Source organism: Lysinibacillus sp. NPDC086135 (assembly GCF_044746345.1).
Lineage (GTDB): Bacteria > Bacillota > Bacilli > Bacillales_A > Planococcaceae > Lysinibacillus.
This window is the reverse complement of the sequence record NZ_JBIVCA010000002.1, coordinates 57672-115342: the sequence shown is the minus strand read 5'-3', so window position 1 is coordinate 115342 and position 57671 is coordinate 57672. Positions and strand designations below refer to the sequence as shown.

General features: G+C 34.6%; 62 protein-coding genes, 2 pseudogenes and 1 riboswitch (2 of these 65 cut by a window edge). Of the genes and pseudogenes, 51 read left to right on the top strand and 13 right to left on the bottom strand.

What is annotated here, in order from left to right; genetic code table 11:
* Together tet and ACIPKN_RS03440 are read left to right on the top strand one after the other, a co-directional pair.
* Positions 1–607, top strand: partial view of a Tet(L)/Tet(K)/Tet(45) family tetracycline efflux MFS transporter gene (gene tet / locus ACIPKN_RS03445; RefSeq protein WP_400933417.1) — the 3' portion only. Its footprint begins 746 nt before the window's first position; 607 of the gene's 1353 nt are visible here — the last part of the coding sequence; the start codon falls outside the window, past its left edge; its stop codon occupies positions 605–607.
* 331 nt (positions 608–938) lie between these two features.
* A complete protein-coding gene (locus ACIPKN_RS03440; protein ID WP_400933415.1) occupies positions 939–1826 on the top strand; it encodes a DMT family transporter in 888 nt (295 codons plus the stop codon).
* A gap of 409 nt (positions 1827–2235) precedes the next feature.
* On the opposite strand, the gene ACIPKN_RS03435 is transcribed toward ACIPKN_RS03440, so the two are convergent.
* From ACIPKN_RS03435 to ACIPKN_RS03425, 3 genes and pseudogenes are all read right to left on the bottom strand, one after another.
* Positions 2236–2946, bottom strand: coding sequence for an alpha/beta hydrolase (locus ACIPKN_RS03435; RefSeq protein WP_400933413.1), 711 nt, complete (start codon positions 2944–2946; stop codon positions 2236–2238).
* 160 nt (positions 2947–3106) lie between these two features.
* Positions 3107–3218: pseudogene (locus ACIPKN_RS03430) on the bottom strand (IS1595 family transposase); the annotation flags it as partial.
* 43 nt (positions 3219–3261) lie between these two features.
* Positions 3262–3453: a hypothetical protein gene (locus tag ACIPKN_RS03425; protein WP_400933411.1), complete on the bottom strand. Its 192-nt coding sequence runs from the start codon at positions 3451–3453 to the stop codon at positions 3262–3264.
* Between the two features lie 475 nt (positions 3454–3928).
* Here ACIPKN_RS03425 and ACIPKN_RS03420 point away from each other — a divergent pair, with 475 nt between their 5' ends.
* Positions 3929–4150: a hypothetical protein gene (locus ACIPKN_RS03420; protein ID WP_400933409.1), complete on the top strand. Its 222-nt coding sequence runs from the start codon at positions 3929–3931 to the stop codon at positions 4148–4150.
* Positions 4151–4546: 396 nt separating this feature from the next.
* On the opposite strand, the gene ACIPKN_RS03415 is transcribed toward ACIPKN_RS03420, so the two are convergent.
* The gene (locus tag ACIPKN_RS03415) at positions 4547–4693 is read right to left on the bottom strand and encodes a YjcZ family sporulation protein (RefSeq protein WP_323657558.1); all 147 of its coding nucleotides are present in this window, start codon (positions 4691–4693) and stop codon (positions 4547–4549) included.
* Between the two features lie 487 nt (positions 4694–5180).
* Here ACIPKN_RS03415 and ACIPKN_RS03410 point away from each other — a divergent pair, with 487 nt between their 5' ends.
* The 6 genes and pseudogenes from ACIPKN_RS03410 (at position 5181) to ACIPKN_RS03385 (ending at position 10732) form a co-directional block, all read left to right on the top strand.
* A complete protein-coding gene (locus ACIPKN_RS03410; RefSeq protein ID WP_400933407.1) occupies positions 5181–6038 on the top strand; it encodes a RhaT/GlcU family sugar-proton symporter in 858 nt (285 codons plus the stop codon).
* 15 nt (positions 6039–6053) lie between these two features.
* The gene (gene gdh / locus ACIPKN_RS03405; RefSeq protein ID WP_400933405.1) at positions 6054–6839 is read left to right on the top strand and encodes a glucose 1-dehydrogenase; all 786 of its coding nucleotides are present in this window, start codon (positions 6054–6056) and stop codon (positions 6837–6839) included.
* Between the two features lie 94 nt (positions 6840–6933).
* Positions 6934–7457, top strand: a pseudogene (locus ACIPKN_RS03400) (3-oxoacyl-[acyl-carrier-protein] synthase III C-terminal domain-containing protein); the annotation flags it as partial.
* 132 nt (positions 7458–7589) lie between these two features.
* Entirely contained in the window at positions 7590–8201 is a 612-nt protein-coding gene (locus ACIPKN_RS03395; RefSeq protein WP_400933403.1) for a class I SAM-dependent methyltransferase, read from the top strand.
* Between the two features lie 340 nt (positions 8202–8541).
* The gene (locus ACIPKN_RS03390; protein ID WP_255505042.1) at positions 8542–9018 is read left to right on the top strand and encodes a GNAT family N-acetyltransferase; all 477 of its coding nucleotides are present in this window, start codon (positions 8542–8544) and stop codon (positions 9016–9018) included.
* A gap of 1150 nt (positions 9019–10168) precedes the next feature.
* On the top strand, positions 10169–10732 hold the full coding sequence (locus ACIPKN_RS03385; protein WP_400933401.1) for a GNAT family N-acetyltransferase: 564 nt from the start codon (positions 10169–10171) through the stop codon (positions 10730–10732).
* 359 nt (positions 10733–11091) lie between these two features.
* Here the strand turns inward: ACIPKN_RS03385 and ACIPKN_RS03380 are convergent, their stop codons facing one another.
* Complete coding sequence (locus tag ACIPKN_RS03380; protein ID WP_142508007.1) at positions 11092–11196, bottom strand: YjcZ family sporulation protein; 105 nt, start codon at positions 11194–11196, stop codon at positions 11092–11094.
* Between the two features lie 166 nt (positions 11197–11362).
* Here ACIPKN_RS03380 and ACIPKN_RS03375 point away from each other — a divergent pair, with 166 nt between their 5' ends.
* From ACIPKN_RS03375 to ACIPKN_RS03365, 3 genes are all read left to right on the top strand, one after another.
* Positions 11363–11773, top strand: a complete 411-nt coding sequence (locus ACIPKN_RS03375) for an NUDIX domain-containing protein (RefSeq protein WP_400933398.1) — start codon at positions 11363–11365, stop codon at positions 11771–11773.
* Positions 11774–12089: 316 nt separating this feature from the next.
* Positions 12090–15215: a hybrid sensor histidine kinase/response regulator gene (locus tag ACIPKN_RS03370; RefSeq protein WP_400933396.1), complete on the top strand. Its 3126-nt coding sequence runs from the start codon at positions 12090–12092 to the stop codon at positions 15213–15215.
* Between the two features lie 191 nt (positions 15216–15406).
* Entirely contained in the window at positions 15407–15880 is a 474-nt protein-coding gene (locus tag ACIPKN_RS03365; RefSeq protein WP_400933394.1) for an NUDIX hydrolase, read from the top strand.
* Positions 15881–16004: 124 nt separating this feature from the next.
* Here the strand turns inward: ACIPKN_RS03365 and ACIPKN_RS03360 are convergent, their stop codons facing one another.
* On the bottom strand, positions 16005–16184 hold the full coding sequence (locus tag ACIPKN_RS03360) for a hypothetical protein (RefSeq protein ID WP_142508010.1): 180 nt from the start codon (positions 16182–16184) through the stop codon (positions 16005–16007).
* Between the two features lie 603 nt (positions 16185–16787).
* Here ACIPKN_RS03360 and ACIPKN_RS03355 point away from each other — a divergent pair.
* The 3 genes from ACIPKN_RS03355 (at position 16788) to ACIPKN_RS03345 (ending at position 18489) form a co-directional block, all read left to right on the top strand.
* A complete protein-coding gene (locus ACIPKN_RS03355; RefSeq protein WP_400933392.1) occupies positions 16788–17225 on the top strand; it encodes a hypothetical protein in 438 nt (145 codons plus the stop codon).
* A gap of 89 nt (positions 17226–17314) precedes the next feature.
* Positions 17315–17509, top strand: coding sequence for a hypothetical protein (locus tag ACIPKN_RS03350; protein ID WP_400933390.1), 195 nt, complete (start codon positions 17315–17317; stop codon positions 17507–17509).
* A 632-nt stretch (positions 17510–18141) separates the two neighbouring features.
* Positions 18142–18489, top strand: coding sequence for a YkgJ family cysteine cluster protein (locus ACIPKN_RS03345; RefSeq protein ID WP_400933388.1), 348 nt, complete (start codon positions 18142–18144; stop codon positions 18487–18489).
* 283 nt (positions 18490–18772) lie between these two features.
* On the opposite strand, the gene ACIPKN_RS03340 is transcribed toward ACIPKN_RS03345, so the two are convergent.
* A complete protein-coding gene (locus tag ACIPKN_RS03340; RefSeq protein ID WP_400933386.1) occupies positions 18773–19234 on the bottom strand; it encodes a GNAT family N-acetyltransferase in 462 nt (153 codons plus the stop codon).
* A gap of 175 nt (positions 19235–19409) precedes the next feature.
* On the opposite strand from ACIPKN_RS03340, the gene ACIPKN_RS03335 reads away from it, so the two are divergent.
* From ACIPKN_RS03335 to ACIPKN_RS03325, 3 genes are all read left to right on the top strand, one after another.
* Positions 19410–19583 carry a hypothetical protein gene (locus ACIPKN_RS03335; RefSeq protein ID WP_400933384.1) on the top strand — a complete coding sequence of 58 codons (174 nt, stop codon included), beginning with the start codon at positions 19410–19412 and terminating at the stop codon, positions 19581–19583.
* Positions 19584–19939: 356 nt separating this feature from the next.
* On the top strand, positions 19940–20179 hold the full coding sequence (locus ACIPKN_RS03330; protein ID WP_400933382.1) for a GrpB family protein: 240 nt from the start codon (positions 19940–19942) through the stop codon (positions 20177–20179).
* A 411-nt stretch (positions 20180–20590) separates the two neighbouring features.
* On the top strand, positions 20591–21133 hold the full coding sequence (locus tag ACIPKN_RS03325) for a GNAT family N-acetyltransferase (RefSeq protein WP_400933380.1): 543 nt from the start codon (positions 20591–20593) through the stop codon (positions 21131–21133).
* A gap of 44 nt (positions 21134–21177) precedes the next feature.
* Here ACIPKN_RS03325 and ACIPKN_RS03320 read toward each other — a convergent pair whose 3' ends face one another.
* Entirely contained in the window at positions 21178–21798 is a 621-nt protein-coding gene (locus tag ACIPKN_RS03320; RefSeq protein ID WP_400933378.1) for a LysE family translocator, read from the bottom strand.
* 420 nt (positions 21799–22218) lie between these two features.
* Here ACIPKN_RS03320 and fabZ point away from each other — a divergent pair, with 420 nt between their 5' ends.
* From fabZ to ACIPKN_RS03250, 14 genes are all read left to right on the top strand, one after another.
* Entirely contained in the window at positions 22219–22644 is a 426-nt protein-coding gene (gene fabZ / locus ACIPKN_RS03315; protein ID WP_132357947.1) for a 3-hydroxyacyl-ACP dehydratase FabZ, read from the top strand.
* A 121-nt stretch (positions 22645–22765) separates the two neighbouring features.
* On the top strand, positions 22766–22948 hold the full coding sequence (locus ACIPKN_RS03310) for a hypothetical protein (protein WP_142508019.1): 183 nt from the start codon (positions 22766–22768) through the stop codon (positions 22946–22948).
* 220 nt (positions 22949–23168) lie between these two features.
* Positions 23169–23924 (top strand): glycosyltransferase, encoded by a 756-nt coding sequence (locus ACIPKN_RS03305; RefSeq protein ID WP_400933375.1) that lies wholly within the window; start codon positions 23169–23171, stop codon positions 23922–23924.
* A gap of 334 nt (positions 23925–24258) precedes the next feature.
* A complete protein-coding gene (locus ACIPKN_RS03300) occupies positions 24259–25182 on the top strand; it encodes a D-alanyl-D-alanine carboxypeptidase family protein (protein WP_400933373.1) in 924 nt (307 codons plus the stop codon).
* A 190-nt stretch (positions 25183–25372) separates the two neighbouring features.
* Positions 25373–25846, top strand: a complete 474-nt coding sequence (locus ACIPKN_RS03295; RefSeq protein ID WP_255505047.1) for a hydroxymyristoyl-ACP dehydratase — start codon at positions 25373–25375, stop codon at positions 25844–25846.
* A gap of 33 nt (positions 25847–25879) precedes the next feature.
* Positions 25880–26347, top strand: a complete 468-nt coding sequence (locus ACIPKN_RS03290) for a DinB family protein (protein ID WP_400933370.1) — start codon at positions 25880–25882, stop codon at positions 26345–26347.
* A gap of 172 nt (positions 26348–26519) precedes the next feature.
* Positions 26520–27260 carry a polysaccharide deacetylase family protein gene (locus tag ACIPKN_RS03285; protein ID WP_400933368.1) on the top strand — a complete coding sequence of 247 codons (741 nt, stop codon included), beginning with the start codon at positions 26520–26522 and terminating at the stop codon, positions 27258–27260.
* Positions 27261–27453: 193 nt separating this feature from the next.
* Positions 27454–27660, top strand: a complete 207-nt coding sequence (locus ACIPKN_RS03280; protein WP_400933366.1) for a hypothetical protein — start codon at positions 27454–27456, stop codon at positions 27658–27660.
* 27 nt (positions 27661–27687) lie between these two features.
* On the top strand, positions 27688–28452 hold the full coding sequence (locus ACIPKN_RS03275) for a GNAT family N-acetyltransferase (RefSeq protein WP_400933364.1): 765 nt from the start codon (positions 27688–27690) through the stop codon (positions 28450–28452).
* A 210-nt stretch (positions 28453–28662) separates the two neighbouring features.
* Positions 28663–29397, top strand: a complete 735-nt coding sequence (locus ACIPKN_RS03270) for a peptidoglycan recognition protein family protein (protein WP_400933362.1) — start codon at positions 28663–28665, stop codon at positions 29395–29397.
* Positions 29398–29751: 354 nt separating this feature from the next.
* The gene (locus ACIPKN_RS03265; protein WP_400933360.1) at positions 29752–31257 is read left to right on the top strand and encodes a lmo1851 family serine protease; all 1506 of its coding nucleotides are present in this window, start codon (positions 29752–29754) and stop codon (positions 31255–31257) included.
* A 90-nt stretch (positions 31258–31347) separates the two neighbouring features.
* The gene (locus tag ACIPKN_RS03260) at positions 31348–32250 is read left to right on the top strand and encodes a CobW family GTP-binding protein (protein WP_400933358.1); all 903 of its coding nucleotides are present in this window, start codon (positions 31348–31350) and stop codon (positions 32248–32250) included.
* Between the two features lie 372 nt (positions 32251–32622).
* Complete coding sequence (locus tag ACIPKN_RS03255; RefSeq protein ID WP_400933356.1) at positions 32623–33324, top strand: CAP domain-containing protein; 702 nt, start codon at positions 32623–32625, stop codon at positions 33322–33324.
* Between the two features lie 848 nt (positions 33325–34172).
* Positions 34173–34745 (top strand): NPCBM/NEW2 domain-containing protein, encoded by a 573-nt coding sequence (locus tag ACIPKN_RS03250; RefSeq protein ID WP_400933354.1) that lies wholly within the window; start codon positions 34173–34175, stop codon positions 34743–34745.
* Between the two features lie 251 nt (positions 34746–34996).
* Here the strand turns inward: ACIPKN_RS03250 and ACIPKN_RS03245 are convergent, their stop codons facing one another.
* Positions 34997–35632, bottom strand: a complete 636-nt coding sequence (locus ACIPKN_RS03245) for a cyclase family protein (RefSeq protein WP_400933351.1) — start codon at positions 35630–35632, stop codon at positions 34997–34999.
* 522 nt (positions 35633–36154) lie between these two features.
* Between ACIPKN_RS03245 and ACIPKN_RS03240 the strand changes: the two genes are divergently transcribed.
* Positions 36155–37231 (top strand): undecaprenyldiphospho-muramoylpentapeptide beta-N-acetylglucosaminyltransferase, encoded by a 1077-nt coding sequence (locus ACIPKN_RS03240; RefSeq protein WP_400933349.1) that lies wholly within the window; start codon positions 36155–36157, stop codon positions 37229–37231.
* 136 nt (positions 37232–37367) lie between these two features.
* Here the strand turns inward: ACIPKN_RS03240 and ACIPKN_RS03235 are convergent, their stop codons facing one another.
* On the bottom strand, positions 37368–37916 hold the full coding sequence (locus ACIPKN_RS03235) for a GNAT family N-acetyltransferase (protein WP_142508034.1): 549 nt from the start codon (positions 37914–37916) through the stop codon (positions 37368–37370).
* Between the two features lie 552 nt (positions 37917–38468).
* Between ACIPKN_RS03235 and ACIPKN_RS03230 the strand changes: the two genes are divergently transcribed.
* From ACIPKN_RS03230 to ACIPKN_RS03190, 9 genes are all read left to right on the top strand, one after another.
* Positions 38469–40496, top strand: a complete 2028-nt coding sequence (locus ACIPKN_RS03230) for a diguanylate cyclase domain-containing protein (RefSeq protein ID WP_400933346.1) — start codon at positions 38469–38471, stop codon at positions 40494–40496.
* A 161-nt stretch (positions 40497–40657) separates the two neighbouring features.
* Positions 40658–41332: a response regulator transcription factor gene (locus ACIPKN_RS03225; RefSeq protein ID WP_400933344.1), complete on the top strand. Its 675-nt coding sequence runs from the start codon at positions 40658–40660 to the stop codon at positions 41330–41332.
* Positions 41329–42714, top strand: coding sequence for a sensor histidine kinase (locus tag ACIPKN_RS03220; RefSeq protein WP_400933342.1), 1386 nt, complete (start codon positions 41329–41331; stop codon positions 42712–42714). Before ACIPKN_RS03225 ends, ACIPKN_RS03220 begins: the two co-directional genes overlap by 4 nt.
* A gap of 230 nt (positions 42715–42944) precedes the next feature.
* Positions 42945–45773 carry a 2-oxoglutarate dehydrogenase E1 component gene (locus ACIPKN_RS03215; RefSeq protein WP_400933340.1) on the top strand — a complete coding sequence of 943 codons (2829 nt, stop codon included), beginning with the start codon at positions 42945–42947 and terminating at the stop codon, positions 45771–45773.
* 93 nt (positions 45774–45866) lie between these two features.
* On the top strand, positions 45867–47102 hold the full coding sequence (odhB, locus tag ACIPKN_RS03210; protein WP_400933338.1) for a 2-oxoglutarate dehydrogenase complex dihydrolipoyllysine-residue succinyltransferase: 1236 nt from the start codon (positions 45867–45869) through the stop codon (positions 47100–47102).
* Between the two features lie 316 nt (positions 47103–47418).
* Positions 47419–47605, top strand: a riboswitch (Lysine riboswitch).
* Positions 47606–47721: 116 nt separating this feature from the next.
* Entirely contained in the window at positions 47722–48588 is an 867-nt protein-coding gene (locus tag ACIPKN_RS03205) for a transporter substrate-binding domain-containing protein (protein ID WP_400933336.1), read from the top strand.
* Between the two features lie 179 nt (positions 48589–48767).
* Positions 48768–49493, top strand: coding sequence for an amino acid ABC transporter permease (locus tag ACIPKN_RS03200; protein WP_400933334.1), 726 nt, complete (start codon positions 48768–48770; stop codon positions 49491–49493).
* Positions 49494–49505: 12 nt separating this feature from the next.
* Positions 49506–50237: an amino acid ABC transporter ATP-binding protein gene (locus ACIPKN_RS03195; protein WP_400933332.1), complete on the top strand. Its 732-nt coding sequence runs from the start codon at positions 49506–49508 to the stop codon at positions 50235–50237.
* Positions 50238–50543: 306 nt separating this feature from the next.
* Positions 50544–50741 (top strand): DUF6501 family protein, encoded by a 198-nt coding sequence (locus ACIPKN_RS03190; protein ID WP_100541949.1) that lies wholly within the window; start codon positions 50544–50546, stop codon positions 50739–50741.
* A 57-nt stretch (positions 50742–50798) separates the two neighbouring features.
* On the opposite strand, the gene ACIPKN_RS03185 is transcribed toward ACIPKN_RS03190, so the two are convergent.
* Positions 50799–51866, bottom strand: coding sequence for a toxic anion resistance protein (locus ACIPKN_RS03185; protein ID WP_400933329.1), 1068 nt, complete (start codon positions 51864–51866; stop codon positions 50799–50801).
* Entirely contained in the window at positions 51863–52513 is a 651-nt protein-coding gene (locus tag ACIPKN_RS03180) for a 5-bromo-4-chloroindolyl phosphate hydrolysis family protein (protein WP_400933327.1), read from the bottom strand. Before ACIPKN_RS03180 ends, ACIPKN_RS03185 begins: the two co-directional genes overlap by 4 nt.
* A gap of 863 nt (positions 52514–53376) precedes the next feature.
* On the opposite strand from ACIPKN_RS03180, the gene ACIPKN_RS03175 reads away from it, so the two are divergent.
* Together ACIPKN_RS03175 and ACIPKN_RS03170 are read left to right on the top strand one after the other, a co-directional pair.
* Positions 53377–53643 carry a hypothetical protein gene (locus ACIPKN_RS03175; protein WP_400933325.1) on the top strand — a complete coding sequence of 89 codons (267 nt, stop codon included), beginning with the start codon at positions 53377–53379 and terminating at the stop codon, positions 53641–53643.
* A gap of 115 nt (positions 53644–53758) precedes the next feature.
* Positions 53759–53971, top strand: a complete 213-nt coding sequence (locus tag ACIPKN_RS03170; protein WP_400933323.1) for a hypothetical protein — start codon at positions 53759–53761, stop codon at positions 53969–53971.
* 725 nt (positions 53972–54696) lie between these two features.
* Here ACIPKN_RS03170 and ACIPKN_RS03165 read toward each other — a convergent pair.
* Positions 54697–55143: a site-specific integrase gene (locus tag ACIPKN_RS03165; RefSeq protein WP_400933321.1), complete on the bottom strand. Its 447-nt coding sequence runs from the start codon at positions 55141–55143 to the stop codon at positions 54697–54699.
* On the opposite strand from ACIPKN_RS03165, the gene ACIPKN_RS03160 reads away from it, so the two are divergent.
* The 7 genes from ACIPKN_RS03160 to ACIPKN_RS03130 all read left to right on the top strand — a co-directional run.
* A complete protein-coding gene (locus ACIPKN_RS03160; RefSeq protein WP_400934062.1) occupies positions 55100–55807 on the top strand; it encodes a hypothetical protein in 708 nt (235 codons plus the stop codon). The two genes, ACIPKN_RS03165 and ACIPKN_RS03160, sit on opposite strands and share 44 nt — an antisense overlap.
* Positions 55808–55982: 175 nt before the next feature.
* Entirely contained in the window at positions 55983–56540 is a 558-nt protein-coding gene (locus tag ACIPKN_RS03155; RefSeq protein WP_400933320.1) for a GNAT family N-acetyltransferase, read from the top strand.
* A gap of 112 nt (positions 56541–56652) precedes the next feature.
* Positions 56653–56823 (top strand): hypothetical protein, encoded by a 171-nt coding sequence (locus ACIPKN_RS03150; protein WP_400933319.1) that lies wholly within the window; start codon positions 56653–56655, stop codon positions 56821–56823.
* Between the two features lie 4 nt (positions 56824–56827).
* On the top strand, positions 56828–57025 hold the full coding sequence (locus ACIPKN_RS03145) for a hypothetical protein (protein WP_400933317.1): 198 nt from the start codon (positions 56828–56830) through the stop codon (positions 57023–57025).
* A 19-nt stretch (positions 57026–57044) separates the two neighbouring features.
* Entirely contained in the window at positions 57045–57242 is a 198-nt protein-coding gene (locus ACIPKN_RS03140; protein WP_400933315.1) for a hypothetical protein, read from the top strand.
* The gene (locus ACIPKN_RS03135) at positions 57217–57489 is read left to right on the top strand and encodes a hypothetical protein (protein WP_400933313.1); all 273 of its coding nucleotides are present in this window, start codon (positions 57217–57219) and stop codon (positions 57487–57489) included. Before ACIPKN_RS03140 ends, ACIPKN_RS03135 begins: the two co-directional genes overlap by 26 nt.
* A 21-nt stretch (positions 57490–57510) precedes the next feature.
* On the top strand, positions 57511–57671 hold the start of the coding sequence (locus ACIPKN_RS03130; protein WP_400933311.1) for a phage holin family protein. Its footprint extends 301 nt past the window's final position; only the first 161 of its 462 coding nucleotides appear in the window; its start codon is at positions 57511–57513; its stop codon lies off the right edge, out of view.

Below are 57671 nucleotides of genomic sequence, written 5' to 3'. Positions count from 1 at the left end.
TTCGTTTATGATTGGAATTCTCTGTGGTGGGCTTATATTAGGTACTGTAGCTGGATTTATATCTATGGTTCCTTATATGATGAAAGATGTTTACCATTTAAGTACTGCGATGATAGGCAGTGTAATAATTTTTCCTGGGACGATAAGTGTTGTTCTTTTCGGCTATATTGGAGGATTACTTCTGGATAAGAAGAATCATACATTTGTATTAACCATTGGTGTTGGGTTTATTTCTATCAGTTTTTTAATAGCTGCATTATTTCTAGAAAAGACCCCTTGGTTAATGTCAATCATTTTGATATTTGTTTTTGGTGGCCTTTCTTTTACAAAAACAGTGATATCCACGATTGTTTCCGCTAGTTTGAAACAAGAGGAAGCTGGTGCAGGGATGAGCTTCCTTAATTTTACAAGCTTTTTATCTGAGGGAATAGGTATTGCAGTCGTAGGAGGCTTATTATCGATACGTTTATTTGACCAAAGAATTTTACCGATAATTTATCACCCCTCAAGCTATTTATATAGTAATATGTTACTCTTATTTGTGGTTATAGTCACATTTAGTTGGATGCTAACTATTTACGTATTTAATAAACGCACTGCAATATAATGTCCAAAAAAATATAAAAAACTAAGAATTTAAAAAGATGATAATTGGTTTTTAGAAAATCTCCTAAACGCTATATATATGGCCAGGTGCTCATTAAAAGGTGAGTGCCTGGTCTTTTGTGTGTATTCATCATAGTAGGTGATTCAACACACTTTTGCTTTGAGAAATCAAACAAAATAGATGCAGTTTATGGAAAAACCTTTTTACAAACTTGATATGCGATGATACTATATATTAGGCGATAATTACAAGAGTAGAGAATTCTTTCCTAGGATATATTCTCTTTACAAATATCGTTAATTAAAGAACGATTGAAGGTATATTGAATATAGTGACTAATCTAATGTATGTATTTTGTTTAATCGTATGGGGGCTTAATTTTATTGCAGTGAAAATTCAAGGGACGCCAGTAAGTTTAGAATTATCATTGACTTATCGGCTAGTTATTACTGCATTTTTATTTATCGCCCTTGTATTATTTCTTAAGCCAAAAGGGGTACCTACAAAGAAAGATATACCCTTTATCATTGTGTTTGGTGTATGTAACTTTGCTTTAAGTTATTTATGCCTATATTACGCAACAATATTAAGCTCAGCAGCAATTGTAACATTAATCTTTTCATTAAAAGTGATTTTGACGCCGCTAGCTCTTCGTATTTTCTTAAAAGAGCAACTACATCCTCGTGTGTTATTTGGAGGCGTTCTGGGGGTATTTGGTGTTTGTGTTCTCATTTATCCTTCTTTAAGTAGTTTTTCTAGCTTTGCTGATCTAAAAGGCATTTTGATTGCTCTTTTAGGTACAGTACTTACAGCTATTGGTGATGCAAGTTCTGCAAGAAACGCCAGAATAAAGATTGACCCTATTTATTCGAATGCTATTGGTTTTACTGTAGGAAGTATTTTAATGTCAATAATTGTATTGTTACAGGGGCAAAAGATCATAATTCCTACATCAATAACATACATATCAGCTTTATTGTACTTAACATTGATAGCATCTTTCCTGGCATGGCTATTTTATTTAAAGCTTGTTGAAAGAATAGGTGCTGCCAAAAGCGGTTACATGGTAGCTTTATTTCCGGTAATTGGAGGTATAGCCTCTGTTGTAATTGGTGAATCACCGCTTTCTATATATTTGATAATCGGATGTCTATCAAGCTGTATTGGTGCAGCTATAGCTTTAGGATTTAGAATTCCCCGTAAAATTAAAGAAACGTGAATCAAGACATTGGAAACACAATAAATTGATTAAATGAAATATGGTTACAGTAGACCGCTCGGAAATGGGTAGTTTTTTGTATTTGTTATTTAAAATGCTAATTGCACGTCCAGTTCTTTTCCAGTGGCTTATATGCCTATAATGCGACATTAGAAAATAAACACACGCAGACATTTTTTTATTTAAAATCGGAAATATGCGGAATTTTAATAATTAATGAACTATTTTCCTTATGTTAAATTCGAGTTCATTTTGTTATATGCTCTCACTATCATAAACTGAATTACAGACAGTCGTTTTAATAGTAGGCAATTTTTAAAACAATGTTGACATTAAAGAGAATTAAGGGAAGCCATTTTGACTGCCCTTAATTCTCTTTTACAGAAATTTATACATCAATCATTTTTTATCATTTAACGTAAATATGTTTTTTCAGCCATTGTCTGAAATACTGCAACTGTTCCCCGGAATGGAAATAGTGTTCTCCATTCTCCATTACTTGCAAATTACAGTTAAAACGTTTATTAAATTCAGATACAACGTCAAACTCACATAAGTTATCTTCTGATCCATAGAGAATTGAAGTTGGAATATTCCAAGCAACAATAGGATGTTCTTTCACATAACAATAGTAATCCCAATAGAGAGTTTGTCCAATAGGTGTAGAAATTTCTTTCTCTATTTTTAGTCTAGTCTCACTTACATTAAACCATGTCATCATATTATTTATGATACGTTCCATATTTACCACAGGAGAGAGAAACAAACACTGCTTCAACGGCTCATGGCTATATTCTAATAAGCTAAAATATGCTCCCATGCTACAAGCAAAAATGCTTATATTATTTGATAACGATTTTGCATAGGTCATAATTGTATTAAGGTCTTGAACACAGTTTTGAACTTTGCAAAGATAAGTATCATTCTTACGGTCACCATGTTGAGGTAAATCAAAACTAAGCACTTGATAACCTACTGCTGTTGCTTCTTCTGCAAATACAATAATCGAGTCATCTGCCTTATTTGACATGTTACCATGCACCACCACAAATAACTTATCTGATTTGTCACCCCACAAAATTGCTGGAATGTTTTCTATTTTAAAATTATTTTTTATCATATACAATTTATCCCCCAAGGAATATAAATAAATGGTCATTCCGAATATTACAAATGTATATACCTTAACTTAACCACTTAAACCAATACAAATAATTGCTGATTTATTTAATTGCAATACTATTAAGTTAATCAGCCACTTTTTTAATTTGGTGTACAGTCTTTTTAATCTGTTTGCCTCTTTTACGAGATTTTCTTGGCTTTTTAGAAGATTTTGTACCTTTGAAACTTTCTGCAAGGAAATACTTCATCAGCCTCAATAACTTCCTTAACAGAGGCTACACATACAATCAAGTATTTTGCGTCCTCAGTAACGTTAATTTCCAACTATTTTTTTAAAAATAGTTGTATTTTCTATACGAATTGAATCAACTTCACCACAATCTAAGCAAAATGTATAAATCTTGTTTGCACCTCTAAATGAACCTTTACTTGGCTTAATAGGCATATAGTCTGTAGCTTCTGTAAATTGAGTACTCCCGCATTTTTTACATTTTTTTTCTACCATGTATAATCGCTCCTTATTAATGGATAATATTAATTTTTACTGCTATGTACATTGAAATTATAACATAGATTAGGGGGGTAATTTAGAAAGTGTGGTAAATATATCTATAAATGGATTCTGTTGTTGCCGAAATGATTTAGAGGGTTGGAACTAAAACATTAATTTATGCTAGAGGAGTTCACTATGAAAATGGGTATGAATTGCTTGGGGTTTCGGATTGTTATTATTGTTTGACCCTAAAAATTAGAGTTCTATTCATGTGTTGACTAAAGTGAGCTTTAACTTTTTTATTTTATTAACTCCAGATGACCATTTTCAGACAGCTCGATTTATACGTAGTTGAATGATTAGTTGGAATGGTAATTGACTTTTGTTTGAGGTGTGAAGGGGAGCAATTTGGCTAGCATAGGCATTTGCGTAGACTGTTAATGCTTTTATAGCATAACCTATATCGAAATCGAAAGGAGGAAAAATTATGCGATACGATTACGGACATGATGGCTATGGAGGACAACAAGGTGGGAGACATCCATATTATCCGGTTACTTCTCCAGCCCATTTTTATCCGACTCACCACTATCCAACCCACCATTACTACCCAATGCATTACTACCCAACACATACAACATATCCAACACATCATCGACATCCGCACCACCACCACCATCACCAGCATACGAACCCACGCTATTACTAATTTTAAAAAAGAAATGGCACTCTCTGTATAAAGTGTAGGTATTATTTTAGCTAAGAACAAATAACGTGCTCTACCTTTTAAAAAGTGACTTACAATATAAAAAGGGTCATCGGAGGAAAGTGATCCTTATCTTGAAGTTAGGATTTAATTTTGATTCTTTATAAATAAGTATCAAAGCGAAGTGTTGGTATTATTTATGAATAGTATGAAGCTAGTGCCATAAGATGTAAAGAATGATTAATTGTTGGTACTAGCTATTGATAAGATTTCATTTGATGTTTTCATTACTAAAAAAGGTCACTCTGTGGAAGTGACCTTGAATGAACTGGTATAAGGAAAAAAGTTTCACCCAGTTTATTATTTTTAAATAGCTCCAAAGAATTTTTCTTATAAAGGTTAATATATGAAAGTAGCGCCGACAATAATTAACAGAATGAACAGAACAACAATTAGAACAAATGTTGAACCGTTATTGCCACCTCCATAGCTATAACCTCCGTAGCAACAATTGTTGTAATTGCCATAGTTTCCGAAGCATCCCATGATGCATTCCTCCTTTCTACTCCTATAATATGTATCGTTTTAGAAAGTGGGAAAGGTATTTATCCTACAAAAATGCACCTTAGAATTAGATATTTTGGAAAAATATTTAATAAACTTTGTAAAATAAAAAAGGGCCACCGTATGGAAGTGACCCTTAGTAACAATTCAAGGCGGTGAAGCTAAAAAATTAGCTTACTATATTATTATGATGAGATAACTACTTTTGCAGAGTTGAATGCCTTAGTATAAGAAATAAAAAAATGTAAAAAGATCACCTGCAATCATGATTTAACTATTGAACCAAGATAGCTTAAGTGCTGTCTTGGTTATTTTGCGTTACGAAAGTGAAAGTTTTGCCTAACAAACTTAAAAAGTGATTCTTAACTAAAAGTATAAAAAATTTCCTTTAGTGCATCATAAAAAAGTATATCGAGTGACAGCAATCAGAATTAAATAAAGTATTTAAAGAGGTGAAAAGTTTAAAGAAATGGACATTATTTTAGCATTATTACCAGCTCTCTTTTGGGGAAGTATAGTATTATTTAACGTCAAGCTTGGTGGTGGACCTTATAGTCAAGTACTTGGTACAACGTTTGGTGCACTTATTTTCTCTATAGGTGTTTACTTTTTTGTAAAGCCTGAGTTATCTCCTATAGTGTTTGGAGTCGGGATTGTATCTGGTCTCTTTTGGGCATTAGGGCAAGTAAACCAATTGAAAAGTATCGATTTAATGGGTGTTTCCAAAACAATGCCTATTTCAACAGGGCTACAATTAGTATCAACAACTTTATTTGGTGTCATTGTGTTCCATGAATGGTCGACAACAATGTCGGTTATATTAGGAATTCTTGCCCTTATCAGTATTCTTGTTGGTATCGTTCTTACATCTCTTCCAAATCCAGAAGAGAAAAGAGAAGAACATGGAAGCAATTTGAAAAAAGGAATTTTAATTTTACTTGTTTCCACTTTTGGATATTTAGTTTACGTGGTGATTATACGCTTATTTAATGTAAGTGGATGGTCTGCATTATTGCCGCAAGCAATCGGGATGGTAATAGGTGGAGTTTTATTAACATTTAAGCATAAACCATTTAACAAATATGCGTTTCGTAATATTATTCCGGGTTTAATATGGGCTGCCGGAAATATGTTTTTATTTATATCTCAGCCACGTGTAGGAGTCGCAACAAGTTTTTCTCTTTCCCAAATGGGGATAGTTATTGCTACTCTAGGCGGAATTTTTATATTAGGTGAGAAAAAAACAAAGCGGCAACTTATCGCAATTTTCATCGGTATCGCTTTTATAGTCGCTGCTGGAATTATGTTAGGCATTGCAAAAAGATAAAAGGGAGGGCCTTGTATGTATCCAGATTTAGAAGGAAAAGTTGTTGTCATTACAGGTGCTGCAACGGGACTAGGTAAAGCAATGGGCATTCGCTTCGCTGCAGAAAAAGCGAAAGTAGTTATTAATTATCGATCAAATGAAGCGGATATAAATGCTGTCGTTGAAGAGGTTAAAAAAGCCGGTGGGGAGGCCATTGCTGTACAAGGTGATGTTACAGTTGAAGCGGATGTCATCAATCTCGTTCAAACAGCTATAAAAGAGTTTGGGACCATCGATGTAATGATTAATAATGCGGGTATAGAAAATCCAGTAGCTTCTCATGAAATGCCGTTAAGTGATTGGAATAAAGTCATCAATACAAATTTAACGGGTGCCTTTTTAGGAAGTCGAGAAGCGATTAAATACTTCGTAGAGAACGATATTAAAGGTACTGTTATCAATATGTCCAGTGTTCATGAGAAAATTCCTTGGCCTTTATTTGTGCATTATGCCGCTAGTAAAGGAGGCATAAAATTAATGACTGAAACTTTAGCGTTAGAATATGCTTCAAAAGGAATTCGTGTCAATAACATCGGACCTGGAGCGATCAATACGCCTATAAATGCAGAAAAATTTGCAGATCCAGCAAAACGTGCAGATGTGGAAAGTATGATTCCGATGGGATATATCGGAAAGCCAGAAGAAATTGCCGCTGTCGCAGTATGGCTTGCTTCATCTCAAGCTAGTTATGTAACCGGCATTACCCTTTTTGCGGATGGTGGAATGACTTTATATCCGGAATTCCAAGCTGGTCGTGGATAAGAAATCGTACTAAAAAAGGTTTCAAGGGCTTCTGCCTCTTGCTGCCTTTTTTATTTGCCAAAAAGCGTCTAAAAAGTTACGGATTATACAGATCGAGGGCGCTGCAGCAGTTTTAATAGAAAAAGATGAAGAAATGCCAAGCTTTATCGCCAATCATATAGGTACAAATGGTGCTGGAGGTAAGCATTTGTACTTAACAAATTTATCTACTACTATGAATGGTTCTCCTTTGAGTACTTCTCGAAAGATCATTCAAAATGGGAGAGAGGTATATAAATGGGCTTCACGTACACTTCCTATGGGAATAGTGGAATTACTACAGCAAGCAAAAAAATAGATTGGTTTGTTCCTCATAGTGCTAATTTAAGAATGATAGAATCCATCTGTGAAAGATCAGGTATTAGTTTAGAGAAAACATTAACTAGTGTTGAGTATATAGGAAATACTTCAGCTGTTTCTATCCCATTAGCTTTACAGGTAAGTATAAACGAAGGAAAATTACATAATGGGGATACTTTATTAATCGATGGGTTTGGTGCTGGCCTTATCATTAAGTGGTGTCCAGAAAATTTAGGAGTTTACAAATTTTTTGAGATTAACAATACTCATTATTTATGATAATGAATAAACGGTTTTTTTTAAAACTCATCGTCAAAGGTTTATTAAATAGGTGATTTTTTACAAAAGGAAAATGATAGGATGTATTATAGGATTAAGTGGGGATAATTTATGTAGTGGGAGTGAAGACGTTTGAATAATTCTTGGAATAAATTTATATATAAGATTGGTTCTCCAATTTACGATAAGTTTTTTAATTCAGGGGGATTTTTAAATGCTCGAAAACAAATATTTCAATCCATACCATTCAATAATCAACAAAAGATCCTGTTTGTCGGTGTAGGAACAGGAGCAGATTTAGAGCTGATAAATCACGCTAACCTAAATATAACGGCTATTGATTATTCACCTGATATGCTCGGAAAAGCAAAAAAGAAGTTCGAAAATTCTACAATAACATTCTTAGAAATGGATGCTCAAAATATTGAATTTGAAAATGAATCGTTTGACTATGTCATAGCTAGTTTAATCCTTTCGGTAGTACCTGATGCAACTAAATGTTTTCAAGAGATGACAAGGGTATTAAAGCAAGAAGGGGAAATAATAGTTTTCGATAAATTTGTCCCTAAAAACAAAAAACTGTCCATACCCAAAATGTTGCTAAGACCCATTATAAGCATATTAGGAACTGATATTGGCCGGAGCTTTGAAGAAATATCACCTGAAAATATAGTAGTAAAAGAAGATACATCTATAATGCTAAATGGGATGTATAGGAAAATAATAATTGGAAAGATAAACTAAGTGTACGAAACAGCCTTATACCATGCAACAAGTTTAACAGACTGGGCGACTCCTTGGGGATCAGCGATAGAGGAACGAAGGCTAAAAGCATCACATCCTGTGATAACGCCTTCGTGACCAACAGCGTGTTGGCCCGAGACCCTGCAGCGCAGCGGATGTTTTCTGTAGCGAAAGCGAAGCGTCAGCTACAAATGTTTTTTTCTGTGCGAAAGCGAAGCGTCAGCTACAAAGTGCCCAGTCGGAACGGAAATCAACCACACGTTTTGGTGATGATCCTTAAAAATTCCATATTGTTTAATACCATAATCTCTTAATAGTATATTAAAATGAGGGGGCTTAAATGATGACAATCAAGGTTTTTATTGCAACAGATGAAGATTATTTACCTGTGAATGAGATAGTAAAAGAAGGGCATGAAGAGCATGTGATGGAGGAACCAACGATTTTTAAAAGTGTGGAGTCAGTAATGCCTGAAACTTATTATAAAGAACTAATTGGCAACGAAGTAAGTGATATTCTAATTGCAAAGGAAGATGAAATTGTAGTAGGTTTCGCAGTCATAAGTGTTGAAACTTCTCCATCTTTCGAGTCGCTTGTTCCACGGAAATATGCGTACATACACGATTTTGGTGTAAAAGCTGAACTACAGCGAAAAGGAATTGGAAAAATATTATTTACTGCTTGTATAACCTGGGCTAAAGAAAGAGAGGTTAATTCAATTGAGTTAAATGTTTGGGAATTCAATACGAAAGCTATTGATTTTTATAAACATTTTGAAATGAATAGCGTGAGTAGAAAAATGAAATTAAACATTTGACGAAAAAATACCTTGTATAAGCTGGTGACTAAAATTGTTCGAAATTAAATATGAGAAGACAAGGATAGTTGTACATCCGTGTTTTTGAAAACATGAAAAAAGGACTTCCGTGTACACGTAAGCCCTAGAATGGAACCAAACGTAGTTTCTATAGTTCGGTTGCCCATTCTTTGATTTGATTTTATGAAGATTTTGTAAAAATCCAACACACTTTATTTTTTGAGTATTTGTGATAATAGGCAAGACTACGCACTGGTCCATACTAAAGTTCTTAATAAATAAAATAAGCCAAGACCGGCAATAATCAATAGCACGAATAAAACAATAGCAAAGGCAAAATTTGTACCGGGTGTATTTACTCCATAAGATGGACAACTCAAAACAATCCCCTCCTTATAAAAATTTATAGCAGGATTATTTGAAGAAAAGAAAAGTAATATATTTTATAAAATGCTGTATCAATACGGAACAGCCTTTATAATACATTTACTTTTTTAATGTTAATAAACAGCTATGGGCACTGGGAAGAAGGGATTAATGACGACTTTCTACTGTTATTTCAAAATGTGGTTCACATATACCGGCATCCATTTCTCCAGTTTGTCTTTTCGATCATTTTGAAAGTAATACCTATACGCTGGAATGTGGGATTACTCACTTCGTCTAGGCCCATATAAGCAAGCGCCACAATTAAGGGCTGATAAGCTACAGCGGCGCATTTGTATCATTGGTGAAATAGAGAATACGGTGCTATCAAAGGACAATGCTGTGCGATTAATAGTACAGCAACAAATAAATGATACTTCCTTTTTTTCTTTATACTATGTTGTACAGAGGAATAAACGCAGGGCCAATCACCTTATGTATGGTGGGATTAATCCTGAAGAAGGATAAATTAGTTCAGCGCTACGAGTTGAGGATAACATTTTAAGAAGTTCATTAGATGGAGAGACCATTTCATTATCAATCAATTAAGTGTTATTTTGCATTTTCATTGCCATTAGTGTAGGAATCCCCCACGGCAAAGTTATTATTTTTACAAAATTTATTGAATAAACATAGTAATATAAATTATTTAAAAATAGTTTTGCAACTCTCGTTTTATTAGATAGAATTAAATAATACCTTATTTGGAAGTGGAGTGAAGAAGGTGTTTCCTATTTTAGATACGGAACGATTAGTGTTAAGAGAACTTACTGAACATGACGCCCAAGATGTTTTAAATTGCTTTTCTAATGCCGATGTATTACGCCATTATGGGCAAAATCCATTAACAAGTATAGAGCAGGTTAAACAAATCATTAACAATTTTTCAAAGAATTATGATGAAAAACGTGGTATAAAATGGGGAATTGCATTAAAAGACCAAGAGGGAATTATTGGTACTATTGGTTTTCAAGAATGGTCTACTGAGCATAAAAGAGCTGATATCAGTTATGCGCTTTTTCCTGAAAGCTGGGGAAAAGGGTATGCAAAGGAAGCTGTAAATAGAGTACTATCATTCGGCTTTCAAGAAATGGATTTAATGCGTATTGGAGCTATTGTATTTACTGAAAATGAAGCTTCCAATAAACTATTAACCAAATTAGGCTTTGAAAAAGAAGGGATATTAAAAAATTATATGCACCAAAACGGTGTTCCGTATGATACTAATATCTTTTCACTAATAAAGGTTAAAAATCATAAAATGGCCAGGACCAAGATAGATTCATGACTGTCTTGGTTTTTGTCATTAAAACGATGAAATAAACGAGATTCTTGCGAAAATTTAACTCCCTTAATATTCCTAAAGTTGATATAATAGGAATGTTTAAAAAATAAAGGAGAAAAAGGTTTTTTTAAAATGAATAAACGGTGTTGAAAATGGTGTAGATTCAGCAGGTGAATACTTAAAAGCAATAGGTGGTAATAATATCTATTAATTATGTTATTGCTTTTGTCGTTAGATGTTTTATTTAGAAAGAAAAAGAGTCACCGGAGGACAGTGACCCTGAGTATTCTTAGAAGGTTAGGGATAAATTATTATTTCTCTAGGAAAAGTATGAGCAATTGAGATTTTGGTAGTGTCGTTTTTTAGTAACTAATGAAAGTTGCGCCAACGATAATTAAAAGAATAAATAATACTACAATTAGGGCAAAAGCGGACCCTGTGCCGTAACCATTACCTGAATAGCCCATAATAACTTACCTCCTTTCTACAATCTATAATACGTAAAGCAGTAAAAAGGAGAGAAGGTAATCATCTAACTTAAAGAAATAAATTTGCAATTAAGATAAAAAGACCTTTGTAAAAAAAGTGACAAACTTTCGATAGAGGTTAGTTTTCATAGGGGGGAAAAGATTAATGGAAAATGGAAAATTACCAAAGGTTGGCGTGGGAGCAGTTATCCAAAATGACGAAAATAAAATTTTACTTGTTTTACGAAAAAAAGCACCTGAAGCCGGCTGTTGGAGTTTACCTGGTGGCAAGGTTGACTATATGGAAACAATAGAAAATGCGATTATACGAGAAATTAAGGAAGAGCTTGGAGTGGACATCGAAATAACAGGATTAGTATGTGTGACCAATCATATTATTCAAACGGAAGATATGCATTATGTAGCACCTACTTTCGCTGCTCGTATTACGAATGGGGAAGTACGAAATAGAGAACCGCATGCTTTAGAAAAAGTACATTGGTTCGCAATAGACGAAATACCTGAAAACATTACAATAACAACTGATTATGCACTTAAACAGTTAAAGCTATCGTAATTTTAGAAGGAAATATTTTTGATTTGGATGGCACTCCGCATGACAGTGAGAGCTGTTACATTTTAGCATGCTGTGCCAGCCTAAAATCATTTAACTACCTTCGGTGGGCGCCTAAACACCCGATATCAAAAAGCCTTCTTTCTGTTGTATAAAAGGTCAAAACTAATACCTTATAAAATTTAGATTTTAGTTTAAGAAATAGATTTAAAAGTAATGGTAACTCAGATACGATAATATATCGTAGGAGGTGTGGTTTTGCCTAAGGAGCTTGTGTTATAACAGAAAAACATAAACTACCTTTTGACAATTATTCCTAATGAAAAAGAGAAAAATTGTTCTCATCATTTGCTTGTTTATTATCTTTCTAACAGGCTCACGAATTTTATGGCTGAACTTATTTAATAATACAGATCAACCACATGCTGTAAAAGGGCAAATGGATTTAAGAAATTGGAATTTTAATGATAGTCATGCTCTTACACTTGATGGGGAGTGGGAATTTTATCCTTATAATTGGTTGGTAAGTGAAGAAAAGCATATCGAATCTACGAAGAATCATGCTAAATACATACAGGTTCCTAAGGGGTGGAGCTCTTCTTTACAAGAGGGAGAGAGGAGCCCTTCTTTACAAGAGGGAGAGAGGAGCCCTTATGGTTACGGTACTTATCGCTTAAAATTACTCGTCAATCCAGAAGACACTATTACTTATAGTATTCGCGTTCCGAGTGTGCGAAGTTCTTCAGTTTTATATGTAAATGGTCGGCGGTTGGCAAAATCAGGTGAAATAGGGGAGGTTGCAGAAAAGACGGTTGCCAGAAATGTTCCATATACTACATCCTTTGAAGCAAACGGTCACAAAGAAATCGAAATTATTGTTCAAGCTTCAAACTTTAAGGACCCTCGTGACGGTGGGATTGTTCGCTCCATTAAATTAGGGAAAGAAGATATATTAGCTCGGGAAACTCAATTGTCGATCAATATGCAACAACTAGTAGCAGTAGTTTTTTTACTACATGCTATCTATTCCATTATTTTATTTTTTGTAGGAATCATGGAAGAAAGAAGATTGCTTTACTTTTCTCTGTTATCGATTAATAGTATGGTTTATTTCCTATTAGGAAGCGAGGACAAATTATTATCTTATTGGTTTCCGATTAGTTACGATTGGGCCTTTAAATTAGTTCATCTTTCTATGATTGGCATAGGCTTTTCACTGCTTCAATGCATAAAACATTGGTTACCTCGGCATGTGAGAAAATATATTCACTTGTTTAGTATTTTCTGTGCTATAGCATCATTATTGACCATCTTACTACCTACTCGTTATGTAGTAATCAATCAAGGCATTTTCATTATGATTTTAGGAATCCCGATCGTTATAACGATTCTAACAGTAATGCGAGAATCAATTAAAGAGATTAAAAGTAATATTTTTTTACTTTTTGCCATTTTAGCATTTGGTAATAATCTTATATGGGATGGCCTACTTCTTATTTTTGGAATAAAAATAATTATGTATCCATTTGATATTGTTATAACAGTGGCTTGTTTGGCAATTTTATGGTTTAAAGGATATGCTAAAGTCCATTCGGAAACGAAAGAACTTGCTATTAAGCTCCAAAAGACAGATAAATTAAAGGATGAATTCCTTGCCAATACGTCTCATGAATTACGCAATCCACTTCATGGGATCCTTAACATGTCAAAAGCTGTTTTGGAAAGAGAAGATCGTGTGCTCAGTGACAAAAGTGTCAAGGATTTAGAAACAGTGCTATCTGTCGGAAGGCGTATGTCACTAATGTTAAATGATTTACTAGATGTTATGAGTTTAAAAGAAAATAATCCTAAACTTAACCTTAAAACATTTTCGATTCAGCCAATTGTATCGGGTGTATTAGATATGCTCTATGTTATGAGGGAAGGAAAGCAGATTCAGTTAATTCATCATTTTCCTGAAAATTTTCCAAAAGTAGTTGCTGATGAAAATAGAGTTATTCAAATTGTTTTCAATCTTCTTCATAATGCGGTGAAATACACGAACGAAGGTGAAGTGACAATATTAGGTCAAGTGAAAAATGGTATGGCAGAAATTGTTATTTCGGATACTGGTATTGGTATTGATGAGGACACCATTCAACGTATATTTAAACCATATGAACAGGGTACCCTTAGTAAGGCAATGATTGAAGGCGGATTTGGGCTAGGGCTTAGTATTAGTAAACGATTAGTTGAACTACATGGGGGAACATTACAGGTACATTCAGTTGTAGGGAAAGGGTCTGAATTTACTTTCACTTTACCAATATCAGACTTACCTGATGAGGAAAATGCTACAGAACATGAGGCTCTACTATCTAATGCGATGGAAGAATCAACAGTAGCGACTTCTACAAATCCATTCGATGATCGAACTGAAAACCATTCAATTATTGAAGCAAATCGACCTAGCGTTTTGGTCGTCGATGATGATCCAGTGAACTTAAGAGTTATCGAAACAATACTTTCAATAGAAAAATACGACTTAGTAACGGTTACAAGTGGTAGTAAGGCTCTTGAAATATTAATGTCTCAAGAGTGGGATTTGGTCATTTCAGACGTGATGATGCCAAATATGTCCGGGTACGAATTAGTACGTGCAATTCGTCAGCAATTTTCAATAACAGAACTTCCAGTGTTACTTCTTACGGCAAGAAGTCAGTCTCAAGACATTAAAAATGGATTTTTATCTGGTGCTAATGATTATGTCATGAAGCCTGTGGACGCTTTAGAGCTAAGATCAAGAGTAAAAGCACTAACCGATGTTAAACAATCTGTACAAGAACGGCTTCGAATGGAGGCAGCTTGGCTTCAGGCACAAATACAGCCGCATTTTCTTTTCAATACACTAAATGCCATTGTTACATTAAGTGAAATTGATATTGAACGTACTAGTAAGCTACTTGAAGCACTGTGTGATTTCTTAAGGGAATCATTTAAGTTCCAGAATATTGATGAGCTTGTTCCAATTGAGGATGAATTAAATCTTGTTCGATCCTATTTATATATTCATAAAGAACGTTTTGGGGAGCGTATCAATGCAACGTGGGATTTGGAAGTTTCTACAGACGTCATGATCCCATCATTAACCATCCAACCATTAATTGAAAATGCTTTAAAACATGGTATTTTGCCTCGTGAAAATGGCGGGAATATTCATATTCGCATTGTAGATTACGACAGGTACATTGAGATTACTGTGTCAGATAATGGTATTGGAATGGATGAGGCTACAATGGAACGATTACTAGAGAGAAAATCGGAGACTTCAACTGGCATTGGATTGCTTAATACAGATCTTCGTTTAAAACAACATTATGGTAAGGGACTTCAAATTAAAAGTAAACCAAATCAAGGGACAGCGATATCGTTTGTTGTTCTTAAAAAGAAAGAAAAATTAAAGTAAATTAATACGGAGCAGCACCTCCATTTAATAATGGGAAAGCAGTTTAATTTAAAGGGTTTGTTGTAGTTTTATCATAAGATTGATCATTTAAAATAAAGTAAAAGTTGTTTGAAATCCTGTTTTTGCAGGATTTTTTTCTTTAACTATCTTGATAAAACAAATAGCGAATCAGAAACAGAGGAGGATTAATTATGGGTATTATCACATTCGGTGAGAAAATAGAAGGCAAAGGCTACATATGGAGACCCGCTGTTTATTGTTTAATATTCAATAGTCAGAAAGAAAAAATAGCGATTATTCAAACAAATGATGGCGAATTTTTCCTCCCGGGTGGTGGAATGGAAAAAAATGAGTCTCACGAGGAATGTTTAAAAAGAGAAGCCCTTGAAGAGATGGGAATGGATATTGAAATAGGTCATTTTATAGGGTGTGCCCAGAGATATTTTTATTCTACAAATGAAAATAAATATTACCTTAGCGAAGGTTATTTTTATTTATGCGATAAGGGTAGGCAAATAAGTAAACCATCTGAAGTTGACCACTTCCTAAAATGGATTGAACCAATGCAAGCGATTGATTACTTATTCCACGAACACCAAAGCTGGGCAGTTAATGAAGTATTAAAGTTAACAACAGCCATAAAACATGAGCATAAGAACGCATAACGCATATGATTGATCAAATTCCACATGATAAGACTGATTTAACTCCAAACTAAACGAAGAGATTTCAGTGATGGAAGTACACATAAAGAACAGATAACCTTAATTAGTTATCTGTCCTCTTCAATCACTTTGTAAACGGATCTTCCGAATCATATAAAAAACTTTTCTCAAGATTTTCTTTTGTCTCAGCATTGACGGTTTTTTCTTTTGCTTCCGCTTGTTCACTAGCTGGAGCTTCATCATGAGAAGAACAAGCGGTTAATAGGAATGCTGCCATTGCTCCGATATATAGGAATTTTTTCATTGCTATAACCTCCGTTATTGTTTAGTTACAGTTTAGATTGTGCAATTACACTTAGAATATAACGGAAATGACAAGGATAAATTTTGTAACAAAAAATGATAAATAATCGTTACACAATTAAAAGGGGAAATTAGTGAAAAGAATTATAGGTTTCGTTACAATTTGTGGATTGGTATTAGTGGTTGCTCCCATAAAGAATCCAACGACATAATGCAACATGAAAATAGTTTGAACTTGTTGGAGAAGTTCTAACAAAAGAAAATGAGTGGCAAGAAAGCGAGTATTTCACATCTGAAAATTTAAGCTTCATCGGTGAACGGCAATTATTAGGATTTACGCGTAGTAAAGAAGAAAAAATAGGGCTGGCCAAACAGGAAAATATGGCTGGCATTTTTCGGGAGAGAGCGTTAAATCAGGAGACTTCCTTCCCCATCAAGGGAACTCACCAAATGACAGGTAAAGAAGTGTACTAGTTTCAAATGCTACTTTTCCATGTAGAACACTTATTTTAACCACGAAAAATTACCTGTATGGAAATATAAGTTGATAAGGATTTTTTTTGAGACTCTTTTAAATTTTCTGACACTTGATAGGAGGGTTTAAATGAAAGGTGTAAAGATAAGTATAATTACTTTTTTTATTGTCGTATTTCTGTTGATTATCATGTTACTTAATGCTGGTCCACCTAAGCCAATTGTATTGTCAGAAGGCAAAAAGATAACAGTATTACAAGGTACTTATTGTTGGAGTAAATTTACAGGTTCAGAATGTGTTGATAAAATTTCTCCATCAACAATTATTGATAATAATAAAATTGTTCCATTTCCTGTATCCCCTCAAAGTGAAATAAAAATCAATTTTAAGAAACAACCTATTGATGAAATAGAAGTAGAAATGGAACATTTGGGTGAAAGTAAAAAAATAAAAGTAGAAGGTAATGTTTTTTCTGCACCAAATGAAAAAGGCAAATATATATATATTGTTTCTAGTAGATGGGACAAAGGAAGTTCTTCTTACATTTTTACCATAGAAGTTAAATAATAAATTGTATACCTTTATTCGTATTTTAATTAAGGTTAAATTAAATTATGTGACTTCCATAAAGTGTAAATCAAAGAAGAGATGGTTAAATGAAGGGGAAAATGAAAGTCGTTTTAATTGTACTATTACTTTGTGTTGTATCTGTACCTATTTCGGCTGATACATATAAGTTATTAGATTTTAAAAAGAAGGATAATTTAGATTTGTATTATTACATTAGCCCAGAACCGATTAATATGGGTGATAAAGATGATGTTTTAAGAGGATTTACTGCTTGGACATAGCACTAATAAAGTTAAATTCACTAAAGAGGTAGATATTAGTAGAAATGTTAATGTTGATTACGTAAATAGTAATGGTGAAGCATATACTACTCATCGTGATGGTTCTTCTTTTAATTCAAACATAACAATTTATAAATCATGGAAGGGATTAAATCAAACTCAAAGGAGAGAAACAACAGTTCGTGAAGTAGGACATGCTTTGGGTCTTGATCACACTAAAGATAGTAATAATTCCATTTCTGTTATGAGAAAGAAGGATTTTAATAATAAGGGTTGGCCGTTAAAAGATGATGTAGGTCACTTTGCCAGTATTTACACCTCTATGAGCATACAAACCATCATACAAACCATCATACAAACCATCATACAAACCATCATATAAATAATGTTATCATTGGTTTTTTAAATAAATACTATTGAATTTGATGCTAGATACTAGAAATTGTGTAGATTAATTAATTGACAAAATAATTCATTTATGCTATAATTTACAATTATTAATTTAAAGTGTAAAATAGGATTCTCCTGGCCAGGGGAATCCTATTTTTTTGACTTCATTGAGTTACTGAACTAGAGAATCCAAATAAAAAAACGAATTAAAACACTTGCTTTTTCTAGGAGATGATTGTTTTATGGAAGAATTACCTTGTAAAGGCTGTAGAGGGATATGTTGTGGGCCTGTTCCAATTACAGAACAGGAGTTAAAGAAAATAAAAAAGAAAATCAAAGCGATGCCTAAAAAAATGAGCCTAGATTTAAAAAACCAACAACGTTTTTATGGAACCTGTATATTTTATGACGAAATAAATGACCGATGTGGAATTCATTCGGTCCGTCCGTCTATTTGCAGAGCTTTTGGTTATTATAATAATCTTGTATGTTTCCGTAAACCAAAATTGGCCATTGAAAAAAACTATATTGCTACCGAACTTCCAATTGGTATTTTAAGTATTGATTTTACTTGGAAAGATTTTATTTAACTTCTTCAGTAGAAGTTTCCCTCCTTTATAGGTGGTGAGATGAATGTTGGTTTAGGTAACTTTTCAGCGAATGCAAACGTATGTAACTGTCGCTTTGCTTTCGCTACAGAAAATAATAGCTGAAAGTAGTTAAAGCCTCCGGCGGATGTCACGGGATATGCCGAGGCATAATTGATTGGAGTTTAGAGGATATAAGTAAACATAAAACAGGCGATAGTTTACATTCGACTTAATATAAAAGAGCCTGCTTTGCTCAACGCAGGCTCTAATATCATAAATAACTTTAAAGCTCTAATCGCATAGTACGGCTCGTTTCAATAAATCCATGTTTGTCATACAAGTTAATAGCGCCAATATTTTCTGGTAAAACGCTTAACTCCAAGTAAGCTAATTTACGCTCATCTGCCCATTTTTTTGCTTCTCGTAGCAATAGGGAACCGATGCCTTTACTTTGGTATTGGCTTCCAACAATTACATCCATAATATATGCATAATTATGCTGTACGATACAAGAGTATGGAGGTGTTGCTAATTCTTGAATTAGTAAAAATCCGGCAATGTTGTTATCCAATCCAGCAACAAAAATATCTGATTGTTCTCCCGAAATTATGTTTTTAAGAAACTCTACATCCTGTTTAGCAGGAGCTATGTATTGAGGTTGTAGCTTTGACATTTCTAAAAACAGTTCTTCATATAATATTTCTATTTGTGGGATTTCTTCTATTGAAGCAATTTTAATATTCATATACTACCTCCGATTGAAATTTATTCTATTTTATTTTACTATATTCTGTTATTTTTACAAATAATCTGTAAATTGAACAAAAAACTCGTTCAGTTAACACAGTATAAACCGCATAGGATTTCCAATACTAAAGCTGTTTTAAAAAATTCAGAATGGAGAAAGGAGGTTTTCGTCAGTGAGATTTTTAGCATGGGGCATTATAGGCGGCGCGGCGATTTTTGGTGTACTGAAACGCTTTGGGCTAATGAATAATGAACAACAAATGACACAGTCTGCTCAACAAGGCACGACACCGGTACAATTGGTAGCAAACAGTAATCCACTAACCGCAAATACACCTAAACAATAAATAGAATAGGCCACATCAAGCTTATAGACTTTTGGTTTGCTAAGGGTCTATAAGCTTGTACATAAAATCGCACAAATGGGGCAAAAAGTAAATATTTTAACTTGTTGCTGCTGCCGCTACGTTAGTACTACGCTTTCGCGCAAATAACATCTCATGCCTAAGCACAAAGCCGATTCCGAACGTAATTATGCCGAGGCATAATTGATTTTTAGGCTGTTTTCGTTCCATGGTTAAAAGTTAAACCAAAAATAGAGATAATGCCTGTTGCGAAAGGTATTAACAATTTTGTATATTGATGCAAGAAATTGGATATAATCCTAATGAAAATGGGATAGTTAAACGTAGATACTTTCGAAATGGTGAGGACAATCGCTCTCATCACGTTCACATCCTATCAGATTGGGAGTTATGAAATAAAAAGGCACCTGGCTTTTCGAGATTATTTAAAATCGCACCCAGATGATATGAAGAATTATGGAGAATTAAAAGAAAAATTAGCACGACAAGAATCGTACATAAAGGGTAAAGATTATTTTGTTAAACACATAGAACTAACAGCACTAAAATGGTATGAAGATATTCAAAATAAATCATAAAAAGATTAATGGCTGTTAATTAAGACAGCTTTTCTATATTGGGCTCTTTTTGAGAGTTCTGTATTAGCTGTGGAATATTTAATTACAGAGTCTAAGTAGGTAGGAAGAGAGAATCTACAACGCTTAATGGATGAAGTTGACGAAATTTTATGCCGTTTTGGTGTACACCTTCTTTAATTAAAGAGTAATAAGAATATTTTATAACAAGTGGATTGTCTACACAAAACTAAACAATTTTTTATGGTGTACAAGTTTATACTGAACAGGACTCATGTATTCAAGTGATCCAAAAATCCGAATGGGGTTATAATGAATGTAATCAGCTATTCAAGTTGTAAATCTTCTAATTGTTTATAGTAATACCAATTTTCAGTAAGATTATCTAATGAACTATGAAAAGGGTGATTAAAGTTGTTTCAAATAAAAAGGATATATAAAGAACACTATCCTAACGGTAAAAAAATTATCTATCAATACGTCTCCAACAACTATTATGATGTTGTCTATAAAGAACGAGAAAATGGCTGGGCAATTGATTTTACGTTAAAACATTTCGAAACCCCGTTTCACAAGTATTTGGAAGGAGAAATTTTTGAAGATCATATAGAAGATATTGAATGCTATATTGCTGAATTAAATGAAGAAGATGTAGGAATTGTTAGCATCAGCCAAGAGAAGTGGCATAATGTGTTAAGAATTAATGATATTCATATTGATCAATCTCATCAACATAAAGGAATTGGAAGTAAATTCATGGCTTTGGTGAAAAAGCGAGCAACAGAAATAGGGGTAAGGGCGATCGTTTTAGAAACGCAAACTTCTAATTATCCTGCAATTCAATTTTACAAAAAGCATGGATTTCAACTAATTGGCTGTGATCTATTAAGTTACTCCAATAATGATATTGAAAAAAAAGAAGTAAGAGTTGAAATGGGACTTGTTCTTGAAATATAAAAGGAGAGCACGTATTTATCGTGTTCTCCCTAAGAAACTATATATTATCTACTTTGAGTTTGAAGTGCTAATTTAACGCCTAGACCTATATAAACGAAACCAACTGCCTTTTCAATCCAACGCGAACCATTGTTTGATGTCTTCGTAAAGATTTTTTCACCAATAAAGCTTGTAATAATAGCTAACAAAATAGTATATAAAGCACTCATCACAACAAAAGTAATGCCTAAAATCAATAATTGTACAGTGATCGATTGACCATTATGCTGAACAAACTGTGGTAAAAACGCTAAGAAAAATAATGCAGTTTTTGGATTTAAAATCTCCGCTAAAAAACCTTGTCGGAACGAAGAACTTGCCGGACTTTGTTCAACAGTTGGTTTTTCTATTTTTTGTGGTTTTGTTAAGAGCATTTGAATACCTAAATAAACTAGGTAAGCAACACCAATATATTTCACTATCTCAAATGCAGTGGCAGAGTTCATTAAAATTGCTGATAACCCTAATACAGCTGCTAACGTATGAACTAAATCACCTAATCCAATGCCTAGTGCAGTGAAAATACCGTTCTTTTTACCACCTTTCAACGTTTGCGTAATGGTAATGATAACAGCCGGACCAGGAATTAAAAATAAAAGAAAAACTATTGCAATAAAAGATAACATATTTATCCATCCTATTCTAATAAACTAAACATTCAATTAAGAGAATAATAAAATTAACTTATTGAATGCAAAAAATATTATATGCTATCTTCTATATGCCTGTCGATAATGAAATGCTGAAAAGAAGTGAAAACAATTATTTAAAAAAATCAGAAAATGATTTGATTATATTTGTATAATGTTGGGAGATAGTATTTATGTTGATACACTAGGAGCAGCCCCAAATTATTATTTGAGAAACTTCTTATATAAAAAAGTAGCTACATCGATTTGGCCACTTCATAAGCAAGATTATTAAGACAAAATATATTAGCCACATCCATGGGATTGTGGCTTTTAATTCGTATTTTAAACTTAAAATAGTACCAACTACTAATAATTAATGATAGAATTAGGTGACAATATTTTTGGAGGTTTTTTATGCTAGATATTCAACAAATACAAGAAGTTATTAGGCATCGTTATCCGTTTCTGTTAGTGGATAGAGTATTGGAATTAGAAGAGGGGAAGAGAGCGGTAGCCATTAAAAATGTAACGATCAATGAAGAATTTTTTAATGGACATTTCCCGAATTATCCAGTGATGCCAGGTGTATTAATTGTCGAAGCATTAGCTCAAGTAAGTGCCATTATTATGCTCACTAAAGAAGGGAATCAAGGCCGACTTGGATTACTGGCAGGTATTGATAATTGTCGCTTTAAAAAACAAGTTAAACCTGGTGATCAATTGCGTCTTGAAGTGGAAATTACACGCTTAAAGGGTGCCATTGGTAAAGGGCGAGGAATTGCAACAGTTGACGGAGAAATAGCTTGTGAGACAGAGCTTATTTTCGCATTTGGAAGTTAAGCCCATCCGATTCAAGAGTACTGCAACGATTTTTGCAGTACTCTTGTTCATTGTTTAAAGGATTTTTTCTGTATGTGTTGAATAATATAATAAATGTAGACTTCGAAATGGAGGCGGTTTCATGAACTATCCCTTAGCACTATATATAGCAACTTGTGTCATGCAATTTATCATCCTCACAAATATTACAATATTCAACGGGCAATGGAATGGGATAACGATGTGGCTATGTACTGGAATGTTTATTTTCTCAACGGCGATTTTCATCTCAAGCAGATCAAATAAAAGAAGTTCTAATGAATGAAAATCTTAAATAAAATGAGACGAAAGAGTTGATAATCACAAAATCAACTCAATTTTTTTGACCAAAAAATTGAATGTGATTTCAAAAATGGAACTTAATACATTTTACTACAGTGTAAATGTTGTTACAGAATAGACATAAAAACCTAAAAATAAAAAATTGAGGGAAGCGTTTACTTAAATTAAAATAACGAGAACTACTTATTAAGGGGAGATTTTATATGTCGGAAAGTACACCATTTATAAAAGATGTTCCTGATGTGAAATTTTCTATTATAATACCTGCTCATAACGAAGAAAATTATATTGGGGGGTGTCTAGAGTCGATTGCAAAGGCTGCACAACCGTATATAGATCAAGTAGAAGTTATTGTTGTGTTAAATCGTTGTACCGATAAAACGAAAGAAATTGCACAATCCTACAATTGCGTGACATTGGAAAATAACGATAAAAATTTATCTAAAATTAGAAATGCTGGAGCTGCGTTAGCAAAAGGCGATATTCTCGTTACAATTGATGCTGATACTCGAATGACAGAGCACATGCTAACTGAGGTTGAAAAGCACTTAGCATCCAACCAATTCATTGGAGGAGGCGTGAACGGAAGTTTTGAAAGAATGTCCTTAGGTATAGTAGTATCTACCATGCTACTAATTGTTCCTTTACTGATTAAGTATGGTTTTATTTCTGTAGGGATTTTTTGGTGCTATAAAAAAGACTTTCAGGCAATAAATGGTTTTAATGAGAGTATGCTAATGGCCGAAGACGCTGATTTTGCTAAGCGTTTAAAACAGTGGGGCAAGAAGCACGGTAAAAAGTACGGAACGATTAAAAGTGGAATGATTACTTCGTGCAGACGATTTGACCATTATGGAGACTGGATGTTACTGAAACGACCAGATGTGATTTTAGCTTATATAAAGGGCACAAATGAAAAGGCTGCTAATGAAGCCTATTATGATGATCAAACAAGATAATGAACCTACCTTAATGGCATATATTTCAACATAATAATTCTTTAAACCACTTCGTTATCAAACGAGTGGTTTTTTATGTGTGATTCTTTAGATTTCCTTAAATAATAAGACTTTGCATGACAGTGTGGGGCTGGTCTTGGTCTTGCAATTGCCAATGAAATAGTCCATGTTCATGGAGGAACAATATCAGCTTCAAGTAATGATGAAAAACAGTGTTCACTGTTATGCTTCCAACACTTTCTTAAGAAACCTTAAGAATTCTTTAATAGATTATTAAAAAAATAGTTCCTTCTTTTATGTTTCAATAGAGGTATAGATAGAAGGAGTTGTTTTTATGTTTCAAAGAAAAGGATTTTATAGCTTAATTTTACTGATAATTATTTTTTTGGTGTCCATGTTTGTAAAAGAATATCCATTTCAACAATCTAAGCTAGAAATAGATAATCCTCAGCTGGAAATGCCAAAGAAAAGTGAAATAAATCTTGATGTAAATTTACAAAGCTCAAATGCTATATTAGTGAACTTAGACACAAATAAGATTTTACTGGACAAAGATAGTGACGAAATCATTTTTCCAGCTTCTTTGACGAAAATCATGACGGTTTTAGTGGCAATTGAAAATATCCCGAATTTACAGGAAAAGATTATACTTCCTAAAAGTATATTTAAGAATTTATATGAAGAAAATGCTTCTATGGCAGGCTTTCTTCCTAATGAGGAGGTAACAGCAGAAGATTTACTTTATGGTTCAATGCTACCTTCAGGTGCGGATGCTTCTATTGGCTTAGCAGATTACATTACTGGATCAGAGAGTAAATTTGTAAAGTTAATGAACGAAAAAGCTAACCAACTAGGGATGAAAAGCACACATTTTATGAATGCAACAGGACTCCATCATCCTGATCATTATACGAGTGTGAAAGATATTTCGATACTTTTACAATATGCTTTAACTAATAACACCTTTCGGGATATTTATACGGCGGAAAGATACTCAATAAAGTCAACGAATCTTCATCCAGAGGGAATGACGGTGACGAGTCGAATGTTTAAAAATTTGAAGGCTATTGAAAATACAAGGGGTGGAATAATTGGCGGCAAAACTGGCTACACAGAGCAAGCAGGATTATGTTTAGCAAGTTTAGCGACAATTAAAGGCGAGGAGTATATTCTAGTAACAGTAGGTGCTCAAGGTGATTCACGAACAGAGCAGTTCAATATTACGGATGCATTAGCTGTCTATCGACAACTTTACTAAGGAACTTTATGTATGTTTCCCGCAGTCACTAAACTTCCAATAAAATTTTTAGCCAAACTAACATACTACCTTTCCATCCCTTCATATAATTTAAATATCTGAAAAATTTGGGTGACTTTGTTTTGGTTATAAAAGAGTTTTCTTAATAAGGTCATTAAATCAAGTAAACCAGTATGAGAGGATGAGGGGTTTGAAGCATCCCGGCACAAATGTTTTTGAAAATAAAGAGGAACTATTCGTACCTGAAAAAGCATTAGATAAAGATTTTTGTGATCGATTAGTGAGAAAAATTCATAAAAATATACTGAATGAAAATATAACAAACGATGTTTATATGTCATATTTCGTGATTTTTGATCAACAATATAAATTGCAAGAAATTCGATTTTTACTAGATGTTTTAAAATTGCAAGCAAATGAAATCATTAGATCAAAGCCAATTTATATTACATTATGTGGTGTCATCTTATCATTGATTACAATAATTGCCTCAGCAATCAATATTAAATTGATGACTGGGATATCACTTGTCCAAATCGTCGCTCTAGCAGTTTTGAGTTTTAATTTAGCTATATTGTTTATTTCCTATAAAATAGAAAAAGAATATAAAAAAATATATGAAGTCATTAAATTAATTGACTATTATTTAAGTTTTTATAAATAGCTAATTTCAAATATCAATAGGGGTGTGAAAAATGTGCATAGAATTATAGATCAATTACTTTTTTGGATCGATAACATTCCTGGCGAATTTCGTCATATGTCTGAACTAGAGATTTCACAACGACCAGCGCCTCAAAAGTGGTCAAAAAAAGAGATATTAGGCCATTTATGCGACTCCGCCATTAATAATCTGGATAGGTTCATTAATATACAATACGAAAAGCAACCCTTTCTATTAACACCGTATGACCAAGTTCATTGGGTGAAAATTCAAGGGTATCAAGAGTTACCTTTTGATGAAGTAATGAACCTATGGGTGAGCTTAAATAAAAAAATTATATATGTTATTAAAAATATCCCTAATGAAAAGCTTGCTTTACAATGTGGCTTTGAAAATAATCAACTAATAACTCTACAGTGGCTTATTCAAGATTATCTTGAACATATGGAACATCATTTGAAACAGATATTTAAAATGAATGAGCAGTTTTTGAATAGTTAGTAACATGAATAGCTATTTAGTCAGTGACGTTTTAATTCCAAAATCACTGTAAGGACAACCTCTAGCTGCTATCACTGAAGTATACACTGCAACAAAAAATCAAAAAAGAGCATTTTTTTTAACATTCCTCAAATAATAAGGTACTAAATATTTTATTTGAGGAGGTGAAGATTTGAAAAAACTCCTGTTTTTATTCCCTATTTGCCTTTTAACTGTCTCCTTTTTTTATGCAAAAGTCGGCGCAGAGAAATATGAAAATAAAGGAAGGAAGTATTATGAAGAAGCAGGACAAATTGTCTGGGAGGTCAATACGGATGAAAAAATTGTTGCCCTTACTTTCGATGATGGTCCACATCGGAAGTACACATCTCAGATTTTAGATTTATTAGCCAAATATCATGCGAAAGCTACTTTTTTTATTGTTGGTCAAAATGCGCAAAAAAATCCAGAGGTAATATCAAGAATGTATAAGGAAGGTCATGAATTAGCCAACCATACATTTACGCATCCTCTAAGGACGAATGTTCCGAATTTACTAAAGGAAATAAATCAAACGAATGACGTTATTCAGAACATCACAGGATTTAAGCCTACTTTATTCCGCCCTGTAGAAGGACAGTATTCAGATGCAATGATTCAAGCGATTGCTAAAGAAGGATATAAAGTTGTTATGTGGTCATGGCATTTAGATACTTTAGATTGGAAAAGTCCAGGTACTAATAGAATTGTTAACACTGTGCTAAACGGTGTCAAAGAAGGAAATATCGTTCTTTTTCATGATGGAGGCGGAAATCGTCATCAAACAGTGCAAGCGATGGATAAAATAATTCCTGAACTGGAAAGGCAAGGATATAAATTTGTCACAGTTTCTGAATTACTCGAAGTGAAGAATAAAAAAGACAAAAACCAATAGGTTTCAAATGTGTACTTTTACATTGTTTTTATGGGCTGTAAAGGATTTCAAATAATAATAAATTTTTTTCCGTGGGGAAATCAGGCTAAAGATATAAATAGCCTGATTTTTCATTTTCTAGGAATGACTTATCCATATACAGATAGCACAAATACGATGAAGATTTGTTGATTGGGGTGGGCTGGACGACTCCTTGGGGATCAACGTCACAGATGAGGCCCTGGACCGAGCGATGCGGGTGAAGCGGCTCATCGATCCCAAGGAAGCTTTGCTTTGTGCGAAAGCGAAACGGCAGCAACAAATGCTTTTCTGTGCGAAAGCGAAGCGTCAGCAACAACAAAGCGCCCAGCCAGAACGGAAACCAACCATACGTTATGTTTATAATTCAAAAAAGGTATAATTACCCTAATGAATAGGGGGATTGGTATTGTTGTGTAACGTTGAATTAGTTGAATGTAATAATGAGTTTTTAGAGGGAACTGGGAGTTTTTGTCTTAGAAGTAAGAAGAAATCAAGCGGATATATAAATAAGAACAAATGGCTGAACAATAGATTTGAGGAAGGCTTGAAATATGTGCAAGTGATGGACAATAAAAAACAAGTTGGGTTTATTGAATATACAGAAGCAGAAAATTCCTCAAGAGTGGTTTATGCGGATAGTTATTTAGTGATTCATTGTTTATGGGTAAGTACAGTTGGAAAAGGTTATGGAACTCGATTAATCAATAAATGTATAGAAGATGCAAAAAAGCTAGCAAAAAAAGGAGTTGTTGTTATTACGAATTCAAAAACGTCATGGGCACCAAGTAAAGAGATTTTTTTGAAAAACAATTTTCAACTTATAGATACGGCGCCATATGATTTTGAATTACTGATCTACCCATTGAGCAATGAAGTCCAACAACCTTATTTTCCGAATGATTGGGAGGACAGATTAAAAAAATTTAACGACTTAACGATTTTACGGTCATTCCAATGTCCATATGTTGAAATTGCAACAGAAAATATTATAGCTGGTGCAAATAAATTGAATATACAAGTTAAGCTTGTTGATCTTAAGGATAGAGAAAAGTTGATGGAATTATCACCAACCCCGTACGGTATTTTTTCTGTCATTTATAAGGGTCAGCTTCTTACTTTTCATAGACTAACAGTACATTCTGTTATAAAAAAATTAAAAGAACTGAGTTAAAAACTGCTCAGCGCACACCCAATATAATCAGTAAATTTCGAGTGCGAATATTGGTTATTAATGCTTATAAAAACATAGTAGAAGTTACAAAAGGTTCATAATATAGAGTGAACTTATTATCTATCTTCGAACTACAAAAGGTAAGATAGTATGATTAAAGTTCAATCATCCCGCTTTTTACATTATGACAAAAAGAAGGGGGGGAAACCTATGGTAACAATACGCCAAAAACTAGTATCAACTTCACAAGCAATGAATATAACAAATGGTAAAAATAATGCAAAAAAGTATATTGTCGTTCATGAAACCGACAATACGAGCGTTGGCGCTGATGCTGACGCCCATGCTCGTCTACAGATAAATGGTAACAGTAGGGAAGCTAGCTGGCATTGGCAAGTAGATGACAAAGAAGCTGTACAATCATTTGAACATTTTTGGGAGTGCTGGGGAACGGGAATGTATGTTGGTAATAGCCAAGGAATTCAAGTGGAAATTTGCGTAAATAGTGATGGAGATTATTTAAAAGCTGTGGACAATGCGGTGAATCTAATCGCAAAAATTATAAAAGATGAAAATATAACAATTCAAAATATTGTTCAACACAATTATTTTAGTGGGAAAAATTGCCCCCGTAATATTCGTGCTGGAAAAATACCTTGGTCACAATTTATCGACATGGTAAAAAAAGCTGGAGATACTCAAATACCTCCAGTAGAAACGCAAAAATATCGAATTTTCACGGGAACGTATAGTACTCTTAAAGCAGCAGAAAGCGCGGCACAGGTGATGAAAAAAACATTCGGCTGGCTTGTTTACATTGAGCAGGACGCTGCAAATTATCGTATTAGAACAGGAACTTTTACAGGAATCAATGCAGTGAAAAATGCAGATATGAAAATAAAAAATGCTAAATTGGCGCAAGTTACGTATATTAAAGATGCATAAGAGGATATGTAATTTCTAATATTCTATGAGGATTTTAGTTGACTGCTTCGAGGAAACGGGTAAAATAGAAAAGCAGTACCATTATATACCTTCAACTTAGCAGATAACAGAGGTGCCTTTAGAAGTGCTTTAAGGGCACCTTTATTTTTACAAAATCTAAAGCAATAACATCTACATAGAATAATGTGCTTAACAATATAGTGATTAAGAAATGCTGGATTTTATGAAGATTGTTGTAGGACAAGATTTGTCGTGAAATTTTGACAGTCTTTTTCTTTTCGTCTTCTCTATAACCTGTTAAGATGGTAATAGTGTGACAACAAGTTAGTGTATATGAGAGTGGTGACAATCAAGATGGATGAACAGAAAAAAGATAGTATAGAACAGCAGTCAGAACAAACACCCCCTACTGAAGTGAAACCAGCAGGACAATTTATACAAATGAAACCGTTTAAATTTATTATGCTGATGTTCTTTACAATCCTTATTACTGCAGGCTTAACGATATTTGCGTTAACATTTGGAGATAAGAAAGCAGTGGAAGTGAAAGTACCGAATGGGCGTACGGAATTTTCAAAATTGTACGAAGCCTATGATTTACTTAAAAACAACTATTACAAAGATATCGACGATGCGAAAGTGGTCGATGGCGCTATTAATGGCATGTTTGACGCTTTAGGTGATCCGTATTCTGATTTTATGGTGAAGGACGAAGCAGATCAATTTAAGTCTGGTTTGTCTTCTAGTTTCCAAGGAATTGGTGCGGAAATTCAAGAGCGTAACGGTTCTATTACAGTTGTGTCACCTATTAAAAATTCACCTGCTGAAAAAGCGGGGCTATTACCGAAAGATATTATCTTAACTGTAGATGGAAAAAGCATTCATGGGCTAAGTGCATCTGAAGCGGTAGCTCGTATTCGTGGTGAAAAAGGAACACCAGTAAAATTAACCGTGAAAAGGGAAGGAAACGCTGAGCCTCTTAATATGACAATTGTCCGTGATGAAATTCCGGTTGAAACGGTTTACGGTGAAATGCTTGAAGGGGATATTGCCCATATTCAAATTACGTCATTTAGTGAAAATACAGCAAAAGAATTTGAGAAGATTCTTGCAGATTACGAAGGTAAAGGCTTGAAAGGTATCGTCTTAGATGTACGCCAAAATCCAGGTGGTTACCTAGATGCTGCAATAGAAATTTCGAATTTATTTGTTCCAGAAGGTAAACCGATTGTCCAAGTACAACAAAAAGATAAAGAGCCGAAAATTACAAATGCTATTGCTGGTAAAAAATATAATATCCCAGTAACAGTCCTTGTGGATAGCGGCAGTGCTTCTGCTTCTGAAATATTAGCTGGGGCATTAAAAGAATCTGTCGGTGCTAAAATTGTTGGAGAAACATCGTTTGGTAAAGGTACAGTGCAAAATGTCACACCATTAAAAGATGGCTCTAACCTAAAATTCACAACAGGTAAATGGCTAACACCAAATGGTAACTGGATTCACGAAAAAGGAATTGCTCCAGATGTTAAAGTGTCATACCCATCTTATGCATCATTACCATACTTAGATCCATCTATGGAAATGAAAAAGGATGTGCAGTCTAACTCTGTAAAAGCAGCACAAGAGATGCTAGAAGTTTTAGGATATGAGCCTGGTAAAGCAAACGGTATTTTTGATCAATACACAGAGCGTGCAGTGAAAAAACTGCAAGCTGCAAGTGGTCTTGAAGAAACTGGCGTTTTAACTGGCGATACAACGTATGCTTTAATGGATGCATTACGTGCTAAAATAAAAGCAGATGATCCTCAATTGTTAAAAGCAAAAGAACTGCTTACTGGTACACCAGCAAAAACTGAGTAAACTACAAACTAACAAACTAACAAAGTAGCTGTCGCAGCAGGCGTCTCAAGTGGCCTTTTGCGACAGTTTTTTTTATAGGAGGTAATAATTGTGAAGGACGTATACTTATTTAGTGGCTTTTTAGGTAGCGGAAAAACATCCATGCTAACAGATGTTATTCGACAACTAAAGGAAAAAAATTTAAAGCCTGCTGTCATTATGAATGAGCTTGGAAAGCTCCCATTTGACTCACAGGCTGTGGAAAAGGATATTCCGCTTAAGGAAATGCTAGAGGGTTGTATTTGCTGCTCTGGCGCTGAAAAAACAGAGGCACAAATTCAATCCCTTCTATTAGATAGTGACTTTGATGTCTTAATTATAGAAACAACAGGTGCTGCACATCCTGTAGAAGCTTTAGACGCTGTTTATTCACCGTTATTTGCGGAACAGTTAAATGTCAAAGGAATTGTTACGGTTGCTGACTCGAAGCTGTGGCTAAATCGAGAAACATTAACCCCGCAAGTGCGCTCCTTATTTATGGAGCAAATCCGTCACGCACATTTATTGCTGGCCAATAAAACGGATTTATTAACAGAGGCCGAGCAGGCACAGGTTGTTTATGAGCTACAAGGCTTTAATCCTCATGCCTTTATTTTGCAAACTACAAATGGTCGAGTGCCGTTACGTTTATTAGAAGATTTAAAGGCAACAGCTCAGGTGGATAAACAAGACATTGTGAAAGCCCCAATAGCATCAATGCATCTCGGTTCACGATTAGTTGAATTTAATGACGTTGACTTTACACAGGGGCAATTTGAAGATTGGGTGCGCACATTGCCTGAAACCGTGTATCGAATGAAAGGCTATGTGCCAATAGAAGGTGTAAAAAATCCTTTACTGTTTCAATATGCGTATGGCATGGTCCAATGGCTTCCAGAATACATAAAAATGCCTGCAAAACTCGTTATTATTGGTGAAGATGTAAGTAGCTTAAATGTTATAGGTATTAATTAAATAGTAGGCTTCACTATATAGACATATAAAATCTGCTGATTACTACTAATAGTTGTCTTATTAAAGTAGTAATCATGGCAGATTTTTTTTTGTGGATTAGTAAAATAAAGGAAGTATGTTTCTATAGTTTAAGACTATAATTCGGATATGTATCTACTTGAATATTGAAAATATTTGATAGTTTTTTAGAAGTGTCAACCCTATTTGAAACGTAAGTATTTCATAGGCTGGTGGAACTTGCTAAAAATTATTGTCAAAAACCCTCTGTTTGATGCGAATTTATGTCTCCGGTGGTGTTGTTAGCAGATGCTGGTAAGAAATTTATTAAATTCGTACTTTACGATTGTTTGCAGAGAAGGAGGAATTGCAAAAATGAAAAAAACACTAACTGCAATTTGTGCAACATTTTTATTAGCAGCTCCAATTCAAATGGCTTCCGCTGCAGAAAATACTACAGAGGGGAACACAACTACAGACTGTAATAAAGTTGTTTATTCTTATAAATGGTCAAATCAGTGGTCAAATCATAAGTGGGTAGTTAAACAACCACAACCACAACCACAAACACAAGCACCAACAAAAGAAGTACAAGTACCAGAAAATAATCAAACAACAAATAACAATACACAAACAGCTCAAAAAGATAATACAGCTACTGCACCAGCTCAATCTAAACCATCAACAACTACTTCAGATGTGAATGCTTTTGAACAAGAAGTAGTAAAATTAACGAATGCTGAACGTACAAAAGCTGGTTTAGCACCATTTAAAACGGATGATCAACTGATGGCAGCTGCTCGTGAAAAATCACAAGATATGCAATCTAAAAACTATTTTTCACATACAAGCCCAACATTCGGTTCACCATTTGATCGTATGAAAGCTTTAGGTATTACGTATAAGAGTGCAGGTGAAAATATTGCACAAGGTCAACGTACACCTCAAGAAGTAGTACAAGCTTGGATGGATTCACCAGGTCACCGCGCGAATATTTTAAATGAGAAATTTACGCATATTGGTGTTGGCTATGTGAAGTCAGGTAACTACTGGACACAACAATTTATCCAAAAATAATAATAGCTTTATTGAATAATAGGGTCCACTAAGTCGTAAAAGACTTAGTGGACATCTTTTTTTATACAACATAATATAAGCGGAAATTTAGGTTTTGTAGGTAGAGAGATTTTTTCACTTTTGTGTTGTAAAAAAATTTCCGTGGTGTAATGAATGTGCATAATCAATAAAGTGGCTCTTCGGCAAATGAGCCTATTGGCATATGCCTCTTATTTACAGTGATTAAAGTGTGGGATTAACCAGACGTTAATCTGGAGCAGAAATTAATATTCCACCTCATACATAGCGATTTACTTGACCATTTTTTATCAACGTTTTTAATAATGTTTGGCTTAAAAATATATAACAAAGATATACTTATGATTAGACATCCGCAACACATCATTATATTCATGCAACTTCGCAAAATCAAAATGCTTGGCAATCAGTTGACCCTGTTTATGAGGTGCTTGTAATGCTGCCACCTGATCCAATTATCTTTAATACATGGGGGATAAATAATACAGGGGTTCCTCAAGAAGGGAATACAGTATTACATCATCAGTTTCAACGAACTCTTCTTTTTTTGAAAATAACTATCCGTGTAATCAAAAGTCAGGGCTCATTAAATGTGAGTACCTGCGTTTTTTTAATTTCTTATTATTTTCTTTTTGCTAAAACGCGAACATTTATTCTGAGATGATTAAAAACAAACGTTCTAGCGACAGTGGATCAATGTAATAAAGTGATTACGTTTTTATTTTTACATTCTAATTTTTAACAATATTTACAATTATAAAAAAGTATTTAAAATTTTGGTTTTTTATGTAAAGATATGATTGTACTTCAAAATCGAAAGGGGATATGATATGAAAAACACAAAGCACGTTATTAATCCAAAAAGTTTTCGATTTAATGTATTAAGTTTTGCTGTGGTTTTAATGCTTACTATTTGTACATTTTTTGTAAGCGGAAATACAACTACGTTAGCTGCACCTGTCTCTGTGTATTTAAGTGATGAGTTAACGCCAGTATCAGTTACAGGAGATATAGAGCAAATGACACCTGATTATTTTTCTTATAATAAAAACCAATCGTTTTATAAAACACAGTTATCTATTAAAGGTGTGAAATATGAAAAAGGGATTGGCTCGCATTCAAATAGTTCAATTAAGTATAATTTGAATGGACAGTATACTAAATTTACAGTTGATGTAGGAATAGATGATCAAGTAGCGCCAGGTCATGGTTCTGTGAATTTTGTGATAATTGTCGATGGTAAAATTTTGTATATAAGTCCGGTAAAAAAATCAAACGAACTAGCTGAACATGTAGAAGTAGATATTGCTGGAAAAAATACACTTGAGTTAGTTGCATTTAATGCAAATGATAATATTGACAATGATCATGCCGACTGGGCAGATGCGAAATTGTTTAAATAAAAAATACAATTTTTGGTTTCAAACTTGAAGAAAAAACGCATTTCGTCAAATTGCTAAACAGGTTGTTACCCATGTAGACCGAGATATTATATGGGTGGAGCTAAGATTGCACTATAAAGAGTAGTATCTCGAAAAAATAAGTACAGGATCATTACGAATTGTCTCTTTTAAAGGATTTAATTTCGAAAAAGTCCCCGAAGCAATAAACTAATAACCAGGTGCTCGATTGAGCACCTGGTTATTGCATGTTCTTATAATATTGCAATTGCTCTGACAGGAGCACCATCAGCATTTTCGTATTTCATTGGTAGGGCATAAAACGTGAACAGTTCATTGCCGATTTCACCGAGCTTAGTTAAATTTTCAACGATGACAAAATTAGAATCAAATAGCACTTTCTTGTGATTTGTTAAACTTGTCATTGAGTCGATGCTTATGACATCGAGTCCTACACCTTTTTTATTACTTTGAATTAGGTATTCAGCAACCTCTTCTGTCATGTGAGGGTAGTCACCAAAATACTTATCTGTTCCCCAGTATTGATCCCATCCTGTATAAAATAAAAGAAAATCAGCTTGATCAGCTCTTTTCTTCACTTTATTTATTCTGTCTAAAGTTATTTTTTGACCTTCTGTAAGATCACTACAATCGATGACCAAACCTTTACCTACAAATTGTTCCACTGAGATTAAATCTAATGTAATACCGTCTTTAAAAATATGATTTGGCGCATCCATATGCGTACCAGTATGTGAAGTCAAAGTTAAAGCTGTTTCTTTAAATCCATCAGATTCATGATTACATATTATTTTTAATGATGGTTGATCAGTGCCTGGGTAGACTGTTATTTTTTCAGTTAATGTGTGAGTTAAATCAATAATCTTCATTATTATACCTCGCTGTAATTAAGATTTATTAATTGTACCATTTAAAAAAGCCACTTTGTTAGGTTTAAATAATCGCTAAGCGGATAACACAGATTCGTTATCTCCAGCTTAGCGGTTTTTATATACCTATATCCAAAGAGGTACAAGGAAGAAATATATCTGTCGCTGCGTTTTCGGCACTAAAGACGTTTACATAAAGAAATTAAAAGCTTCATCTATATCTTTTCGTCCGCATATAGTAAAATAAAAGACTGTATACAAAAAGTAGTATGGCTACAAGCGGATGTCATGGGATCGGAAAGTAGTTAAAAAGGATGTTAGCCTAAAAAACATCGCATCCATGCGATAACGGCTAACTGACCTGCAACTTGTTGTTGCTGTCGCTGCGCTTCGCACAGACAAAATCCGTTGCTGTCGCTGCGTTAGCACGCTTTTGCGCAAACAACATCTGCAGGCCTAAGTACAAAGTCGATTCCGGACGCAATTATGCTAATGCCTAATTGATGGAATAGGAGAATTAATGTGAAACAACAAACAATCATTTTAACCGGTGGAGGGACAGCTGGTCATGTATCGCTCAATCAAGCGATACTCCCGTCTTTACAAGAGCTAGGTTATGATGTCCACTATATTGGCTCAGACGAGGGCATTGAAAAAGAATTAATAGGCGAGGCGTTTCCAAGTGTTCCGTTTTACGGTATTTCAAGTGGGAAATTGCGTCGTTATTTCTCGATGAAAAATTTTACAGATCCTTTTAAAGTGCTTGCTGGAATTATGCAGGCTTTTCGTATTATCAAAAAAGTGAAACCCCAAGTGATTTTTTCAAAGGGTGGCTTTGTTTCTGTACCCGTTGTCATGGCTGCAAAACTTGCTGGTGTTCCTGTAGTCATTCATGAATCAGATGTTACACCTGGCTTGGCCAATAAAATTGCGCTACCATTTGCATCACACATTTTTACGATTTTTGAAGAAACCTTGCAGCACTTACCGAAAGAAAAGGCAACTTGCACAGGCTCCATTATTCGCCAAGAGTTATTTATGGGAGATCGAGCAAAAGGGTTATCATTATGTGGCTTTACAACATTAAAACCTGTTCTTCTTGTGATGGGTGGGAGTCTAGGCTCAGTTGTCTTGAACGACGCGCTCCGTCAAAATATACCGGAGCTTGTAAAACAGTTTCAGATCATTCATTTATGTGGTAAAGGAAATTACGACAAATCATTAGAATCTACGCCTGGTTACAAGCAGTTTGAATATGTGACAACAGAATTACCGGATTTATTACATGCGGCAAACTTTATCGTCTCACGTGCTGGCTCCAATTCGATTTTTGAATTTTTAGCACTTCATAAACCGATGTTATTAGTACCATTATCTGCACAAAAAAGTCGTGGTGACCAAATATTAAATGCCAACTTATTTAAAAGACAGGGTTACGCGGAAGTATTGCAAGAGGAAGAGTTAACAAAGGAATCCTTTAAAAAATCGGTTCATGTGTTAACAGAGCGTAAAGCAGAAATGGTTGCAATAATGGAGAAAACTCAAAGACCGAAGACGCCAGAAGAAATGGCGAAATTGATTTTACACTATAAAAAGTAAATTTGGTAGTCAGTGCCTATTGCAAAATTTGTACTTAAGCACAATACAGCAATTAATATTAGCAAAAACAGAAAAAAGCTATGTGCATGTCATCAAGACTGAACACATAGCTTTTTTTATGAAAATCCATAGTAGATTACATCGCTTGTTCTTCGCCCTCTGCCAATTGATTGGCTGTTGTAAGATAGAACAAGTCTTTTGGAATTTTATATAAATTAAATTGCGCCTCACCGCTATTAACCTGTGTTAATAATGTTGGGTGACTTTCATTCGCACTCATAATATAGGGTAGCTTTAAGGCTGCACGCTGTGATTTTATATTTTCAACACGAATACGGAGAAATACCGTATGGAAGTTATAGTCAAAAAAAAGTTCATTCAAAAAAAGCATTTTCGCCTTTTGGTTATAACCTTGCCCTTGATAAGGGAGTCCAATCCACGTTCCTAAAAAGCCTGCACCATCCTCGACATCATGAATGCTAATGGTGCCGATTGGTTGACCCCAATCATCAGTAATTGTCCTTGAAATAGCGAGTCCCTTCGCTTCTTCTTCAATCAGTTGTTTTGTCATAAACCAATATTCATCAGCTGATGTAGCTTTTTGACGGACAAAAGGGAGAACAGAAGGGTGTGATAACAGCTCATAGAGCTCAGTACATTCATGTAGGTCTCGATGTTTAAGCATACGAAACGCCTCCTTTACTAGGGTAGTTAAAACAATTCCTTTAAAACATAAAGAAGAAAACTAAAATTCGTACTGGAATTAAAACCCAAAGAACTAGACGTTAAAACTATGATATCCATAATCTCCCGCTGTCTTACTGATTTTTCGACCATACCGAAAAAAGGCTAGTTTTTTTAATATAATATAACAATCATACTGCTTTATGCAATCATTTTCCTTGCTAAAACAAAAAATAAGTTTATTAGTCGGTAAATTCTGAAAAATAAAAAATTGCATAAATAGTTAAAAATTGTTTTATATAATTTCGGGGATCATTAAGTCTAAAATATCATTTTTAAGAGTAGAAATACTTGAAAAGTGTTTCTTTAGAATTATGTTATTTCATCGAAAGAGGTAAAATATCAAAAAATAACCTTAAAAGGATAAATTTATTTCGATTCGAGAAAGGTGATTCTTTTAAATTATGTTATAATAGTAGTATTGATTTTTTTGTATATACAAAAGCTATTTAAAAATTTTATATTAATATTAACGACTTATAGGGGTGACAGCATGGAATATCTTTTAAGCGAAGATTTATTTAATGAATTGTTTATTGGCAAAGATTTTGTCTTTTTAATGAAAAAAGTGGGAGACGATTATCAATATATTCGCTTAAATAAAGCAGCTCGAGCTTTGTTATCACATGAGGCGATTGGAAAAATGCTTTCTACCCTTACCTCAAGTCGGAAAAATTTTTCTATAATTCAAGAAAACTACAATCAAGCGATTACAAAGCATAGTCAAGTTGATTATGTGGATTATGCCTTTTATAAATCAGAAGTTCGTAAATATGAGACATCTGTTAGACCGATTAAACATAATAATGAAGACTATGTTTTAGCCATAACAAAAGAAATTCTCTATGATCATAGTATCGAAGATAAGTTTTTATTTCTTCGTTCAATGTTTGACCATGCTTCTTTTTCTACGGTCATCTTATCAGCTGAAGGGTCTATCTATGAGGTGAACTCCAGCTTCACGGAAGACTTTGAATTAGATACAGAAACGGTTAAACAGCAATTATTCGTCGATCTACCAATTGTTCCTAAAGATGAAGTAGGGAAAATCCAGAGCTATTTACAAAGAGCAGCTATGGGCGAAAATATTGGCGAAAAATTCATCAAACTTCATACACTGGATAAAAAAGAGCGTATGTATTTAGTTTCACTATCTCCGGTTATGCAATGGGATAATTCATTTGCTATTTTTCTTCTCATGCAGGATTGCACACAATTCACTGAACAAAAAGCAGAGTTACGCTCAAAATCTCATGGTTTAGAGGTTTTTAAAGCTGCTCTAAATTCAGCAGCTTCCATTGCTGTTTTGGATAGTAATGCTAATATACTAGAAATTAATGATTTGTTTTTAAATGCGACTGGCTTCACGGCAGAAGAGCTAATAGGTCAGCCTTATAAATTAATAGAGCCTCGTTACAATGCAGAAGACTTATTACAATTAATTAAAACAACGCTAAAAGCGGGGGATATTTGGCGAGGCGAGCTATGCTACCGTACAAAATTCCATGCTGATTTTTGGGTAGAAGCATCTATAGTTCCATTAAAGAATGAATTCGGGGAGACAGAACAATATTTATCCATTAACTATGATATTACGGACAAGAAAAGAATGTTAACGGAATTGAAAAATATTGAACGCACATTCCGTCTTATTACAGAAAATACAAATGATTTGATCGTCATTACAAACGAAGATGGCATCATTATTTATGCCTCGCCTTCCTATGAGATTTTCTTAGGCTACGAAAATGTAGAATTACAAGGTCAGTTTTATAGTAACATTGTTGATGAACAAAGTAAGAAGTCTTGGCAAACATTTTTAAATAATTATTCAGGCCAAACGGAAACGCAGTTTGAGCTACTGTTGAGGGCGAAGGACGGCACGCCTGTTTGGACTGAAGGAAACGTAACAGTTGTTCATGATCCTGAACGCGAAAAAGTTTCACAAATTATGATGGTATCCCGTGAAATAACGCATCGTAAGGAACGAGAGAATGATTTATTATATTTAGCTTATCACGATACGTTAACACAACTACCAAATCGTCGTTTTTTACAAAAGGAGTCTCCGAAACTATTGGTAGAAGCGCAAGAACGGAATGAGTGTTTAGCTATGCTTTATATCGATGGGGATGACTTTAAGCGAGTTAATGATCGGTACGGCCATGACACGGGGGATGACTTTATCCGAATGTTTGGCCAAGTTTTAATTACGGCTGTACGTAACCATGATTTAGTTATACGAATGGGTGGCGATGAATTTGTTGTCGTCCTAACAGGTTTAACTCGGAATGATGAGACGAGACATACACAAATAATGGATATTATTAATCGCATTCGGAATGAACTAAAAAAGGGTTGGACAATTGAAAGTCATTACTTTGCTCCAACTGCTTCCATTGGTATCGCTTATTATCCGGATCACGGTCACACACTAAATGAATTGCTAGAATTAGCAGATCAAGCTTTATATAAGGCAAAGGAAATTGGAAAAAATAATCTCTATATTGCTGACGCCTAAGCAATTATGTCTCGTCCGCTTCGTTTTTGCTACTAAAAGAAGTTAAAAAAGTCTGTACAAACAAGTAGTTACTTGTGGTACAGACTTTTTGTTTGATGTTATGCTATAACAGTATTAAAGAGGAAACCCCTCATAGTTATTTTAGAATAGAAGGTGAAGAAATGCCTAAAAAGTTACTCTTAGTGGAAGATGAGAAGCATATTGCTCGTTTCGTGGAGCTAGAATTAAAGCATGAAGGTTACGATGTATTCGTCGCATTTGATGGACGAGAAGGACTAGAGCTAGCTTCATCTGATAATTTTGATGTACTGTTATTAGATGTCATGCTTCCGGGGATAAATGGAATTGAAATTTGTCGTCGAATACGCACGCAGTCAAAGGTTCCTATTATATTGTTAACGGCCCGAGATGCTGTAATGGATCGTGTAGCTGGCTTAGATGCTGGCGCAGATGACTACATAGTAAAACCATTCGCTATTGAAGAACTATTAGCTAGAATTCGTACAATAATACGTCGGGTGACACCTGATGAAAAAATTGGGAGTTCATTACATTTTCGTGATATCGAAATGGATGTAGCGGCCTATGAAGTATTTGTTCAAGAGAAAAAGCTTGATTTAACGAAAACAGAATATGATTTATTAAAATTATTGATAGAGCATAAAAATAAAGTTTGTACACGAGAGCTAATTTTAACCTCTGTTTGGGGGTATGATACGGATATAGAGACTAATGTCGTAGATGTATATATTCGGCATTTGCGAAATAAACTACCGGGTGATATGAATGCCTATATCGAAACCGTTCGTGGGGTTGGGTACGTGATGCGTGAATGAAAAAATGGAAAGGTTATTTAGTCAATCAGTCATTACAAAGAAAATGGATGCTAACATCTAGTGCTGTTATTTTTTTTAGCTATACAATTATTTGTATTGTCGTATATATTTCACTTCATACATGGTTATCAAATGACGAAGCAAGTAAAATCAAACGAACAAGCGATGATTTAGTATATTTTTTAGAGTCACAGGGACCGAATCTTACTATTCAGGAAATTAAGCAAAATAAAGGTCTTATAGATTCTATTGCTGATCGTGATCAAACGATTAGAATGTTTAATTCAGATGGCGTTCAGATTCTTCGTATTAATAATACCTCTCAGGCTGCACCTCTAACCTCAATGGGGGAAATTGTTGATATGACGATTGATAAAAAAGATGTCTTAGTCATTAATGAACCAATTCAACTTGGTTTCTTTCAAGGATATATTCAGGTGATTCATCCATTATCAAAGTTCCAGTCATTGATGCATTATTTATTGACGACAATGCTAATAGCAGGCATAGGAGCATTATTGTTATCAGCATCTATTGGCTATTATCTTGCCAATTATTTAATGAAACCATTACGAGAGTTACGTTCATCCATGAAAACCGTTATGGATAAAGGATTTAATGAACCAATTCAATTAACTTACACGTCTCATGATGAGATTGGTGATTTATTGAAAATGTACAATGCGATGATGAATGAATTGCAAATATCATTTACAAAGCAGCAACAATTTGTTGCAGATGCTTCTCATGAGTTACGGACGCCTATCCAAGCAATTGAAGGACATCTGTCCCTTTTGAAAAGATGGGGGAAAGATGATCCAGAAATTTTAGAGGAATCTATTGAAACTTCATTAACTGAAATTGCACGGATTCGTAAAATGATCGAAGAATTACTAGAACTTGCACGACGTGAAGAAAAGGACATCCAAAGTGAGGCTGATGCAGTAGCTGTTATAGAAGCGGTTATAGAGGACACAAGACTCCTTCATCCGGATGCTCGAATATTGCTGTCGAAAGATGAAGAAATAGGACGATTATTTATAACAGAAAATGCACTTAGCCAAATCGTTCGTAATATAATAGAAAATGCAATTCGTTATTGTGAAAAAATTCCTGAGATTCAAATTTCACTATCTGTCATAGAACAGGAAGTGTCAGTTAAGATAGAAGATAATGGCATTGGTATAGCGGAAGAAAACATTCCATACATTTTCGATCGCTTTTATCGAGTTGATGAGGCAAGAAATCGTCAAATAGGCGGTACAGGCTTAGGGCTTAGTATTACAAAAATGTTACTTGAAAAATACAATTGTTCTGTGGAAGTCAAGAGTATTAAAAATGTTGGAACCGTTTTCTTGCTGAAATTCCCGCTGAAATATTGAGAAAAATACATGCTTTATTTAATTATTTCATCCTTTGGGAGAAAAATTGCTTAATTTGCTAAAAAGAGTTGTATTTTTTGTGAAGAGTAGTAAGATTGAGATGGAAAAAACGTTCTTTAAATAATGGATAAGATGTCAAACATCCTTTAAAAGAACGGAAAAATATTATATAATTAATTGTAATTTAATTAATGGAACTGCCGAAAGGCAAAATTTGGAGGTCATTTTTCATGTCGAACAACGTTACAACTGTAAGTTCTCCATGGTCAGCTTTCTCTGGTCCTAACCTAGGATATGTGATGGAGCAATACGACTTATTCTTACAGTCTCCTGAAGAAGTAGAACCGGAGTTAGTATTATTATTCCAACAATTTGGTGCACCAGTAGTAGTAGTAGAAGGTGAAGTGGCTGTAGCTAGTAATACAGCAGCAGCTCCTGCTGGCGATTACAAGAAAGTGTTAGCAGCTGTGAAATTAGCAGATGCGATCCGTACAAACGGTCATTTAGCGGCAGATATTTACCCTTTGAAAAACCGCGAACTACAAACAGCTCAAATTGAAGAAAGCGCGTTCAACCTTAGCGCTGCAGATTTAGCTGAAATTCCTGCAGCTATCTTCTTCAAAGATGTGCCAGCAAACGTGAAAAATGGTAAAGATGCAATCGATTACTTAAAATCTGTTTATACAGATAAAGTAGCATTTGAATATAATCACGTAGTAGCAACAGAAGAACGTGATTGGATTCAAGCACAAATTGAAACAGGTTCATTCAAACAAGCATTAGCTTCTAATGAGAAAAAAGCTTTATTAGATCGTTTAACTCGTGTTGAAAACTTCGAGAAGTTTATTCATAAAACGTTTGTAGGTCAAAAGCGTTTCTCTGGTGAAGGTTTAGATACTCAAATTATTCTATTTGATGAAATTTTAAAAACAGCTGAAGCAAATAACGTAGAAAAAGTACGTATTGGTATGGCTCACCGTGGTCGTTTAAATGTATTAACACACATTTTAAATAAACCATACGATATGATGTTCTCTGACTTTGCACACGTATCAAATGAGTTATTTATGCCAGAAAATGGTCGCCTTGAAATTACTAAAGGTTGGACTGGCGATGTTAAGTACCACATGGGTGCTTCATATATGCGTGAATCTGGTCTTAATGTTAAGCTTGCTTACAACCCATCTCACTTAGAAGTAGGAAATCCGGTTGTTTTAGGTACTGCTCGTGCAGCACAAGATGACACTTCTAAACCAGGGCAAGCTGTTCATAACCGCACAAAAGGATTAGGTATTCTTGTGCACGGTGACGCTGCGTTTCCAGGTCAAGGTATCGTAACAGAAGTATTAAACTTCGCAAAAACTGAAGGGTTCACTACTGGTGGTACAGTCCACATCATTGCTAACAACATGATTGGATTTACAACTGAACTACAAGATTCTCGCTCATCTGTTTACTCTTCTGACCCTGCAAAAGGTTACGAAGTACCAGTTGTGCATGTGAATGCAGATAGCCCTGAGTCTGTAGCACTAGTAGGTCGTTTCGCAGCTAGCTACCGTCAAAAATTCGGTAAAGATATCATCGTTGACCTAATCGGTTACCGTCGTCATGGTCACAATGAAACTGATGATCCAACTGTAACAAACCCTGAAACATATAAATTAGTTTCTAATCATGAGCCAGTTCGTGCTATATACGGTGCTCAATTAGCAGCTGAGGGTGTAGTTTCTGCTGATGAAGTTGCAGCATTAGATCAAGCTATCTATGCAGAAATGCAAGCAGCTTATGATCATGTGAAAGAAATGGCAGATAAAGATGAACACAAGCATATAGAAATGCCTGAAGAATTAAAAGTAGAATTCCCACAAATTGATACAGCAGTTGGTGCGGAACGTCTAGGAAAAATTAACGAAGAGCTTTTAGTGTTTGAAGATAACTTTGAACCACAGAAAAAACTTGGTAAAATTTTAGAAAAACGCCGTGATGCATTTGCTTCTGCAAAAATTGACTGGGGTCATGCAGAAACTCTAGCTTATGCAACAATTATTCAAGATGGCACACCAGTACGTTTTACAGGTCAAGATGCACAACGTGGTACGTTCTCTCAACGTCACTTAGTGTTACATGACAAAAACAATGGTAAATTATTCACGCCACTTCACCATATTTCAGGTGCAAATGCATCATTTACAGTACACAACTCTCCACTGACAGAAGCAGGGGTAGTGGGCTTTGAATATGGTTACAATATAGAAAATGACCATGTACTATCAGTTTGGGAAGCACAATTTGGTGACTTCGCTAACATGGCACAAGTTATGTTCGATAACTTTATTTCAGGTGCACGTGCTAAATGGGGTCAAAAATCTGGTTTAGTCATTCTTTTACCACATGGTTATGAAGGTCAAGGTCCAGAACACTCTTCAAGCCGTATGGAACGTTTCTTACAAATGTCAGCTGAAAATAACTGGTTCGTAGCAAACTGCTCAAACGCAGGTAACTACTACCACTTATTACGTCGTCAAGCAGCATTATTAGGTACAGAAGGCGTTCGTCCACTTGTGGTTGTATCACCTAAGTACTTACTTCGTCACCCATTAGCTGCAGCGAATGCTGATCAATTAGCAAATGGTTCATTCCAAGAAGTAATTGAGCAACCAGGCCTTGGTTCAAAACCAGAAGCTGTAGAGCGCATTGTTTTAGGTTCAGGTAAAGTCATGATCGACATTGCAGACCGTATTAAAGACGGTGAAGGCTTCGATCACCTACACATTACTCGTGTAGAACAACTTTACCCATTCCCAAAAGAGCAAGTTGCTGGTATTATTGCTAAGTATCCTAATGTAAAAGAAATCGTTTGGGTACAAGAAGAACCTAAAAACCAAGGTTCTTGGAATTATGCGTTAGAAACATTACACGACCTTTCAGAAGGTAAAAAGCTACGTTATGTAGGCCGTCCTGCAATGAGCTCGACTTCTGAAGGTGATGCAGATTCTCATAAAGCAGCTCAAGCCGCACTTGTAGAAGAAGCAGTTGCTGAGCCTGTAAAGGTTAAATAATAATAACATATTAATTTTTGAGAGCCGGGCTACTTGCTAAGGCAGTAGCCCTTTTATGTGCATAATGCACGTTAATTAAAGGAGGAAATGAAAGTGGCTGAAATTAAAGTCCCTGAATTAGCAGAATCGATTACAGAAGGTAGTATCGCACAATGGGTAAAAAAAGTGGGCGATCGCGTTGAAAAAGGTGAATTCATCGTTGAACTTGAAACAGACAAAGTAAACGCTGAAATCATTTCTGAAGAAGCGGGAGTTTTAACTCAAATTTTAGCTGAAGAAGGCGATACGGTACTTGTTGGTCAAGTCATCGCAGTAGTAGAAGCTGGCGAAGGTGCAGCACCTGCTCCAGCGGCACCAGTTGCAGCAGCTCCAGCTCCAACAGCGCCACAAGCGGCACCTGCTCCTGTTGCAGCAGCTCCAGTTGTAGAAGAAACTACTGGTGAGCGTGTAATCGCATCTCCTGCAGCTCGTAAACTAGCTCGCGAAAAAGGTATTGACCTTGCTGCTGTATCTCCAGTAGATCCACAAGGCCGTGTACGTGTACAAGACGTAGCAGCTCATGGTACAGCTCCAGTAGCAGCACCACAAGCATCTCCAGCAGCACCTAAAGCAGTTGCAGCTGTAGATGAGTCACGTGTAACAATTGAAAAAATGAGCCGTCGTCGCCAAACAATTGCAAAACGCTTACTTGAAGTAAAACAATCTACAGCAATGTTAACTACATTCAACGAAGTAGATATGACAAACGTTATGGCTTTACGTTCTCGTAAAAAAGACCAATTCTTCGAGTCAACTGGCTCTAAACTTGGTTTCATGTCATTCTTCACAAAAGCTGTAGTTGCAGCACTTAAAAAATACCCATATGTTAACGCACAAATCTTTGGTGATGAAATTCACTTAAACAACTTCTTTGATATCGGTGTAGCTGTATCAACAGAAGAAGGTTTAGTAGTACCAGTTGTACGTGACGCTGACCGCAAAAACTTTGCTGAAATTGAAGATTCAATTGCAGACCTAGCGAAAAAAGCACGCGACAAGAAATTAGGTTTAGCAGATCTTCAAGGTGGCTCATTCACAATTACAAATGGAGGCGTATTCGGTTCATTAATGTCTACACCTATCATGAATGGTACACAAGCTGGTATCCTTGGTATGCATACTATCAAAAAACGTCCAGTTGAAGTGAATGGTGAAGTAGAAATTCGCCCAATGATGTACTTAGCACTTTCTTATGACCACCGTATTATCGATGGTAAAGATTCTGTAGGCTTCCTTAAAACTGTTAAAGAACTACTTGAAAACCCAGAAGATTTATTATTAAATTCTTAATTCCTGAGTTTATAAAGCCCTGCGAACAATGTTTGCAGGGTTTTTTTCTTTTTTGAGGAAGCGATGGATAGCAGAGCTGAATCGACGGATAGAAGAACCAAGGTGACGGATAGCATTGATAGCGACGGAGACTCTTTCGGCAAAGCGGCAGTCTTAATGATTTTCACCCTTTTCAAAGGAGTAAAAGGCATTTAAAGGAATGAAAAACCCTAATATTGTAATTAGTCAGAAAAGTAATAAAATTATCTTGACGAACTTATTAACTTTATAGTAGTATCTTAATATCAATTAAATATACAAACCTCACTTTTAATTATTGTGAGGTAGAGGCGCGGTATTTATTAGTTCATTGTTGAGTTCAAGCAAGCGAAGACGCAATGGAGAAGGAACTATCGCCGAAGTATAAAAGGAGCTCGTACTTTTATACTGGGTCTGCAGTGAATAAGTGCAGGACTGTCCTAGTAAATTATTTTCCAGGTTTACTAGGTTGTGCTATCTCGAAATGATGGAATTATAGTGAGGATTTGGGCAACTGTTAAAAAAAGTAAGACCTAAGTTCAGTACTTAGGTCTTTTTTGGTACAGTTGTCTTATTTTTTTACAGAAAAGGGGAATGTTACATGAAAAGACAATTGTTAGTATTAATGTTGACTGTCATGACTGTAATTTTGCTAGCAGCTTGTGGTGCTGGTGACAAAAAGGCTACGACGTCATCTAGTAATGACGGCAACAAGACGAATACGGAAGAAGGCGGTGGCCAATTTCGTGTTGGGATGGAAGCAGGTTATGCTCCGTTTAACTGGACACAGCAGGATGATGCAAATGGTGCAGTAAAAATTGCGGATAATGCAGAATATGCCGGTGGTTATGATGTGCAAATGGCGAAAAAAATCGCTGAGGGCTTAGGAAAAGAATTAGTTATCGTTAAATTGGAATGGGATGGCTTAGTACCAGCGTTACAATCCAATAAAATTGATGCAATCATTGCTGGTATGTCACCTACTAAAGAGCGTAAGCAAACAGTTGATTTCACTGAAAACTACTATACATCTGATTTTGTTATGGTCATAAAAAAAGGCAGTAAATATGAAAAAGCAGCTTCTATCCAAGATTTTTCTGGTGCTAAAATTACATCACAATTAAATACATCGAACTACAATGTCATCGATCAAATCAAAGATGTAAAAAAACAAACTGCAATGGATAATTTCCCGGCGATGCGTGTTGCATTAGAAGCTGGAAAAATTGACGGCTATGTAGCAGAACGTCCAGAAGGTATTTCTGCTGCTGCTGCAAATGATAAGTTCACGTATGTGAAGTTTGAAAAGGGCTTCGATACAGATATTTCAAATACATCCATTGCAGTTGGTTTACGTAAAGGCGATGCAGATCTTGAAAAAATAAATGAAGTCTTAAAAGGTATTTCTGAAGCTGATCGCCAAAAAATTATGGAAGAAGCCATTCACCAACAACCAGCAGCCCAATAACATGATGGCACGGGCTATCTATTAGTCCGTGCCATATCATTACAATTTATACAATAAGAATCTCTCAAAATAATAATAATGTCTTTGCTAAATGTTTCATAAAATAAAAGAAACAAAGGCTCCAGAAAAGACACGATACTGTAACGAACAAGCAACACGACGTAGTTAGGAGGAACATCATGAGTTTTGAATGGATTATTTCTATTGTTGAGAACAACTGGCAAATGTTTTTACGAGGTACGTATTATACATTACTTATTTCTATTAGTAGTACAATTATTGGTGCACTTATCGGATTTTTCATCGGAATTATGCATACCATAAAGGATCGTAAAAAAGGTGTAAAGTTCTATAGCTTAAAGCTCATTAATTTTATACTAACATGCTATGTCGAATTTTTCCGTGGTACACCAATGATTGTACAAGCGATGGTTGTATTTTACGGGTTAGATATGGCATTCGGCATTGATATGCACTTTATTACGGCAGGTATTTTAGTTGTTTCATTAAACACAGGTGCTTATATGGCTGAAATTGTACGTGGTGGTATTGTATCCATTGATAAAGGGCAGTACGAGGCCGCATCGGCCATTGGTATGAACCATTTTCAAATTATGCTACATGTTGTATTACCGCAAGTTGCACGAAATATATTGCCTGCAACAGGTAATCAATTAATTATGAATATTAAAGATACAGCCGTATTAAACGTTATTGGGGTTACGGAATTATACTTCCAAACAAAATCGATTGCAGGTAATAACTTCCGCTATTTTGAATCCTTCTTTGTAGCTTGCGTCCTTTATTTCATTATGACATTCACAGCATCAAGAATATTACTGTATATTGAAAAACGACTAGATGGACCAGATGCATACCGAAAAGAACAGAAAGAAGCAAAATAGGGGGACGAACAGATGACAGTTATTAAAATAGAGCATTTAAGTAAATCATTTGGACGTAACCAAGTGTTAAAGGATGTTAATTTCCAAGTAGAAAAGGGTGAGGTTGTCTGCTTAATCGGTTCTTCCGGTTCTGGTAAATCAACACTACTACGCTGCATTAATTTACTGGAAACTCCAAGTGGTGGTCAAATTATTTACAAAGGTGAAAACATTTTAGACGAAAAGCATAATATCCAAGAATACCGTACACATTTAGGTATGGTATTCCAGCAATTTAACTTATTCAACAACCATAATGTGCTACAAAATTGTACAGTTGGTCAAATGAAAGTATTAAAGCGTTCAAAGGTAGAAGCAGAGGAAGTTGCTTTAAAATATTTGCAAATTGTTGGTATGGATCAATATGTTAATGCGAAGCCAAGACAACTATCTGGCGGTCAAAAACAGCGTGTAGCGATTGCACGAGCATTGTCAATGAGCCCAGATGTAATGTTGTTTGATGAACCGACATCAGCACTGGATCCAGAGATGGTCGGTGAAGTGTTGAAGGTAATGCGTCAACTAGCGGATGCTGGGAATACGATGTTAATTGTTACACATGAAATGGAATTTGCCAAAGAAGTAGCGGATCGCGTCGTATTTATGGATAAAGGTGTAATTGTAGAGGAAGGACCACCATCACAGGTATTAGTAAACCCTCAACATGAACGGACAAAAGAGTTTTTAAAACGAACATTAAAATAACGATCGGTTACAATAACAAAAAGTGAGTCCAAATGAATGGGCTCACTTATTTTCTAGAATTCCATTCTGCGTATAATATAAAGCAAATTGCAAAGGCAACGGCTAGGATAAAAAACCATTGCGGTACACCACCAAAGCTCATAGTAACACCTCGAAGTAAAAATTTTTATTATGGATATGGTTAAATAACGATAGTTATGAAGAAAATATGATCTTCTATGGTTTTTTTCTCCACAAAAGTTCAAAAATATTATAAAATAAGCAGTAGACATTAGCTTCGTGCTAGTAAAGAGAGGTAGAGAGATTATGTTACATTTAAAATGGAAAGATGCTCAGACAGTACGCACAGTTACTTGTAAGCATACTAATGCATCAAAATATTTAGTTTCAAACGTATTAACAGTAGGGAAACAATATGATGTGAAAAATGAAACAGAAGAATTCATTTTTATTATCGATAACACTGGTAATATCGGTGGCTACTATAAAGATTATTTCGAATAAAATTCAAAGGGTGGTTCAGATTTTTCTGAGCCACCCTTCTTTGTTGGAAAAAGGGAATCATTCCTTCTTAAAGGTTTTTAATTCAGCTACATCCTGTAATTGCTGTTTTTCCTGTTCTGTAGCTGTATGAAGGGCAAAGACATCTTTAATAGCTGTCTTCAGCTCATGTTGTGTTTCTTTGAATTTCGATACTTGCTGTTCAAAGGAAGGGCTCGTAAATCGATCATTTGTACGAGATAATCTTTCCTCTAGCTGCGCGTAGTGATGATCCATATGCATAGATAACATCATGGCCAACTGATTTTTCCACAATGGAATGAGCGTCACGATGGAAAATTCAATTTTTTCCGCTAATGTTTGATTAGACTGCTGAATCATGCGTATTTGTGGTGCAGTTTGTAAGGCAACTTGCTGCGATACTTGTAAGTCATAAATACGTTGATCTAGACGTTCAATTTGAGCGGCAAAATCATTAAGTTGTTGGATAGCTAGTGGCTGTTTCGTTGCTTGTACACTAGTCACTTTTTCAGGAAGCTCAACTTCAATGGCTTGCTGCTTCTTCATTTGTCCTGCTGCAATAGCGGTCGCTAACTCCTCGAAGAATCCTCTATTATGTGCATAAAGTCCTTCTAGCATTTCCACATCTCTTATCATTTGAAGCTGTGCACGTTCAAGTTGAACACCAATTCGTTCTACCTGGATACTTATACGTTCAAACTCCGTTAATGTTTGCTTAACAGTAGGCTCAATTTTACCAAACATTTTTTTAAAAAAGGACTGCTTTTTTGGTTCTAATGCGTTAGGGTCTACACGGTCTAACGTTTGCATTAATGAGTCTAACATTTGGCCAATTTTTGTGACATCTTTTTGTTTGACTTGTGCAAGCATTCGATCAGCAAATTGGGAAAGCGATCGCTGTGAATCTTGCCCTAAAGACAGGACTGACTCGAAGTTTGTCAGGTCAAGCTGACTAGCGTATAGAAGTGCACGACTTTGTGCAAGAGGCGATAGCGTATCATACGTCGCCATCGCCTCATTATTTGGAGTTGTTTCTAAATAAGATTGTACAAGTGGGGAAAGACCTTGTATTGTATTTAGTTGAAATGCGTGATCATTTGCTGTCATTTATCATCGCCTCGCCACTCCAATTGTTCTTTTCGTCTTATATTTGAACGATTCGCAAATTCTATTTCCATTTGAAGATGGTCAATATCGTTGGAAAGCGCATCCTTTAAATCAATTTGAATCGTATCATTTAAATCTGTAAGTGTTTCTCTTGTTTTCGATAATGTAATTTGGATTTCCTTATCCTTCACAGGCTGTCTCGATAACATCGTATATTTATCCGTTAATTCGACAGCGGAAGGGAGATGTGCATAAAAAAATTCTTCAACATTATAAAATTTTCGTGGATCTGTTTTAACTACTTTCACGATATTTTTTGAAATACGTGTCATTTCAAGTAATTGCTTAAATGCAGAAACTGAACGTACACGTAAGTAGTTTTGACTTAATGTTTGAATATTTTTATTGGCTGCTGTAAGTTGTGATTCAATATGTTTGTATTCTTCTTTTGTTATACCTGCTATTTGCATGAATTTCTTTTTCTGTCTATATTTCAATAACGCAGTACTCGACGCGTATGTTCCAGCAAACAATATACCACCAAGGAAGTATCCTGGACTTGCCGCAATTGCTGTGATAGAAACAGTTGTGAGAGAAATTAAGAAGCTAGCGGTATGTCTAGAGAAAAACTGTCCGACACTGAGCATGTTTCTTCCTCCTAGCATTTAAATATGTCTATATTCTTATACGAAATAATCGACATAAAGTTTCAATGAAATAATAATCCTTACATAAATTTTACTGCTATTTGTAAAGTTTCTCAATGATATTACTTAAGAACAAGAAAATCCTTTGCTTTATTAGGAAGAAAAGGGGACAAACGAAAAAGAAGTCAAACAAAATGTCCGACATTGTTGTTTCATCTATTACTCGGGTAGGTAATAAAGGGCCTATTTGGAGTAATCGATTTCATTATATATATTGTATTCAAAATTATAGTAATTCGCGAATTACTTCACATGTTGTTAGTCAATTTTTTCTCTCTTAATGGTTAAACATTAGTATTGTTTTTTCGTCTGTTGTTGATTCTCGTCATGGCGTTAAAATTATTTTATAAAATTAATAAGCGTATTCGAGATTTTATTCTCAAAATACGCTTACATATCGAGTAGTGATACACGCCGATTTTAAGTCATTCATTAGACTGGAAATGCATTAATTGTTCTGTCGAAACATCCCACCTACCTTTGGGCTAGTACCTTCACGGAAACCGGAAAGGAGCTTCTTATACAAGCACAAAGCCGAACCCGGACGCATGGTTTTTCTGTAGCGACAGCAACAAAAGTTTTCTGTGCGAAAGCGAAGCGACAGCAACAATTTTGCTGAGCCATAATTGATTTTCAATTGAATGAAAAATAACATTGTTAAATATGTTAAACAACTTTATAATAGTGTTAATTAAATCCAATTGTTAAAATTTTTTCATGTACTTAGGTGTTTTTCAATTTCTCATGTAACAAAGATTGCGCCATAAAGATGACTTCATAGGTAAAAAGGGAGAGTCTACCATATGCAAAAAAACACAAACAATAAGATTGAACTCATTGATACTAAAATCATGTTAGAGAAATACAAAGAAGATATAGAATTAATTCAAAAGTCATTAAAAAAACTTGAGTTGGAAATTAGGTTTTTGCAAAGTGAAGGTTTAGTTGAAATAGAAAAATTGAGTAGCGACATAAGTAAGTTGCAATTACTTTCAACGAGTATAAAATTTAAAGCTAAATGTCTTATCTGTAATAACAGTAAAACCATTGAGACATTAACGACAAAATAAAATATTGATATCAAGTCACATCTAATTTATTGTGGCTTTTTATTGTGCTTTATATTTCTTGTGATGACATTCGGTTCCCTATATTCTATGATTAGTGTGGAAGGTGGTGCCAAATATGAGAGAAAATTTAGAACAGATTACAATCAGCTTTTGTGAACAAAACGGAGATATAATTATGACGTATGACATCAACAACTCTCTATCAGCTCTGATTCCGAACGTTGGTGATGTAGTTAATATGGATGATAATTACAGGGCAGTGAGTGAAAGAGCTTTTACTTACAGTCCAAGAAGTATCATAGTTACAATCTATTTAGAAGAATTATAATCGGGACTTCAAAGTCATACTCATTATGAGTTGTGGCTTTTTATTATGACAAGAAACCCGATGGATGTATCGCATGAACTTTGGGATTTGAATGATAAATCGACGTGGAAGTGTCTTACATACGCTCTCACTTGCATACAGTGTTTGGAAGCGAAAATTCGAAAGGATGTGAGGGCAAATGAAAGTAACGGTTAAAGAATGGCGTGTAATGTCTGATCATAACAAACAATTACTTTTAAAAGCGGTAGCAACTAAATAAAGCATAGATAAAAAGAGGAATGAGAACCCAATACGTATTAGAAAATGCAGTGCTAGAAAGTCCAATTAAGAGTTGTCCAGCAGGCAACATCTCATTAAATGGATAAAAATGATGAAATCACTCATAAAGGTTGGCATGAGAACAGTGGAATGGTGTAAGTAGCTATTTTAGATAAGGCATCTAAATAATTATTTGCTACGGCTGGTGTTTTTTGTGAAGGGAAAATAAAAGGACTGGCGAATTAACCTCAACCCTAATTAAATTTGCCCCCAATAACCTTAGACATTGTTGGTATTCCTACACTATAAAAACAAAAGAGCCAGACTAAACAATGTCTGACAACACAGTTTCATCTAGGCTCAATGAGTGTTAAATGACTCATAAATCAAGGTAATTCCACTTATATAGTTTCACTAAAATTCATTAAGTCGTATTCAATCGTATTCAAAATCGTATTCAAATCTAACTAAATATTAATGTAGTTTGCGAATTTTTGAATTGCTTCACCTTTTGCTTTTTTGGTAACATGAGTGTAAATATTTAAAGTTGTGTTGATGTTGTTATGTCCTAGACGTTCTTGGACCTCTTTGATAGTAGCATCTGCTTCGAACATCAATGAACAATGAGTATGTCTTAAACCGTGAGGAGAGATTTTCTCCAACCCATATTTATTTTGGACCGACAGCATCCATTTTTGTGGAATGGCTAGCTGCAGATATTCATTGTACTTATTACTAAATACAAGTTGATCTGGTCTTAATGTGTTATATCCTAATTTAAAGTAATCTTGTTTTTGTCTTTTTTTCCATTCATCTAAAATATCCAGTGTTTTTTGATCCATCTCAATTGTGCGAATGGATTTTTTTGTTTTGGGCGGTTTCACTAAAAGGCGACCTTTTAAACCTCGTGACAAAGTTTTATTGATACGAATTTCGTGTGTTTTGAAATTTATATCATTCCATGTTAAAGCTTCAACTAAGAAGCTTGAAGAGTCTGCGAATAGGGTTGAAGAAGCTACAAAAGAATTAGACAATAACGAAATTAGTACAGTTATAACAGAATTAGAAGAACGGCTTTATTCAATTCTTCAAGATATGCAAAAAGGTCTTCATGAAAATATTACTACTAATTTTGAGCCACTAAAAAGCTTTATGAATCTACAAAAGGGAAGTACTAATCAGGATAAAACATTACAGGTTTTAACAGCTGAAGAATGGCAAAGATATATACATAATGTAGTTATTAAAGAACTAGTAACTGAAGGTATGACATTAGTATACGCATGCTTCCTATATGAAAATGATTTGGATTTTTTACCAGAAAAAACCAGAGATTGGTTCAAAGCTGTCGTTAAAAAAGATATCGAAGCTGAAGCATATTCGAATATTATTCACGCTCAAATGAGGCTGTTAGCGTCATTAAATGTGTTAACAATTAGAAATGAAGGGGATGGTGGAGTTAAATTTACATACATTAATCAGACAGTGCTTAATGAAATTAAACCAATCTTAGAAGAACCGAAAGGAGATGTAAAAAATATGGTAACTAGCTTAAAAAGAGCTTTTAAGATTGAATAAGACAATTAATAAAATCTAAGAAGTCACATCTAACAAGGTGTGGCTTTGCAACTTTATTAGTAATTGTATAAACTTCATTTTAGTCTTACTTTTGTTCCTATTAAATTAATTTGACCTTCACACAATGTTAAGGTTCATAATATGCGTATCAATTTAAAATAAAAGGAGAGTTATTATGAATATGGAGTTCAATTTTAAAGATTTCCCTAAATTGGAAACGGAACGCTTTATCCTACGAAAAGGAATAGTTGATGATTCCCAAGATATTTTTATGCTTTATTCTGATGAAAATGTAGTTAAGTATATTCCATTAACATTATTTACTTCAGTAGAAGATGCAATATATGAAATAAATTGGTATGATAAAATTTTCAAAGAACAGACAGGTTTAAGATGGGTAATCGAAGAAACTAAAACCAAAAAAGTGATTGGAACATGTGGTTATTTGAATTATGAAAATGAACATAACCGAATAGAAATTGGATATGATTTAAAACCTGAATATTGGGGAAAGGGTATTATGCAAGAGGCTTTAAGTAGCATAATCCATTTTGCCTTTACGTCAATGGGAATTAATAAGATCGAGGCAAAAGTAGAACCAGAAAATACATCATCTATAAGATTGTTGGAGAAATTAAATTTTTGTCAAGAAGGTGTTTTGAGACAACATGAATTTGAAAACGGGAAGTATATTGATCTTGCCATATTATCAATTTTGAAAAGTGAATATTAGAAGGTTATGAAGAAGGTCACATCTAACAAGGTGTGGCTTTTTATTATTTCATTTCCAGTAGTGACATGTGTTTCCTTTTGACCTATCATTGTAGGTAAAAGGAGTGATTAAATTGAAAATAGAGGTTGCTTACAGAGTGATGGGAGAAAGTCCTGTTAATCAAAACACAGTAGTTGAAGTAGATGATAATACTGATATTGATACTGCTGAAGGTAGTAAACATGTGAAACAAAAAATATCTGAACAGACTGGAATTCCAGTCGATAAGATTAGGTATATTTAAATTTATGAGTGTGATTTTACATTTAACTAATGGTCAAAAGATAGAAATGGATGCTAGTCTTGAAGATATTGAAGAGATGTTTCTAGATGATGATGGTTATTTTAATTTTGGTTATATAAGAACCTTTTTGAAAGATAAAAAAGGTGAACCATCTGAGTTAGTCTTTACAAATCACATAGTATCTATAGAAGAATTAAAGTAATGTGCGAGGTCATATGGGTATGGCTTTTTATTATGCCTTGAAGACTGTATATCCTATCAACCATCAAGTAATCGTAGGCGTTAATCGTGGGGTTATGAATAGGGTGTACAGTCTTGAAGATATAAAGTCGAAAGCTAAACAGACTATAAAAGCTAATGAGCAAATCATTATGAATTGTGGAGGGCTGAACAATGGAGAACCAACAATGTCAATGTGATAACTGCAAAGAGTTAATACCTATAGTCCTTAAAGAACGTAAGCATCCAAGAGGAATTATCGAATCGTATATTAAATGTCCTCATTGTAAAGAAGAATACATTGCTTCCGTTACTGATCCGAAGGTAAGACGTGAACAAGAAGAAGTAAGGAAGCTTCATGAAAAGTATATGAAACGCAAAGGGAAGTTAACTATACACATGGAGCAATTGAAAGTTGAACTGTTAAGTAAACGAAGTGATAAATAATGAAATGAAAGAGTGTACATTATGGGAGGTTTCAATTTGGAGTATTTAGAAGTAGCGCATTTATATTTATTTGGCGGGGTGAAATTTTTACATCTGTTGTTATTGTTAATGGGATTAGATATTCTTACTGGAATTTTTAAAGCCATAAAAAATGGTAACCTGTGGAGCCGGAAATCACTATT

What these genes read in the sequence shown, in the direction of transcription:
- ACIPKN_RS03435 (WP_400933413.1), bottom strand. Translation starts at nt 2,946, where the DNA reads ATGATAAAAAATAATTTTAAAATAGAAAACATTCCAGCAATTTTGTGG.
- ACIPKN_RS03425 (WP_400933411.1), bottom strand. Translation starts at nt 3,453, where the DNA reads ATGGTAGAAAAAAAATGTAAAAAATGCGGGAGTACTCAATTTACAGAA.
- ACIPKN_RS03420 (WP_400933409.1), top strand. Translation starts at nt 3,929, where the DNA reads ATGCGATACGATTACGGACATGATGGCTATGGAGGACAACAAGGTGGG.
- ACIPKN_RS03415 (WP_323657558.1), bottom strand. Translation starts at nt 4,693, where the DNA reads ATGGGATGCTTCGGAAACTATGGCAATTACAACAATTGTTGCTACGGA.
- ACIPKN_RS03410 (WP_400933407.1), top strand. Translation starts at nt 5,181, where the DNA reads ATGGACATTATTTTAGCATTATTACCAGCTCTCTTTTGGGGAAGTATA.
- gdh (WP_400933405.1), top strand. Translation starts at nt 6,054, where the DNA reads ATGTATCCAGATTTAGAAGGAAAAGTTGTTGTCATTACAGGTGCTGCA.
- ACIPKN_RS03390 (WP_255505042.1), top strand. Translation starts at nt 8,542, where the DNA reads ATGATGACAATCAAGGTTTTTATTGCAACAGATGAAGATTATTTACCT.
- ACIPKN_RS03380 (WP_142508007.1), bottom strand. Translation starts at nt 11,196, where the DNA reads ATGGGCTATTCAGGTAATGGTTACGGCACAGGGTCCGCTTTTGCCCTA.
- ACIPKN_RS03375 (WP_400933398.1), top strand. Translation starts at nt 11,363, where the DNA reads ATGGAAAATGGAAAATTACCAAAGGTTGGCGTGGGAGCAGTTATCCAA.
- ACIPKN_RS03370 (WP_400933396.1), top strand. Translation starts at nt 12,090, where the DNA reads ATGAAAAAGAGAAAAATTGTTCTCATCATTTGCTTGTTTATTATCTTT.
- ACIPKN_RS03365 (WP_400933394.1), top strand. Translation starts at nt 15,407, where the DNA reads ATGGGTATTATCACATTCGGTGAGAAAATAGAAGGCAAAGGCTACATA.
- ACIPKN_RS03360 (WP_142508010.1), bottom strand. Translation starts at nt 16,184, where the DNA reads ATGAAAAAATTCCTATATATCGGAGCAATGGCAGCATTCCTATTAACC.
- ACIPKN_RS03355 (WP_400933392.1), top strand. Translation starts at nt 16,788, where the DNA reads ATGAAAGGTGTAAAGATAAGTATAATTACTTTTTTTATTGTCGTATTT.
- ACIPKN_RS03350 (WP_400933390.1), top strand. Translation starts at nt 17,315, where the DNA reads ATGAAGGGGAAAATGAAAGTCGTTTTAATTGTACTATTACTTTGTGTT.
- ACIPKN_RS03345 (WP_400933388.1), top strand. Translation starts at nt 18,142, where the DNA reads ATGGAAGAATTACCTTGTAAAGGCTGTAGAGGGATATGTTGTGGGCCT.
- ACIPKN_RS03340 (WP_400933386.1), bottom strand. Translation starts at nt 19,234, where the DNA reads ATGAATATTAAAATTGCTTCAATAGAAGAAATCCCACAAATAGAAATA.
- ACIPKN_RS03330 (WP_400933382.1), top strand. Translation starts at nt 19,940, where the DNA reads ATGGTGAGGACAATCGCTCTCATCACGTTCACATCCTATCAGATTGGG.
- ACIPKN_RS03320 (WP_400933378.1), bottom strand. Translation starts at nt 21,798, where the DNA reads ATGTTATCTTTTATTGCAATAGTTTTTCTTTTATTTTTAATTCCTGGT.
- fabZ (WP_132357947.1), top strand. Translation starts at nt 22,219, where the DNA reads ATGCTAGATATTCAACAAATACAAGAAGTTATTAGGCATCGTTATCCG.
- ACIPKN_RS03310 (WP_142508019.1), top strand. Translation starts at nt 22,766, where the DNA reads ATGAACTATCCCTTAGCACTATATATAGCAACTTGTGTCATGCAATTT.
- ACIPKN_RS03305 (WP_400933375.1), top strand. Translation starts at nt 23,169, where the DNA reads ATGTCGGAAAGTACACCATTTATAAAAGATGTTCCTGATGTGAAATTT.
- ACIPKN_RS03300 (WP_400933373.1), top strand. Translation starts at nt 24,259, where the DNA reads ATGTTTCAAAGAAAAGGATTTTATAGCTTAATTTTACTGATAATTATT.
- ACIPKN_RS03270 (WP_400933362.1), top strand. Translation starts at nt 28,663, where the DNA reads ATGGTAACAATACGCCAAAAACTAGTATCAACTTCACAAGCAATGAAT.
- ACIPKN_RS03265 (WP_400933360.1), top strand. Translation starts at nt 29,752, where the DNA reads ATGGATGAACAGAAAAAAGATAGTATAGAACAGCAGTCAGAACAAACA.
- ACIPKN_RS03255 (WP_400933356.1), top strand. Translation starts at nt 32,623, where the DNA reads ATGAAAAAAACACTAACTGCAATTTGTGCAACATTTTTATTAGCAGCT.
- ACIPKN_RS03250 (WP_400933354.1), top strand. Translation starts at nt 34,173, where the DNA reads ATGAAAAACACAAAGCACGTTATTAATCCAAAAAGTTTTCGATTTAAT.
- ACIPKN_RS03245 (WP_400933351.1), bottom strand. Translation starts at nt 35,632, where the DNA reads ATGAAGATTATTGATTTAACTCACACATTAACTGAAAAAATAACAGTC.
- ACIPKN_RS03235 (WP_142508034.1), bottom strand. Translation starts at nt 37,916, where the DNA reads ATGCTTAAACATCGAGACCTACATGAATGTACTGAGCTCTATGAGCTG.
- ACIPKN_RS03230 (WP_400933346.1), top strand. Translation starts at nt 38,469, where the DNA reads ATGGAATATCTTTTAAGCGAAGATTTATTTAATGAATTGTTTATTGGC.
- ACIPKN_RS03225 (WP_400933344.1), top strand. Translation starts at nt 40,658, where the DNA reads ATGCCTAAAAAGTTACTCTTAGTGGAAGATGAGAAGCATATTGCTCGT.
- ACIPKN_RS03220 (WP_400933342.1), top strand. Translation starts at nt 41,329, where the DNA reads ATGAAAAAATGGAAAGGTTATTTAGTCAATCAGTCATTACAAAGAAAA.
- ACIPKN_RS03215 (WP_400933340.1), top strand. Translation starts at nt 42,945, where the DNA reads ATGTCGAACAACGTTACAACTGTAAGTTCTCCATGGTCAGCTTTCTCT.
- ACIPKN_RS03205 (WP_400933336.1), top strand. Translation starts at nt 47,722, where the DNA reads ATGAAAAGACAATTGTTAGTATTAATGTTGACTGTCATGACTGTAATT.
- ACIPKN_RS03200 (WP_400933334.1), top strand. Translation starts at nt 48,768, where the DNA reads ATGAGTTTTGAATGGATTATTTCTATTGTTGAGAACAACTGGCAAATG.
- ACIPKN_RS03195 (WP_400933332.1), top strand. Translation starts at nt 49,506, where the DNA reads ATGACAGTTATTAAAATAGAGCATTTAAGTAAATCATTTGGACGTAAC.
- ACIPKN_RS03190 (WP_100541949.1), top strand. Translation starts at nt 50,544, where the DNA reads ATGTTACATTTAAAATGGAAAGATGCTCAGACAGTACGCACAGTTACT.
- ACIPKN_RS03185 (WP_400933329.1), bottom strand. Translation starts at nt 51,866, where the DNA reads ATGACAGCAAATGATCACGCATTTCAACTAAATACAATACAAGGTCTT.
- ACIPKN_RS03180 (WP_400933327.1), bottom strand. Translation starts at nt 52,513, where the DNA reads ATGCTCAGTGTCGGACAGTTTTTCTCTAGACATACCGCTAGCTTCTTA.
- ACIPKN_RS03175 (WP_400933325.1), top strand. Translation starts at nt 53,377, where the DNA reads ATGCAAAAAAACACAAACAATAAGATTGAACTCATTGATACTAAAATC.
- ACIPKN_RS03170 (WP_400933323.1), top strand. Translation starts at nt 53,759, where the DNA reads ATGAGAGAAAATTTAGAACAGATTACAATCAGCTTTTGTGAACAAAAC.
- ACIPKN_RS03155 (WP_400933320.1), top strand. Translation starts at nt 55,983, where the DNA reads ATGAATATGGAGTTCAATTTTAAAGATTTCCCTAAATTGGAAACGGAA.
- ACIPKN_RS03145 (WP_400933317.1), top strand. Translation starts at nt 56,828, where the DNA reads ATGAGTGTGATTTTACATTTAACTAATGGTCAAAAGATAGAAATGGAT.
- ACIPKN_RS03140 (WP_400933315.1), top strand. Translation starts at nt 57,045, where the DNA reads ATGGCTTTTTATTATGCCTTGAAGACTGTATATCCTATCAACCATCAA.
- ACIPKN_RS03135 (WP_400933313.1), top strand. Translation starts at nt 57,217, where the DNA reads ATGGAGAACCAACAATGTCAATGTGATAACTGCAAAGAGTTAATACCT.